The 57058-nt window shown below is 63.7% G+C and carries 52 protein-coding genes and 1 tRNA gene (1 of these 53 cut by a window edge); 30 read left to right on the top strand and 23 right to left on the bottom strand.

The features are described 5' to 3' along the window. Positions 1-778, bottom strand: partial view of a DEAD/DEAH box helicase gene (locus tag ACTNAU_RS07915; RefSeq protein WP_441098080.1) — the 5' portion only. It extends 518 nt beyond the left edge of the window; only the first 778 of its 1296 coding nucleotides appear in the window; its start codon is at positions 776-778; its stop codon lies off the left edge, out of view. A 1-nt stretch (position 779) separates the two neighbouring features. Then, positions 780-1772, bottom strand: coding sequence for an RluA family pseudouridine synthase (locus tag ACTNAU_RS07910; protein WP_441098079.1), 993 nt, complete (start codon positions 1770-1772; stop codon positions 780-782). 296 nt (positions 1773-2068) lie between these two features. On the opposite strand from ACTNAU_RS07910, the gene ACTNAU_RS07905 reads away from it, so the two are divergent. The 10 genes from ACTNAU_RS07905 to ACTNAU_RS07860 all read left to right on the top strand — a co-directional run bounded on the left by ACTNAU_RS07905 (position 2069) and on the right by ACTNAU_RS07860 (position 16366). Further along, on the top strand, positions 2069-2752 hold the full coding sequence (locus ACTNAU_RS07905; RefSeq protein WP_021658287.1) for a JAB domain-containing protein: 684 nt from the start codon (positions 2069-2071) through the stop codon (positions 2750-2752). Between the two features lie 22 nt (positions 2753-2774). Next, positions 2775-3560 carry a nucleoside phosphorylase gene (locus tag ACTNAU_RS07900; RefSeq protein ID WP_441098078.1) on the top strand — a complete coding sequence of 262 codons (786 nt, stop codon included), beginning with the start codon at positions 2775-2777 and terminating at the stop codon, positions 3558-3560. Between the two features lie 186 nt (positions 3561-3746). Next, positions 3747-4289 (top strand): VanZ family protein, encoded by a 543-nt coding sequence (locus tag ACTNAU_RS07895; protein WP_441098077.1) that lies wholly within the window; start codon positions 3747-3749, stop codon positions 4287-4289. A 533-nt stretch (positions 4290-4822) separates the two neighbouring features. Then, positions 4823-7285, top strand: a complete 2463-nt coding sequence (locus ACTNAU_RS07890) for an ATP-binding protein (protein ID WP_441098076.1) — start codon at positions 4823-4825, stop codon at positions 7283-7285. Between the two features lie 18 nt (positions 7286-7303). Then, positions 7304-8614, top strand: coding sequence for an ABC transporter substrate-binding protein (locus tag ACTNAU_RS07885; protein ID WP_441098075.1), 1311 nt, complete (start codon positions 7304-7306; stop codon positions 8612-8614). A 392-nt stretch (positions 8615-9006) separates the two neighbouring features. Beyond that, positions 9007-10980 carry an excinuclease ABC subunit UvrB gene (gene uvrB / locus ACTNAU_RS07880; protein WP_441098074.1) on the top strand — a complete coding sequence of 658 codons (1974 nt, stop codon included), beginning with the start codon at positions 9007-9009 and terminating at the stop codon, positions 10978-10980. A 17-nt stretch (positions 10981-10997) separates the two neighbouring features. After that, positions 10998-13820, top strand: a complete 2823-nt coding sequence (gene uvrA, locus ACTNAU_RS07875) for an excinuclease ABC subunit UvrA (protein ID WP_441098073.1) — start codon at positions 10998-11000, stop codon at positions 13818-13820. A gap of 85 nt (positions 13821-13905) precedes the next feature. Next, complete coding sequence (locus ACTNAU_RS07870; RefSeq protein WP_021658277.1) at positions 13906-14067, top strand: rubredoxin; 162 nt, start codon at positions 13906-13908, stop codon at positions 14065-14067. Between the two features lie 140 nt (positions 14068-14207). After that, positions 14208-15353: an FprA family A-type flavoprotein gene (locus ACTNAU_RS07865; RefSeq protein WP_441098095.1), complete on the top strand. Its 1146-nt coding sequence runs from the start codon at positions 14208-14210 to the stop codon at positions 15351-15353. Positions 15354-15487: 134 nt separating this feature from the next. Then, positions 15488-16366, top strand: coding sequence for a hypothetical protein (locus ACTNAU_RS07860; protein ID WP_441098072.1), 879 nt, complete (start codon positions 15488-15490; stop codon positions 16364-16366). 83 nt (positions 16367-16449) lie between these two features. Here ACTNAU_RS07860 and ACTNAU_RS07855 read toward each other — a convergent pair whose 3' ends face one another. After that, complete coding sequence (locus tag ACTNAU_RS07855) at positions 16450-17394, bottom strand: RluA family pseudouridine synthase (RefSeq protein WP_441098071.1); 945 nt, start codon at positions 17392-17394, stop codon at positions 16450-16452. A 688-nt stretch (positions 17395-18082) separates the two neighbouring features. Between ACTNAU_RS07855 and ACTNAU_RS07850 the strand changes: the two genes are divergently transcribed. The 5 genes from ACTNAU_RS07850 to ACTNAU_RS07830 are packed head-to-tail and all read left to right on the top strand — an operon-like array spanning position 18083 to position 22768. After that, positions 18083-19141 (top strand): lipid II:glycine glycyltransferase FemX, encoded by a 1059-nt coding sequence (locus ACTNAU_RS07850; RefSeq protein WP_441098070.1) that lies wholly within the window; start codon positions 18083-18085, stop codon positions 19139-19141. A gap of 24 nt (positions 19142-19165) precedes the next feature. Then, complete coding sequence (locus ACTNAU_RS07845; RefSeq protein ID WP_441098069.1) at positions 19166-20647, top strand: M20/M25/M40 family metallo-hydrolase; 1482 nt, start codon at positions 19166-19168, stop codon at positions 20645-20647. 3 nt (positions 20648-20650) lie between these two features. Beyond that, complete coding sequence (cls, locus tag ACTNAU_RS07840) at positions 20651-22186, top strand: cardiolipin synthase (RefSeq protein ID WP_256135756.1); 1536 nt, start codon at positions 20651-20653, stop codon at positions 22184-22186. A 38-nt stretch (positions 22187-22224) separates the two neighbouring features. Further along, a complete protein-coding gene (locus tag ACTNAU_RS07835) occupies positions 22225-22485 on the top strand; it encodes a TfoX/Sxy family DNA transformation protein (protein ID WP_185915073.1) in 261 nt (86 codons plus the stop codon). A gap of 37 nt (positions 22486-22522) precedes the next feature. After that, entirely contained in the window at positions 22523-22768 is a 246-nt protein-coding gene (locus tag ACTNAU_RS07830) for an RDAC family protein (RefSeq protein WP_441098068.1), read from the top strand. Between the two features lie 519 nt (positions 22769-23287). On the opposite strand, the gene ACTNAU_RS07825 is transcribed toward ACTNAU_RS07830, so the two are convergent. The 14 genes from ACTNAU_RS07825 to ACTNAU_RS07760 all read right to left on the bottom strand — a co-directional run bounded on the left by ACTNAU_RS07825 (position 23288) and on the right by ACTNAU_RS07760 (position 38355). Further along, positions 23288-23992 (bottom strand): DUF1287 domain-containing protein, encoded by a 705-nt coding sequence (locus ACTNAU_RS07825; RefSeq protein ID WP_441098067.1) that lies wholly within the window; start codon positions 23990-23992, stop codon positions 23288-23290. A 159-nt stretch (positions 23993-24151) separates the two neighbouring features. Continuing rightward, positions 24152-24820 carry a V-type ATP synthase subunit D gene (locus tag ACTNAU_RS07820; RefSeq protein ID WP_044991875.1) on the bottom strand — a complete coding sequence of 223 codons (669 nt, stop codon included), beginning with the start codon at positions 24818-24820 and terminating at the stop codon, positions 24152-24154. A gap of 33 nt (positions 24821-24853) precedes the next feature. Further along, a complete protein-coding gene (locus ACTNAU_RS07815) occupies positions 24854-26227 on the bottom strand; it encodes a V-type ATP synthase subunit B (protein ID WP_021658264.1) in 1374 nt (457 codons plus the stop codon). A 1-nt stretch (position 26228) separates the two neighbouring features. Next, on the bottom strand, positions 26229-28001 hold the full coding sequence (locus tag ACTNAU_RS07810) for a V-type ATP synthase subunit A (protein ID WP_441098066.1): 1773 nt from the start codon (positions 27999-28001) through the stop codon (positions 26229-26231). Then, entirely contained in the window at positions 27998-28348 is a 351-nt protein-coding gene (locus ACTNAU_RS07805) for a V-type ATP synthase subunit F (protein ID WP_185915078.1), read from the bottom strand. The genes ACTNAU_RS07810 and ACTNAU_RS07805 overlap by 4 nt, the downstream gene beginning before the upstream one ends. After that, positions 28341-29306 carry a V0D/AC39 family V-type ATPase subunit gene (locus ACTNAU_RS07800; protein ID WP_441098065.1) on the bottom strand — a complete coding sequence of 322 codons (966 nt, stop codon included), beginning with the start codon at positions 29304-29306 and terminating at the stop codon, positions 28341-28343. The genes ACTNAU_RS07805 and ACTNAU_RS07800 overlap by 8 nt, the downstream gene beginning before the upstream one ends. A gap of 35 nt (positions 29307-29341) precedes the next feature. After that, positions 29342-29938, bottom strand: a complete 597-nt coding sequence (locus tag ACTNAU_RS07795) for a V-type ATP synthase subunit E (RefSeq protein ID WP_441098064.1) — start codon at positions 29936-29938, stop codon at positions 29342-29344. A gap of 31 nt (positions 29939-29969) precedes the next feature. Then, entirely contained in the window at positions 29970-30452 is a 483-nt protein-coding gene (locus ACTNAU_RS07790) for a V-type ATP synthase subunit K (RefSeq protein ID WP_021658258.1), read from the bottom strand. Between the two features lies 1 nt (position 30453). Then, positions 30454-32466, bottom strand: coding sequence for a V-type ATP synthase subunit I (locus tag ACTNAU_RS07785; RefSeq protein WP_441098063.1), 2013 nt, complete (start codon positions 32464-32466; stop codon positions 30454-30456). A 40-nt stretch (positions 32467-32506) separates the two neighbouring features. Beyond that, the gene (locus tag ACTNAU_RS07780; RefSeq protein ID WP_441098062.1) at positions 32507-32815 is read right to left on the bottom strand and encodes a hypothetical protein; all 309 of its coding nucleotides are present in this window, start codon (positions 32813-32815) and stop codon (positions 32507-32509) included. A 244-nt stretch (positions 32816-33059) separates the two neighbouring features. After that, a complete protein-coding gene (locus ACTNAU_RS07775) occupies positions 33060-34967 on the bottom strand; it encodes an ABC transporter ATP-binding protein (protein ID WP_441098061.1) in 1908 nt (635 codons plus the stop codon). Further along, the gene (locus tag ACTNAU_RS07770) at positions 34951-36780 is read right to left on the bottom strand and encodes an ABC transporter ATP-binding protein (protein ID WP_441098060.1); all 1830 of its coding nucleotides are present in this window, start codon (positions 36778-36780) and stop codon (positions 34951-34953) included. Before ACTNAU_RS07770 ends, ACTNAU_RS07775 begins: the two co-directional genes overlap by 17 nt. A gap of 139 nt (positions 36781-36919) precedes the next feature. Then, the gene (locus ACTNAU_RS07765) at positions 36920-37651 is read right to left on the bottom strand and encodes a sensor histidine kinase (RefSeq protein ID WP_441098059.1); all 732 of its coding nucleotides are present in this window, start codon (positions 37649-37651) and stop codon (positions 36920-36922) included. After that, on the bottom strand, positions 37648-38355 hold the full coding sequence (locus ACTNAU_RS07760; RefSeq protein WP_216401300.1) for a LytR/AlgR family response regulator transcription factor: 708 nt from the start codon (positions 38353-38355) through the stop codon (positions 37648-37650). Before ACTNAU_RS07760 ends, ACTNAU_RS07765 begins: the two co-directional genes overlap by 4 nt. Before the next feature lie 182 nt (positions 38356-38537). On the opposite strand from ACTNAU_RS07760, the gene udk reads away from it, so the two are divergent. The 5 genes from udk (at position 38538) to ACTNAU_RS07735 (ending at position 43369) form a co-directional block, all read left to right on the top strand. After that, complete coding sequence (gene udk, locus ACTNAU_RS07755) at positions 38538-39170, top strand: uridine kinase (protein WP_216401299.1); 633 nt, start codon at positions 38538-38540, stop codon at positions 39168-39170. A gap of 64 nt (positions 39171-39234) precedes the next feature. Next, the gene (locus ACTNAU_RS07750; RefSeq protein ID WP_441098058.1) at positions 39235-40398 is read left to right on the top strand and encodes a M20 metallopeptidase family protein; all 1164 of its coding nucleotides are present in this window, start codon (positions 39235-39237) and stop codon (positions 40396-40398) included. 19 nt (positions 40399-40417) lie between these two features. Beyond that, entirely contained in the window at positions 40418-41017 is a 600-nt protein-coding gene (locus tag ACTNAU_RS07745) for a hydrolase (RefSeq protein WP_441098057.1), read from the top strand. A 42-nt stretch (positions 41018-41059) separates the two neighbouring features. Next, positions 41060-41713 (top strand): HAD family hydrolase, encoded by a 654-nt coding sequence (locus tag ACTNAU_RS07740; RefSeq protein WP_185915086.1) that lies wholly within the window; start codon positions 41060-41062, stop codon positions 41711-41713. Positions 41714-41977: 264 nt separating this feature from the next. Then, the gene (locus ACTNAU_RS07735) at positions 41978-43369 is read left to right on the top strand and encodes an MATE family efflux transporter (protein WP_369680653.1); all 1392 of its coding nucleotides are present in this window, start codon (positions 41978-41980) and stop codon (positions 43367-43369) included. A gap of 288 nt (positions 43370-43657) precedes the next feature. Here the strand turns inward: ACTNAU_RS07735 and ACTNAU_RS07730 are convergent, their stop codons facing one another. Then, complete coding sequence (locus tag ACTNAU_RS07730) at positions 43658-44824, bottom strand: iron-containing alcohol dehydrogenase (protein ID WP_441098056.1); 1167 nt, start codon at positions 44822-44824, stop codon at positions 43658-43660. Between the two features lie 200 nt (positions 44825-45024). Further along, positions 45025-45630, bottom strand: coding sequence for a flavin reductase family protein (locus tag ACTNAU_RS07725; protein WP_216401295.1), 606 nt, complete (start codon positions 45628-45630; stop codon positions 45025-45027). Between the two features lie 164 nt (positions 45631-45794). On the opposite strand from ACTNAU_RS07725, the gene ACTNAU_RS07720 reads away from it, so the two are divergent. From ACTNAU_RS07720 to ACTNAU_RS07705, 4 genes are all read left to right on the top strand, one after another. Further along, entirely contained in the window at positions 45795-46109 is a 315-nt protein-coding gene (locus tag ACTNAU_RS07720) for a hypothetical protein (protein ID WP_021658241.1), read from the top strand. Continuing rightward, positions 46099-46557, top strand: a complete 459-nt coding sequence (locus tag ACTNAU_RS07715) for a HEPN domain-containing protein (RefSeq protein ID WP_441098055.1) — start codon at positions 46099-46101, stop codon at positions 46555-46557. The genes ACTNAU_RS07720 and ACTNAU_RS07715 overlap by 11 nt, the downstream gene beginning before the upstream one ends. Positions 46558-46670: 113 nt before the next feature. Continuing rightward, the gene (gene rmuC, locus ACTNAU_RS07710; RefSeq protein ID WP_441098054.1) at positions 46671-47999 is read left to right on the top strand and encodes a DNA recombination protein RmuC; all 1329 of its coding nucleotides are present in this window, start codon (positions 46671-46673) and stop codon (positions 47997-47999) included. Between the two features lie 53 nt (positions 48000-48052). Beyond that, positions 48053-48730: a lipase family protein gene (locus ACTNAU_RS07705; protein WP_216401292.1), complete on the top strand. Its 678-nt coding sequence runs from the start codon at positions 48053-48055 to the stop codon at positions 48728-48730. A 7-nt stretch (positions 48731-48737) separates the two neighbouring features. Here ACTNAU_RS07705 and ACTNAU_RS07700 read toward each other — a convergent pair whose 3' ends face one another. Then, positions 48738-49160: a hypothetical protein gene (locus tag ACTNAU_RS07700; protein WP_441098053.1), complete on the bottom strand. Its 423-nt coding sequence runs from the start codon at positions 49158-49160 to the stop codon at positions 48738-48740. 133 nt (positions 49161-49293) lie between these two features. On the opposite strand from ACTNAU_RS07700, the gene ACTNAU_RS07695 reads away from it, so the two are divergent. Further along, positions 49294-49385, top strand: a tRNA-Ser gene (locus ACTNAU_RS07695). Positions 49386-49639: 254 nt separating this feature from the next. Here the strand turns inward: ACTNAU_RS07695 and ACTNAU_RS07690 are convergent. Together ACTNAU_RS07690 and ACTNAU_RS07685 are read right to left on the bottom strand one after the other, a co-directional pair. Beyond that, positions 49640-50671, bottom strand: a complete 1032-nt coding sequence (locus ACTNAU_RS07690; protein WP_441098052.1) for a hypothetical protein — start codon at positions 50669-50671, stop codon at positions 49640-49642. A 179-nt stretch (positions 50672-50850) separates the two neighbouring features. Further along, entirely contained in the window at positions 50851-51357 is a 507-nt protein-coding gene (locus ACTNAU_RS07685) for an N-acetyltransferase family protein (RefSeq protein ID WP_441098051.1), read from the bottom strand. Between the two features lie 161 nt (positions 51358-51518). On the opposite strand from ACTNAU_RS07685, the gene ACTNAU_RS07680 reads away from it, so the two are divergent. Genes ACTNAU_RS07680 through ACTNAU_RS07670 form a run of 3 tightly spaced genes read left to right on the top strand, consistent with a single transcriptional unit; the run spans position 51519 to position 53720 of the window. After that, a complete protein-coding gene (locus ACTNAU_RS07680) occupies positions 51519-51833 on the top strand; it encodes a PadR family transcriptional regulator (RefSeq protein WP_044991868.1) in 315 nt (104 codons plus the stop codon). After that, positions 51830-52594 carry an HAAS signaling domain-containing protein gene (locus ACTNAU_RS07675; protein ID WP_441098050.1) on the top strand — a complete coding sequence of 255 codons (765 nt, stop codon included), beginning with the start codon at positions 51830-51832 and terminating at the stop codon, positions 52592-52594. Before ACTNAU_RS07680 ends, ACTNAU_RS07675 begins: the two co-directional genes overlap by 4 nt. Continuing rightward, a complete protein-coding gene (locus ACTNAU_RS07670) occupies positions 52581-53720 on the top strand; it encodes a DUF4097 family beta strand repeat-containing protein (RefSeq protein ID WP_441098049.1) in 1140 nt (379 codons plus the stop codon). Before ACTNAU_RS07675 ends, ACTNAU_RS07670 begins: the two co-directional genes overlap by 14 nt. A gap of 71 nt (positions 53721-53791) precedes the next feature. On the opposite strand, the gene ACTNAU_RS07665 is transcribed toward ACTNAU_RS07670, so the two are convergent. Further along, a complete protein-coding gene (locus tag ACTNAU_RS07665) occupies positions 53792-54928 on the bottom strand; it encodes an AI-2E family transporter (RefSeq protein ID WP_441098048.1) in 1137 nt (378 codons plus the stop codon). Between the two features lie 153 nt (positions 54929-55081). Here ACTNAU_RS07665 and miaB point away from each other — a divergent pair, with 153 nt between their 5' ends. Together miaB and ACTNAU_RS07655 are read left to right on the top strand one after the other, a co-directional pair. Beyond that, positions 55082-56500: a tRNA (N6-isopentenyl adenosine(37)-C2)-methylthiotransferase MiaB gene (gene miaB, locus ACTNAU_RS07660; RefSeq protein WP_441098047.1), complete on the top strand. Its 1419-nt coding sequence runs from the start codon at positions 55082-55084 to the stop codon at positions 56498-56500. A gap of 100 nt (positions 56501-56600) precedes the next feature. Next, entirely contained in the window at positions 56601-57011 is a 411-nt protein-coding gene (locus tag ACTNAU_RS07655; RefSeq protein WP_185915098.1) for a YlbF family regulator, read from the top strand. Positions 57012-57058 lie beyond the last annotated feature (47 nt).

The following is a 57058-nucleotide window of genomic DNA, read 5'->3' as shown; positions in this document are numbered from 1 at the left end:
CCACCCGGTCGGCCCCGTGTTTGGTGCGGGTGAAGACCAGGGCCGACTCAATTTCCGGCTGCTGGAGAAGGTCGGCCAGCAGCCGCTTTTTGTTGGGCTTGTCCACATAGTAGAGGGACTGGCTCACCTTTTCGGCAGTGGTGGCAGAGGGGGTCACCGAGACCTTGAGCGGGTTTTTGAGGATGGTGCGGGCCAGCTTTTCGATTTCCGGCGGCAGGGTGGCGGAGAAGAGCAGGGTCTGCCGCTCCTGGGGAAGCTGGGCCACTATCCGACGCACGTCGTGGATAAAGCCCATGTCCAGCATCCGATCCCCCTCGTCGAGGACAAATATCTCCACCTTTTTGAGGGAGATGTACCCCTGCCCGATCAGGTCGTTGAGCCGCCCGGGGGTGGCCACCAGGATGTCGACCCCTCGCTGCAGCTTCTCCACCTGCGGGTTTTGGGAGACCCCGCCGAAGATGACGGCGCAGCGCAGGGGGAGGTACTTGCCGTACTGGACGAAATTCTCGTAGATTTGCAGGGCCAGTTCCCGGGTGGGGGTGAGGACGAGGGCGCGGATGGGCGAGCGCTTGCCGACCTGGTCGGTGCCCAGCCGCTGGAGGATGGGGGCGGCAAAGGCGCAGGTCTTGCCGGTCCCCGTCTGGGCGCAGCCGAAGAGGTCCCGCCCGGCAAGCACCGGGGGAATGGCCTTTTCCTGAATGGGGGAGGGGGTTTGGTACCCCATCTCCGCCAGGGCTTTTTGAATGGGGGGAGAGAGTTTTAAATCGACAAATTGCAAATCAGTGTTCCTCTTTTCTGTATGCGGTGGGCGCGGTCTGCGCCCCTTCGTGGGGGAGGGAAAAGTCCCCTGGCAGGAACCAGGGGCGCAGGGAAAAGGTCTTTCCCTCCAGATAGGCGAGGGGGCTGTCCCCCTCGGGGTGGAGGCGGAGGAGGTAGGCGCAGAGGGCCTGTCGGGTGTAGCGGTCGGTGGGGCCGCCGTACTTGCCGTCCCCCAGCAGGGGGTGGCCGGCGGCGGCGAGCTGGGCCCGTATCTGGTGGGAGCGGCCGGTGAGCAGGGTGATTTCCACCAAGCTGTCCTCCCCCAGGGGGGCGACGACCCGGTAGCGGCTGTGCACCGGCTTGCTGCCGGGCTGGGGAGCCGGGTAGACCCGAGAGCGGTTTTTCCGCCCGTCCTTGACGATGTGGCCCCGCAGTTCCCCCCTGTCGGGGGAGAGGGTGCCGGCGGCCAGGCAGAGGTATCGCTTCTCCGCCCGCCCCTCCCGAATGAGCCGGGTCAGCTCCCGCAGGGCGGCGGCAGTTTTGCCAAAGAGCACCAGCCCCTGGGTGTTGCGGTCCAGCCGGTTGCAGGGGGCGGGGGCAAAGCTGTGCTCCCGCTGGGGGAGATAGCTGCCGTTTTGAATGAGGTGGGCCAGGGCCATCTCCCGCAGGGAGGGGGAGCCGCTGTTGTCCGGCTGGGTGGGCACCCCCACCGGCTTTTCCAGCACCAGCACCTGCGGGTCCTCGTACACCACCCGGCAGGGCTCCAGCGCGGGGGGGAGGGTGAGCCCCGCCCCCCGGCTCTCGCGGGGGGTGACCCCCTCGGGCAGGTAGAGGTCCAACTGGTCCCCCTCCTGCACAAAGGAGGAGAGCTCGACCCGTTTGCGGTTGAGCTTGATTTTTTTCTGCCGGTTCCACTTGTAAAAGAGAGAGGTCGGGCAGTCCGGCAGCAGCTTTTTCAACAGGCGGTCCAGCCGCTGGCCCCCGTCGTTGGGGCCGATGGAATACTGGTACAAAACAGGCGCTCCTCTGTCGTAGCTTTTTTTGTGGGAATGGGGTATAATGGCCGCAAAGCAGCTATTATACCGAGTGCGGCCGGGCAGGCCCGCAAACGCTGTTTGCTCCCTGCCCGATGGCCAACACCACTGCTCGCCTTGCGCTTGTGGTATAATGGATGCGCGGCGAACGCTGTCGAATAGGCCCCTTTGCTCCGCTTCGGGGGCGACGGGCCAAATTCGCATATCTGTCAGTATAAACCAAACGCCGAGAGATTACAAATGCGGCTTTTGTGCCGCTTCTTTCTGAGGTGCCTATGAGCGACGAACACAAGGGCCACCGGGACCGCACCCGGCAGCTGTTTTTGCAGATGGGCGGGGAGGGCCTGCCCGACCACATCCTGTTGGAGATCCTCCTCTACTACGCCATCCCCCGGCGGGATACCAACGAGCTGGCCCACCGCCTGCTGGACGCTTTTGGCGGCATCAAGGGGGTGCTGGAGGCCGACGTGGACGAGTTGCAGCAGGTCCCCGGCATCGGCTACAACGCGGCGGTGCTCCTCAAGCTGGTGCTCTCCCTCTTTCGCAGCTATTTAAAGGACATGCAGTCGTTTGAAAACGTCCTCGACTGCACCCAGAAAATCGGGGATTACCTGATCCCCATGTTCATCGGCAAGACCGACGAATCCCTCTATCTGCTCTGCTTCAACGACCGCTACAAGCTGCTTCGCTGCGAGCTGATCGCCCAGGGCATCCACAACGCGGTCTCCATCAACCAAAAGAAGATCGTGGAGCGGGCCGCCCTCTCCAAGTGCAGCCGGGTGGTCATCGCTCACAACCACCCCGGCGGGGTGGCCCTGCCCTCGGACGAGGACGTCCGCTCCACCCTGCAGATCCACAACACCCTCAAGGCCCTGCACATCCAGCTGGTGGACCACATCATCGTCTCGGGGGACGACTACATCTCCCTGGCCGACAGCAACATCTTTGTCGCCCTTTAGGGCGGAGAAAAAGGAGGAAAAAATGACTGACTGGTACCTGGAAAACGACGACACCGAACCGGTGATCCAGGCGCGGGTCCACGCCCGCAGCGAGCACCGGGGGGAGCCCCTCGACCTGCCGGAGACGGCGGTCCTCTTCTTTCAGTCCCAGGGGGTGCCCTATCTGCAGGCGCACCATCCCGTCGTCACCCTGACGGAAATGCTGCCCCGCTTCCTCTTTCCCACCCCCGTCTACGCGGTGAAGGGGGAGGAGGGGGTCTGTTTTCTGGACGGCGGTCGGGGCGCGCCCCAGGGGGCCGACACGGTGGAGACCCTCTTTGCCCTGGGGGTGAAGAAATTCATTCTGGTGGGCTACTGTGGCTGCTTTGCGGGGGAGGTGGGGCTCTGCGACGCCGTCGCTCCCCCTCGCATTTTGGTGGAGGAGGGGACCAGCCACCACTACCACCCCCGCATTCGCTGGGCCGCCCCCTCGCCGGAACTGCACCGACAGGCGGTGGCGTTCCTCTCCCCCCGCCTGCGGGTGTGGGAGCAGCCGACGGTCACCACCGACGCCGTCTACCGTCAGACGGTGCGCAAGGAGGCGCTCTGGCGGCAGCAGGGCTGCGTGGGGGTGGACATGGAGGCATCCGCCGTCCTGAGCGTCAGCCAGTACCTGGGGGCCGAGGCGGTGGCCCTGTTGCTGGTCTCGGACAAACACCCCACCGCCGAGGACCCCACCCCGTGGAGCTGGGGCGTCCGCCGCCGGGTCGAGGCGCGGGACCGCTTCTTTCAGGCGGCCATCGACTTCGCCTTTTCGCAGGGGCGGTAGTGGCTTGTCCCCGCGCGATTTGACCTCGCTGAGAGCCGAGGGCCGCTGGCCCCCGGCTCTTTTTGGCGGGGCGGCAGGCCTTTCTCTCGCCACTTCTTCATATCTCTTCATCGATTTATAGGAAAATCGACAAGGGGTTTTTGAGAACTCTCCTGTACAATGAGGGACAGAGAGGAGGAGAGAACGATGCATCGATTGGAAGCATATGCCAGGCTGGCGCTGATTTTTATTGTGGCGTTGGCGATTTTGTACCTGCCCGTTTTGTTCTTTTTGAAGAGGCGGGGAAAGCCCGTTTCCCGGCAAATCAGCTACTTGGGGCTTGTCTGCTCCCTTTTTCTCATCGCCTTTGCGACGATTTTCTTCACCCCGATTTCCTTTCACCCGGGGACGCACACCTTGAATGTCGTCCCCTTTGCATGGGTGGGGGTGGGGGACGACCTCTCCCTGCTCATCGTCGAAAAGGTCCCCAATGTCCTGCTCTTTATTCCGCTGGGATTTTTTCTCCCCGCCATCTTCCAAAAGATGAGACGGCTCTCTGCCGTCGTGCCGGTTTCATTTTTGACCACCTTCAGCATCGAGTTTTTTCAGTTTTTTATAGGGCGTTCGTCCGACATTGATGACATCATAGCAAACCTGTTGGGCGCCGTGCTCGGATATGGCCTGTTCAAGCTGCTGGGCGCCCTTTTCCACAGCAAAAGCCACTGGAAATCGTTCATCGGGAGCCGCTAAAATGGAATGCCGCCCTTAAATAGACCACTTTTTTGCGCGGTCAGGGTCCCTTGCAGGCACTTGCCGCAAGGACCGGGGGAGAGCTGTGCGGCAGCCGCCGACCAAACGCCTGTCAACCGCTTCTCTGGCGGCGCTGGTTTGGCTGTCGCCCCTGTAGGATCCATGTGGGAAAGAAATAATTGGGTTGATTTGGCATCGACAAAATGCTACAATAAAGACACATATATCGGTATACGGCAAAGGGACGACTGCTTGCCGCCGACCGGGTGCTCTCAATCCCCTTCGATCGGCGTGCAGCCGCCTCTTTTTAACGGCGACAAGGGCGGGGCGGCCCTTCGACCGGTGTCGGTTTGGTCGACGGCAGGGTCTGGAGAGAGCGGACACCTGCCCTTTTTATTGGTGCAGGGCAAAGGGGGGCAGGCCCCCTAAAAAACAGGCAGCAGAGTGAGGACAGGTGGGCTTTGATGAAAAAGACGCCGGGGAATACAGGCCGGAAAAGCGGGCTGTACCAAGACAGGAAGAGCCTTTTTCGCATGGCGGGGAGCTTGGCGCTGGTGCTGGTGCTGATTGCCGGCGTGCTGGTGTTTGTCAACAGCATCAACGACAACCTGCGGGAGGACACCGAGAGCGGCATCAAGAGCATGACCAAGATCGGCGCGGACTATATCGAGGAGTATGTCGACCAGGACATGCGCTGTCTCGGTCAGCTGTCGGAGATGATTGCCCTGCTGCCGGAGGAGCGGCGGCTGGGGCAACTTCAAAAGTACGTGGAGCAGGGCGTTTTCAGCCGGGTTGCGCTGGTGTATGCCGGTGGTCACGGCATCTTTGACGACGGCGCGGCGATCACCCCTGAAACCGACATGCAGTGGAGCGACTTCCCCGCGGGCAGCGACATCAGCGACGCCTTTTTCGGCTGGAACGGCAGAAAACAGGTGGCCATGCGCACGCCGGTCACCCTGGGCGACGGCTCGCAGGCCATGCTCTACGGGTACGTGGAGCTGGAACACTACTACGTCCCGGCGGCAATGGAGTTTCTCGGCGGCCGCGGCTTTGCCTACATGATCGACGGGGCGAGCGGGGACTACCTGGTCTACACCAAAAATACGGTGGCCCAGCGGACCTACGCCTCCCTCTACAACACCCTAGAGGGGAGCGGGAACCCCGAGGGCTCTCTGCAAAAGGTGAAGGAGTTGGTGGAGGCCGGCCGCTCCGGGAGCATCGTCCTCACAATCGAGGACACCGCCAACTACCTCTATTTCACGCCGGTGGCGGGCACCCCCGGCTGGTACATGACGGCGATCGTGCCGCTGGGCGTGATCCAGCAGGCCCGCAGCTCGATCCTCTTTCTCATGTCGGTCGTCTGCGCCTTTATCTTTGTCTGTGTGATCGTGCTGATGCTGCTGGTCAACAGCCGGAAGCGGGACGCCGCCCTCTCGCGGGAGAGGGGGTACCGCGACGCCCTCTTCGGCCTCATCGCCGAAAATGTGGAGCAGGTCTTTATGATCTACAACGGGCGCCGCCACCGGATGGAGATGGTCTTTCAAAACTCCCTCCAGGTGCTGGGGATTCGGGACGATGTCTGCCGGGAAGACCCCATGCTGTTCTTCGGGCGCTGCGGAAGCGATGCCCTGCGGCGGGCGGCCAGCCAGATGCTGAGCGGACTGCTGCACAAAAATGTGGGGGAGGAGTGCCGGTACAACCATCCGGACGGCCAGACCCTTTGGCTCAAGGTGAAGATCCTGCGCGTTGGCGGCAACGAGGCCGAAAACCGCTACATCGTGGCGGTGGAGGACCAGACCGCCGAGCGGGAGATCAGAAAGAACCTGGACGACGCCCTGGCGGCGGCGGAGACGGCCAGCCGGGCCAAGAGCGACTTTCTCTCCTCCATGAGTCACGACATCCGAACCCCCATGAACGCCATCATGGGGATGACCGAGCTGGCGCTGTTGCAGGGGGACTGCCCTCCGCGGGTGAGAGAACTGCTGCAGAAAATCAGCAGTTCCAGCCGCTATCTGCTGAGCCTGGTCAACGACATTCTGGACATGAGCAGGATCGAGAGCGGGAAACTGCACCTCAAGTTGCAGCCGCTGCGGGTCGAGGAGGAGATCCAGAAGGTCGCCAACATCATCCGCAGCCAGGCGGAGGAGCGCGATCAGACCTTCTCCGTCAAGGCCGACAAGCTGCGCTACAGCACCATCTACGGCGATGCGCTGCGGGTCAACCAGGTGCTGATCAACATTCTGGGCAACAGCGTCAAATTTACCCCCGACGGGGGAGCGATCTCCTGGGAGATCGCCGAGTTGGAGGACGAGCCGGGCTGGGTGAAAATCAAGCAGACGATCCGGGACAGCGGCATCGGCATGGCGGCGGAGTTCCTGCCCCACCTCTTCGACTCCTTTGAACAGGAGAACCGCGGGCAGGCCGGGCGGTCGGGCAGCGGTCTCGGCATGGCGATCGCCAAGAGGCTGGTCGACCTCATGGGCGGCTCCATCTCGGTGGACAGCGCGCCGGGCAGGGGGACCACCTTTGTTGTGGAGCTGCGCTTTCAAATCGCACAGGGCGAGGAGGGGCCCCAGACAGAGGGCGCGCCGCTCTCCCACAGCCGCGCTCTGCCCGCCGGCACCCGGGTGCTGCTGGTGGACGACAACAGCCTGAATCGGGAGATCGCCGTGGAGATGCTCTCTCTCTTCGGCCTGGCGGTGGAGACGGCTGTAAACGGGGCAGAGGCGGTGCAGAAGTTCACCGCCAGCGAGCCGGGGCACTACCGCGCCGTGCTCATGGACATTCAGATGCCGGTGATGGACGGCTATGACGCGACCCGCGAAATCAGGGCTCTCTCGCGGCCGGACGCAAAGGCCATCCCAATTGTCGCCATGACCGCCGACGCCTTTGCGGAAGACGTTCAGAAGGCCGCCGACGCGGGGATGGACGGGCATGTATCAAAGCCGGTTGACTTTGAACAGCTGTATGAGATCCTGCGAGAGCTCTTGCAGTAAAAAGGGGGAGGGGCACAGGTGAAACACCTAAAGAGAGGGATGGCGATCGCGCTCTGCGCGGCGGTGGCGGCCGGGGGACTTTGCGGCTGCGAGCCCAAGAGCGGGATGCGCCTGGACGAGGAGACAGAGCCCGTCGTGCTGTCGTTTTTCATGCCCATGGGCGCCCAGAAGAAGGAGGGCGCCAACATATTCTTGAAACTGATCGACCAGTACAACGCCTCCCACAGCGACGTGCAGGTCGAGGTGGAGGGGATCTCCATAAAGGACGGGTACAACGAGGTGTTGGAGCGCCGTCTGGCGTCCGGCCAGGGGGACGACCTCTTCACCGTCAACGCGGACAGCGTCAAGTCCTTTGCCGCCAACGGGTATCTGTGCGATCTGTCCGGGCTGCCGGCCTGCAGCCGCCTCTACCCCGCGGCGCGAGAGCAGGCGGAAATAGGCGGGTTGGTCTACACCATCCCCCTCACCATGGCGGCCTACGGGATGTATGTGAACACCGACCTGCTGGCAAAATACGGCCTTGAGCCCCCTGCGGACTACAGCTCCTGGATGCACTGCTGCCAGGTGCTCAAAGAGGGCGGGGTGACCCCCTTTGCCGTCAACCGCTGGTACGCCATGACCGTGCCGGTGATGGCGAGGGGCCTCTACAAGCTCTACCAGTCCGAGCATTACGGCGAGCTGGTGGAGGGCCTCAACGACGGGAGCGTCCCCATCGGCGACTACATGTTAGAGGGCTTTCAGATGTTCGAGGAGTTCCTGAATCAGGGCTATTACGGGGACGACCTGACCCGGGAAGGGGTGGACAGCGTTCCGGCCCGCACCACTGACCTGCAGGATTTTCAAAACCAGAAGGTCGCCTTTGCCTTTTTCAGCAGCGGGGTGGAGAAGTACTTTGTCGACGAGGGGGAGGGGATGCCCTATTTGGTGCAGGGGGTGCCCGCTCTCCCGGAGGGGACGGTCTGTCTGCCCTCCATTGCCGACCGCCTCTGTGTCAATGCCAACAGCGAACACCTGGAGGAGGCGCTGGAGGTGGCGGAGTATATAACAGACGCCACCGCCGCGGAGCTGTTGACAAACGGGGACGGCTCCCTGCCGTCGCGGGAGGGGCAGGAGGGGGTGCCGCTGGGCGCTGAGCACATGCAAAGACTGCTGCCCCTGGTCAACCGGGAGGGGCAGATCCCCATTGAGGACATGAACCTGCACTTCACCTATTGGGACACCACCCGTACCCTCTGCCTAGAGATGATCGACGGTCTTTCTGCCCAGGAGGCGGCGGAGAAGTACAACGCCATCCAGCTCGAACAGATTGGAAAGTACGGGGACGAGTAGGGGGGCCGGGGAGGGCTTGGACGATCCTGTCCAGCCTCTCTCCGGCTTTTTGCGTGGGAAAATAGGGGAAGGCTGCTTCCGAAGTCCCGCGCCCTCTTGCCCCCTGCTGTGCAGTGGTCGGCGCCCCTGCATTTCCCGCGGCGATTTGGCAAAAATAGATATAAATTTCAACTTCTTACAAACAAATGTTTTCCCTTGTGAACCTTTTAAAGAGGGGGCCGCTGTGCTATAATATAGACTCGAGTTCTTGTGTGTGCGCCTTTGCCCGCCCGGGGAAAAAAGGGGGGACAAGGGCGGTCACGCACGTCTTATATTGTCTGTTTTTTGAGATTTTTAGTGTTTGTCTGGTTTATCTCGTCCCCGCCCGGCGGGGGCGGCAGGGAGGTGCAGAAATGGGAAATACGAACGGGTCTTTCAAGCTGGTCTCCCCCTATCAGCCCACCGGCGATCAGCCCCAGGCCATCGCCCAGCTGGTGGAGGGGATCGAGCGGGGGGACAAGGAGCAGACCCTGCTGGGGGTCACCGGTTCGGGCAAGACCTTCACCATGGCCAACGTCATCGCCCAGGTCAACCGGCCCACCCTGGTGCTGGCCCACAACAAGACCCTGGCCGCCCAGCTCTGTTCGGAGTTTCGGGAGTTCTTCCCCGAAAACGCGGTGGAGTACTTCGTCTCCTACTACGACTACTACCAACCCGAGGCGTACGTGGCCTCCACCGACACCTACATCGAAAAGGACTCCTCCATCAACGAGGAGATCGAGAAGATGCGCCACTCGGCCACCGCCGCCCTCTCGGAGCGGCGGGACGTCATCCTGGTGGCCAGCGTCTCCTGTATCTACTCCCTGGGCGACCCCATCGACTACCGGACCATGGTCATCTCCCTGCGCCCGGGGATGGAGAGGAGCCGGGACGACGTGGTCAAGCAGTTGGTGGACCTGCAGTACGAGCGCAACGACGTCAACTTCACCCGCAACAAGTTCCGGGTGCGGGGGGACGTGGTGGAGGTCTACCCCGCCTACTCCACCGAGACGGCGGTGCGCATCGAGTTCTTTGGCGACGAGGTGGACCGCATCTCCGAAATCAACCCCTTGACGGGGGAGAGCAAGAATGTGCTGGGGCACATCGCCATCTACCCGGCCAGCCACTACATCGTCCCCAAGGAGAAGATGCAGCGGGCCATCACCGACATTCAGGACGAGCTGCGCGAGCGCATCCAGTACTTCAAGTCCCACGACAAGCTGCTGGAGGCCCAGCGCATCGAGCAGCGCACCATGTACGACATCGAGATGCTGCAGGAGATCGGCTTTTGCAAGGGGATCGAGAACTACTCCCGCACCCTCTCCGGCCGGGCGCCGGGCAGCACCCCCAACACCCTCATCGACTACTTTCCCGACGACTTCCTCCTCTTTGTGGACGAGTCCCACGTGACCCTGCCCCAGGTGCGGGGGATGTTCGCCGGCGACTACGCCCGCAAGAAAAACCTGGTGGACTACGGCTTCCGCCTCCCCTCGGCCTTTGACAACCGCCCCCTGAACTTCGACGAGTTCTACGGCAAGATCAACCAGGCGGTCTTTGTCTCGGCCACCCCCGGCGACTTTGAGCGGGAGAAGAGCACCCAGATCGTGGAGCAGGTGATCCGCCCCACCGGCCTCACCGACCCCGAGGTGATCGTCAAGCCCATCGAGGGGCAGATCGACGACCTCTACACCGAGATCCAAAAGCGCACCGCCCGCAAGGAGCGGGTGATGGTGACTACCCTCACCAAGAAGATGGCCGAGGACCTGACGGCCTACCTGGAGAACATGGGGGTGCGGGTGCGGTACATGCACCACGGCACCGAGACCATCGAGCGCATGGAGATCATCCGCGATCTGCGGCTGGGCGAGTTTGACGTGCTGGTGGGCATCAACCTGCTGCGGGAGGGGCTGGACATCCCCGAGGTCTCCCTGGTGGCCATCCTCGACGCCGACAAGGAGGGCTTCCTGCGCAGCGAGACCTCCCTGGTGCAGACCATCGGCCGCGCCGCCCGCAACGCCGGCGGCCAGGTCATCATGTACGCCGACGTGGTCACCCGCTCGATGGAGGCGGCCATCCGCGAGACCGAGCGCCGCCGCGCCATTCAGCAGGCCTACAACGAGGCCCACGGCATCGTCCCCAAGACCATCATCAAGGCGGTGCGGGACGTCATCGAAATCTCCAAGAAGGACACCGACGACGTCAAGAAGTACAAGCGCCTCAGCCGGGAGAAGAAGGTCGAGATGATCAACAAGCTGACCAAGGAGATGCGCCAGGCGGCCCAACTGCTGGAATTCGAGCAGGCGGCCTTCCTCCGCGACAAGATCGAGCAGCTCAAATCCTTAAAGTAAAGCGAGGAAATACGACAGTGGCAATGGACAAAATCGTCATCAAAGGGGCCCGGGAGCACAACCTGAAAAACATCGACATCGAGATCCCCCGGGACAAGCTGGTGGTCTTTACCGGCCTCTCCGGCTCGGGCAAGTCCTCCCTGGCCTTCGACACCATCTACGCCGACGGCCAGCGCCGGTACGTGGAGAGCCTCTCCTCCTACGCCCGCCAGTTTCTCGGGCAGATGGAGAAGCCGGATGTGGATCTGATCGAGGGGCTCTCTCCGGCCATCTCCATCGACCAGAAGACCACCTCCCGCAACCCCCGCTCCACCGTGGGCACCGTCACCGAGATCTACGACTACCTTCGCCTCCTCTACGCCCGCATCGGCATCCCCCACTGCCCCATCTGCGGCAAGGAGATCAAGCAGCAGACCGTCGACCAGATCGTGGACAAGGTGCTGGCCCTCCCCGAGGGCAGCCGCATCCAAGTGCTGGCCCCGGTGGTGCGCGGGCGCAAGGGGGAGCACGTCAAGGAGTTTGAGTCGGCCAAGCGCTCCGGCTTTGTGCGGGTGCGGGTGGACGGCAGCATCTTCGACCTCTCCGAGGAGATCAAGCTGGAGAAGAACAAGAAGCACACCATCGAGATCGTGGTGGACCGGCTGGTCATCAAGGAGGAGATCAAGTCCCGCCTGACCGACTCGCTGGAGACCGCCACCTCCATTTCGGGCGGGCTGGCGGTCATCGACGTCATCGGGGGAGAGGAGATGCTCTTCTCCCAAAACTACGCCTGCCCCGACCACGACATCAGCATCGAGGAGCTCTCCCCCCGGATGTTCTCCTTCAACAACCCCTACGGCGCCTGCGAGAAGTGCACCGGCCTGGGCACCTTTTTGCGGGTGGACCCCGATCTGGTGGTGCCGGACAAGTCCAAGTCTATCCGCGGGGGGGCCATCCGCGCCTCCGGCTGGTACTACAAAGACGCCTCCACCATCTCCCACATGTACTACGACGGGCTGGCCAAGGCCTACGGCTTCACCCTGAACACCCCCTTTGAGGAGATTTCGGAGGAGGGGCAGAACGCCATCCTCTACGGCACCGGCGACCGGGCCATCGACATGACCCGCCAGAACGAGTACGGCACCGGCAAGTACAAGACCACCTTTGAGGGGATCGTCAACAACCTGGAACGCCGCTTCCGCGAGACCAACTCGGCCTGGATGCGGGAGGAGATCCAGGAGGTCATGAGCTCGGTGCCCTGCCCCGACTGCGGCGGCAAAAAGCTGAAAAAGGCCTCCCTGGCGGTGACGGTGGCGGGGAAGAACATCATCGACTTCACCGACCTGTCGGTGGTGGACGCCCTGCGCTTCATCGACTCGATGGAGCTCACCCCCCGCGACGAGATGATCGCCCACCAGATCCTCAAGGAGATCAAATCCCGGCTCAACTTCCTGCGCAGCGTGGGGCTGGGGTACCTGACCCTCTCCCGCGCCGCCGCCACCCTCTCGGGGGGGGAGAGCCAGCGCATCCGCCTGGCCACCCAGATCGGCTCCTCCCTGGTGGGGGTCCTCTACATCCTGGACGAGCCCAGCATCGGGTTGCACCAGCGGGACAACGACAAGCTCATCGCCACCCTGCGCCACCTGCGGGACATCGGCAACACCCTCATCGTGGTGGAGCACGACGAGGACACCATCCGCGCTGCCGACTACATTGTGGACATCGGCCCTGGGGCGGGTGTCAACGGGGGCGAGGTGGTGGCCCAGGGCTCTCTGCAGGACATCGAGGGCTGTGCGCGCTCCATCACCGGCCAGTACCTCTGCGGGGTCAAGAAAATCGAGGTCCCCGCGACCCGGCGCAAGGGGAGCGGCAAGTTCCTCGAGGTCAAGGGCGCGGCCCAGAACAACCTCAAGGACGTGAACGTGAAGATCCCCCTGGGCACCTTCACCTGCGTCACCGGGGTCTCGGGCTCGGGCAAGTCCTCCCTCATCAACGAGGTGCTCTACAAGACCCTGGCGCAAAAGCTCAACGGCGCCAAGTCCAAGCCGGGCAAATGCCAAAAGGTCCTGGGGCTCAAACACCTGGACAAGGTCATCGGCATCGACCAGTCGCCCATCGGCCGCACCCCCCGCTCCAACCCGGCCACCTACACCGGGGTGTTCACCGACATCCGCAACTTCTTTGCCCAGACCGCCGACGCCAAGGCCAAGGGCTACAGCTCCAGCCGCTTCTCCTTCAACGTCAAGGGCGGGCGCTGCGAGGCCTGTCAGGGCGACGGCATCATCAAGATCGAGATGCACTTCCTGCCGGACATCTACGTCCCCTGCGAGGTCTGCGGCGGCAAGCGGTATAACCGGGAGACTTTGGAGGTAAAATACAAGGGCAAGAGTATCTACGACGTGCTGGAGATGTCGGTGGAGGAGGCCTGCGCCTTCTTCGAGAACATCCCCCGCATCCGCGAAAAGCTGCAGACCCTGCTGGACGTGGGGCTGGGCTACGTCAAGTTGGGCCAGCCGGCCACCACCCTTTCGGGCGGCGAGGCGCAGCGGGTCAAGCTGGCGCTGGAACTCTCCCGCCGGGCCACCGGCAAGACCGTCTACATCCTGGACGAGCCCACCACCGGCCTGCACACCGCCGACGTGCACAAGCTCATCGACGTGCTGCAGCGGCTGGTGGACGCGGGAAACACCGTCATCGTCATCGAGCACAACCTGGACATGATCAAGGTGGCCGACTACCTCATCGACATCGGCCCCGAGGGGGGCGACGAGGGGGGCGAGATCGTCGCCACCGGCACCCCTGAGCAGGTGGCCAAGGTGGAGCGCTCCTACACAGGGCAGTATTTGAAAAAAATGCTCTGAAATGAAAAGAGCCCCTTTACAATCGTGGAGTAATTCAGTATAATTAGGTCAGAAACCAAACCAAAGTAAAAAGGAGTGTTCCGCAATGGCAAAATATGTTTGCACCGTGTGTGGGTACGTGTACGACGAGGCCGCTGGCGCCCCTGACGAGGGGATCGCCGCCGGCACCAAGTGGGCCGACGTGCCCGACGACTTTGTCTGCCCCCTCTGTGGCGTGGGCAAGGACATGTTTGAAGAGCAGGCGTAAAGAAGCGATTGGGGCAGCCGCCTGTGGCGCGGCCGCCCCTCTTTTTTGCCAGGACTGTCAAAAGAAAAGGGGAGATCACTTTGTCCGGAACCAAGAAAATCAAGGACGGCATCTACTACACCGGGATCCTCAACCCCAACATGCGGGTCTTCGACGTGGTGATGCGCACCGAATACGGCACCAGCTACAACGCCTACACGGTGGTGGGCAGCGAGAAGACCGCCCTCATCGACGCCTCCCACCTCACCTTTGCCGAGGACTACCTGGAGACGCTGGAGCAGGTCTGCGACATCGCCAAGGTGGACTACCTGGTGATGAACCACTGCGAGCCCGACCACTCGGGCGCGGTGGCAAAACTCGTTGAAAAATACCCCGACATCACCGTTTTGGTGAGCCAGGCGGGCAGCATCTACCTCAAGGGGATCACCAACAACCCCAACATGAAGGTGGAGGTGGTCAAAAACGGCGACACCCGCGACCTGGGCGGCAAGACCCTGACCTTCCTCTCGGCCCCCTTCCTCCACTGGCCCGACTCCATCTTCACCTACCTGCCGGAGGACAAGGTGGTCTTTACCTGCGACTTCCTGGGCGCCCACTACTGCGAGCCCCTGGTGTGGGACAACAAGGTCACCTATCCCAAGGCCTATGAAGAGGCGGTCAAGGTCTACTACGACGCCATCTTCTCCCCCTTTGCCGGCTATGTGCGCAAGGGGCTCGACATCCTCTCCGCCCTCGACTTTGACACCGCCTGCACCAGCCACGGCCCCATTTTGACCAAGGGCTGCTGCCTGGAATGGGTGATGGAGCAGTACCGCCAGTGGAGCGCCGAGCCCGCCGGCGAAAAGCCGCTGATCCCCATCTTCTACTGCTCGGCTTACGGCAACACCACCCAGCTGGCCGAGGAGATCCGCGCCGGCATCCTCTCGGTCAAGCCGGAGTCGGAGATCCCCCTCTACAACGTCATCGAGCACGATCTGGGCGAGCAGGCGGCGGCCCTCAACCGAAGCACCGCCTTCCTGCTGGGTTCGCCCACCATCAACCGCAACGCGGTGCCCCCCATCTGGAACCTGTTGGCCCACATCGACGCCATCGGCAACCAGAAAAAGCCGGTGGCCGTCTTCGGCTCCTTCGGCTGGAGCGGCGAGGCGGTGCCCCTGCTCAACGGCTACCTGAGCAACCTCAAGTTCAATGTGGCCATGGACGGGCTAAAGGTCACCTTTGTCCCCAGCGAGGAGGATCTGAAAAAGGCCTTTGCCTACGGCAAGGAGTTTGCCGAGAAACTCTAAACAGCGCGCGAAAAAGGACCGGACCCGCGGGGTCGGCCCTTTTTTGCGCCCCGCCCCTAGCGCCGGCCGAGGCGTTTCTGGTATACTGGTGGCAGAGAGAACACCCACCCGCGCCCGGAAAGGGGGAGTCCGCCGTGAAGCCCTTTGACACCGCCCGGCCGCTGCGGGGCGGGGCCCGTCTGGCCCTCTGCCTCTGTTTGCTGCTGGCCCTGTTTCCCGCCGTCGCCCAGGCCGATATGGGCCCCAAGCCCCAGGTCACCGTGGTGGTGGAACACCCGCCCCAGGGGGAGTACTACCTGGACCTGCTGGTCCCCGAGGGGGACTACGACAACCTGGGCGACCGGCGCGCCCAGTATGACCCGCAAAAGCTCGCCCTGCTGGCCGACTACCGGGAGGGCGGGTGGCACGCCGGTCTGACCGTCGGTACCCGCGCCCCCATGTGGGGCGACTTGCAGGGAGAGGTGTGGGGGGAGGGCCGCCGCCACACCTTCGGCTACTTCGGGGTGCCCGACCGCTTCAAACTCCTTGTCGCCACGCCGGAGGGGGAGCTGCGGGTCTCCGACTGGGTCGACCGGGTCACCTTTCAGACCACCCTGACCTACGACTACCAGACCGGGCAGATGGCCCGCCCCAGCATCTGGCTAGCCTACCTGCGCCAGTTCGCCGTGACGCTGCTGCCCACCCTCCTCATCGAGGGGGTGCTGCTGCTGGCCTTCCGCTTCCCCCTCAAGAAAAATGGGCTGGTCTTTTTGCTGGTCAACCTGGGCACCCAGCTCTTTTTGACCGCCACCCTGGGGCGGCAGCTCCTGCTGCACGGGCTGCTCGCCGGTTACGCGGCCCTCGTCCCCCTGGAACTGGCGGTGGCCGGGGCCGAGACCCTTCTCTACCTCTACCTGCTGCGGGGGCAGGGGAGGGGCTGCCGGGTGGCCTACGCCCTCACCGCCAACGCCGCCAGTGCCCTGGCGGGCTGGCTGCTGCTGAAGTGGGAGTTTTGGCTGCACTTTTCCAGCTAGAGAGAAAGAGCGCTCCCTTCTCCCCGCACCGGCGGGGGAGGGGGCGCTCTTTTGTTTGGGGAAAAAGGGGCCGGGCGACGGGGTCACACCAGCTTTTCAAAGGGGACCTGGGCCACCTGAAAGCGCCGGCCGCTCAGGTACTGCAGCACCCCCTCGCCGGGGGGGAAGGCAAAGGTCACCTCCCGGGAGTAGAGGGCCTGGTAGGGCTGGTGGTAGCGGCGGTTGACCGGCTCCCGGCCGTACTTGCCGTCCCCCAGCAAGGGGTGGCCGGCGGCGGCGAACTGGGCGCGGATCTGGTGGGTGCGCCCGGTCACCAGCCGGGCCTCCACTAGGCTCAGCTCCCGGTTCGCCCGCAAGACCCGGTAGTGGGTCACCGCCTGCTTGGCCCCGGGGCGGGGGCTGTCGCCGACGTAGACCCGGCTCTTCTTGCTGTCCTTGAAGAGGTAGCCCGTGAGGGTCCCCTCCCGGCGGGGGAGGCGGCCCAGCACCACGCACCAGTAGGTCTTTTGCACCTGCCGCAGGCGGATGCGCTCCAGCATCTCCTCCAGGGCGGGCTGGTTTTTGGCGGCGATGACGATGCCCCCGGTCCAGCGGTCGATGCGGTTGCAGAGGGCAGGGGGAAAGGTCTCGCCGGGGCGGTACTCCCCCCGGTCGTAGAGGTAGCGCTGGATCTGGGCCTCCAGGGTGTTGACCCCCTCCTCCCGATCGGGGAGGACCAGCAGCCCCGGGTACTTGTCCGCCAGGAGGATATTTTCGTCCTCGTACACCACCTGAAACCGGGGCTTGACCCGCAGGTAGGCGTTTTCGGGGGAGGGACGCTGAAAGAACTCGTCGTTGAGATAGCACTCCAGCCGGTCCCCCGCCTGCAACCGGTGTCCGGGCTGGGAGATCCGCTTCCCGTTGACTCGGACGCGGCCCTTGCGCAGAAACTTGTAGAGAAGGGGCTGGGGCAGGCCGTGGGTCAGCTCCCCCAGCAGGGCGTCCAACCGCCGCCCGTCCGCCGCCCTGTCCACTGTGAATTCCCTCAAAAAACAACCTCCCCTCTGCCGCTTGGCGGGCAGAGTTCGGCCCGCTGCGGCTGCGCTCCCATCATATCACAAAAACCCCTCTGGGAAAAGCCGCTTCCCGGGGATTTGCCGTGCGCGCGGGGGCAAAATATGGTATAATAACCACCAAGTGGCGAGTGTGCCGGGGACGGCCGGGCAGATGCACAAACGCGGTTTGCTCTCTGCCTTCTGGCCAAATCCTACTGCGCGCCCGGCGCTTGTGGGAGAATGGCGGCGAATGCAGTCGTCGCCCGGCTGGTGAGCGGCTGTTCCCCGGCGTTGGGGCGCGCCGGACCCTGTCGGGCGGTTTGCGTCCGGTCGGCAGGGCGAGCCCGCCTTTTACCAGGACGGGCGGCAGCGCTTTTCAGGGCCGGTGCAGTCCCGCCCCGGGGAGACGGCTTGCCGACCGCCCAGTGTGGGAGGTCGGCGGCCATTCCCCGCGAACTCCGCCGGGGCAAAGATCCGCCGCCGGGCGGTGAGGCCGCCGGGCGAGTGGTTTGAGAGGGGCGGTTTTGACCCATCCTCAAACGGCCCCCTTTTGGGGCGGCTCGGATTGCCTTTTTACCGCTGGACACCCCGGCGGAGGGAAAATGATTTTTGAGATGCGGCTTCCCCGCCTGCGGGGAGAGCTGTGGGAATATGTGAAGAGAGGGCGTTGGTTTTGGAAATTTTGGAACCCAGCAGATACGGAGAGTACGAGGCGTTTGTCAGCGCCCACAAAAACGGCGGCTTTACCCAGTCCATCCACTGGCCGCAGGTCAAGGCCGGCTGGGGCCACCGGGTGGTGGTCTCCCGCAATGCGGCGGGGGAGATCGTGGGGGGGATGCTCATCCTCACCAAAAAGGTACCGGGGCTGAACCGCCACTTTCTCTATGCCCCCCGGGGCCCGGTTTTTGACTACGGCGACGAGGCCGTCTTTGCCGACTTGGTCGAGGGAGTCAAGGCGGTGGCCAAGTTGGAGCACGGCTTTGCCTTTAAGATGGACCCCATGGTGATGACCGGGGACACCGCCTTTGTGGAGATGGCCCGCAAATACGGCTTCACCTACACCGAGGACCAGACCGACGACGACACCATCCAGCGCCGCAGCAACTACATGCTGCCCCTGGCCGGGCGCACCAAGGAGGAGCTGTTGGCCAGTTTCCACCAGAAGTGGCGCTACAACATCCGCCTGGCCGGGCGCAAAGGGGTGGTCTGCAAGGTGGGCACCAAGGCAGACCTGCCCGACTTTATGAAGGTCTACCAGGTCACCGGCCAGCGCGACGGCTTCAACACCCGCCCCATGAGCTACTTCGAGCGGATGCTCGACGCCCTGGGCGAACAGGTGCGCCTCTACCTCTGCTACTACGAGGGGCAGCCCATCTCCGGCGCCATCACCACCAACTACGCGGGCAAGACCTGCTATGTCTACGGCGCGTCGGACAACGCCTTCCGCAACGTCATGCCCAACCACCTGATGCAGTGGGAGATGATCCAGTGGGCGGTGGACACCGGCTGTGTGGTCTACGACTTTCAGGGCATCCCCCTGGACCTGTCGGGGAACGACCACATGCACGGGGTCTACCTCTTCAAAAAGGGCTTTAACGGCCAGGTGGTCACCTTTGCCGGGGAGTTCGATTTGGTCTTTACCCCCTGGGTGGAGAAATTCGTCGATTTTTCAGAAAAGGTGCAGGCCAGGATGCGCAAGCGCCGGGCCCGCAAAAAGGCCAAAGCGGCCAAGGCCAACTAAAGGCCGAGAGGGGAGAGAGGACAGATGGGTTGGATCATTTTGTGGGCGGTGCTGGGGCTTTTGCTGCTGTTGATTGCCGCCATTCTGGCCAACACCCTGCGGGTGGGGACCAAGTCGGTGTCGCCCCAGGGGGCGCCCCTGCCGCCGGAGGAGCGGGTCGAGCACTACGCCGAGACCCTCTCCCGGATGCTGGCGCAGGAGACGGTCACCGTGGCCCCCGGCGGGGACCTGTCAAAGATTTACGCTTTTCACCGGCTGCTGGAGGAGCTCTACCCCAACATCCACCGCCAGTTGGAGCGGGTGGAGCTGGACGGCGCCCTCCTCTTTCGCTGGAGGGGGAGCGGCCGCTCCGACCGGTTGCCCCTGCTGCTCATGTCCCACATGGACGTGGTCCCCGCCGAGGGGGCGTGGAGCCACCCGCCCTTTGCCGGCGAGGTTGAGGATGGGATCATCTGGGGCAGGGGTGCGGTGGACACCAAGGGCTCCCTCTGCGGCTTTATGAACGCGGTGGAGGAGCTGCTGGCCGAGGGGTACGTCCCCCCGCAGGACATCTATCTGGCCTCCTCCTGCAACGAGGAGATCAACGGCCCCGGCGCCCCCGCCACGGTGGACTACCTGGCCGCCCGGGGGGTCAAGCTGGGCCTGGTGCTGGATGAGGGGGGCGCGGTGGCCGACAGCCCCCTGCCCGGCCTCGACTGCAAGTTCGCCATGATCGGTTTGATGGAGAAGGGGAACGCCCAGGTCAAGTTTGTGGCCAAGTCAACGGGCGGCCACGCCTCCACGCCCCCCAGGGGCACCCCCCTGGCCCGGCTGGCGGGGATGGTGAACTACATAGAGAAGAAAAATCCCTTCTCGGTGCAGTTCACCCCGCCGGTGGAGGGGATGTTCCGGGAGATGGCCCCCTATATGAGCATGCCCCTGCGGCTGGTGCTGGCAAATCTCTGGCTCTTTAAGCCCCTGCTCAAGTCGGTCCTCCCCAAATTCAGCGCCCAGGCCGGGGCCATGCTCCAGACCACCTGCGCCTTTACCATGGCCGCGGGGAGCGAGGCGGCCAACGTCATCCCCCAGGAGGCGTCCATCACCGCCAACCTGCGCTTCATGTCCCACGAGCGCAAGGAGGCCACCATGCAGAAGCTGCGCGCCATCGGCGAGCGCTTTGACGTGGAGGTACAGCTGGTATCGGGGTGGGATTGCTCGGGCGTCTCCTCCGCCGACAGCTACGGCTACCAGGCGGTAAAGGCCTGCGTGCAAAAGACCTTCCCCGAGGCGGGGGTGGCCCCCTACATCATGTTGCAGGGGAGCGATTCCCGCCACTACGAGAGGATCTGCGACTGCGTGCTCCGCTTTGCCCCCCTCTCCATCGACAAACAGCAGCTGGGCAGCATCCACGGGGTGGACGAGAACCTCGGCGTGGAGGCGCTGGCCAAGGCCGTTCTCTTTTACAAGGAGCTGGTGCAGAGCTATTTCTCCGCCGCACCGGCAAAATCAGAGCACAGACAAGGATAAAGTATGAAAAAAATAGCCAAGGTCCTGCTCAGCAGGATCGTCATCGTGGGGGTCTTGATCCTCCTGCAAGCGGCCTTTCTGGTGGTCGCCATCTGGCGCCTCAGCGAGGAATTCGTCTACTTACAGCCCATTCTCATCGTCCTCAGCGGCCTCTGCGCCGTCTGGGTCATCTCCAAGGACGACAACCCGGCCTACAAGATCCCCTGGATCCTCATCGTCATGGCCCTGCCCATCTTCGGCGGCCTCTTCTACGTCTTTTTCGGCAACAACAAGGTGCCCCGGGCCCTGCGCGGCCGGGTCAGTGAGATCTACGACAAGACCAAGGACGAGTTGATCGCCAACCGGGTGGTCACCGAGGAGATCGAGTCCTTGAGCAGGCACACCGCCAAACAGTCCCTCTACATCAGCAACAACTCCTTCTACCCGGTCTACAAGAACACCGAGACCTGCTACCTCTCCCCGGGGGAGCGGATGTTTGAGAAGCTGGTGGAGGAGCTGGAAAAGGCCCAGCACTTCATCTTTATGGAGTACTTTATCGTTCAGGCCGGGGTGATGTGGGACACGGTGCTGGAGATATTGGAGCGCAAGGCCGCCCAGGGGGTGGATGTGCGGATGCTCTACGACGACGTGGGCAGCCTGGTCACCCTCCCCAGCGGCTACTACAAGGAGCTGCGCCAGAAGGGGATCAAGTGTTACGCCTTCAACAAGTTCCGCCCCCGGCTGCAGATGCAGATGAACAACCGCGACCACCGCAAGATCACCGTCATCGACGGGTATGTGGGCTTCACCGGCGGCATCAACCTGGCCGACGAGTACATCAACGGCTACGAGAAGCACGGCCACTGGAAAGACGCCTCCATCATGCTCAAGGGGGAGGCGGTCTGGAACCTGACGGTGATGTTTCTGCAGTTCTGGCAGTACGAGACCAAGAAGGGGGAGGAGTTCAGCCAGTTTCGCCCCGAGCGGTACATGCCCGCCCCCTGTGAAAACGACGGCTATGTGCAGCCCTACGCCGACAGCCCCATGGACGACGAGATCGTGGGGGAGCAGGTCTACCTGAACATCATCAACAACGCCACCGAATACGTCTATATCAACACTCCCTACCTGATCGTCGACAACGAGGTGGTGACCGCCCTCAACCTGGCGGCCAAGAGCGGCATCGACGTGCGGATCGTCACCCCCCACGTGCCCGACAAGTGGTATGTGCACATGGTGACCCGCTCCTACTACAAACAGCTGCTGGAGGCGGGGGTCAAAATCTACGAGTACACCCCCGGCTTCATCCACTCCAAGACCTTTGTCGCCGACGACAAGGTGGCGGTGGTGGGCACCACCAACCTGGACTTTCGCAGCCTCTACCTGCACTTTGAGTGCGGCGTCTGGATGTACCGCTCCAAGGCGGTGCTCCAGCTGAAAAAGGACTTCTTGCAGACCCTGGAGTGCTGCGAGCAGATGACCATGAAAAAGTACAACGCCATCCCCCTCTACAAGCGGATGTTCGCGGCGGTGCTGCGGGTGTTCTCCCCCCTGATGTAGGGGGCTGTGGGGCCGGACGGCCAAGAGGAGGGCGCGAGATGGAACTTCACCAGATGACCGGCCTGGGCCGGGTGGCGGAGGAAAAGCTGCGCCGCGCGGGGATCGAAACTCCGGAGCAGCTGCGGGAGGTGGGGGCCAAGGAGGCCCTGCTGCGGGTGCGGCTGCACGCCGACCCGGGGGCCTGCCTGCACCTGCTCTACGCCCTGGAAGGGGCCATCCGCGGCCTGCCGAAAAAGGAGCTGCCCCCCGATGTGAAGGCCGATCTAAAGGCCTTTTACAGCGGTTTGGAGAGAGGGTAAACAGCCGCGGCCGGGCCGCAGAGAGGGGAGAGAGAAAATGAACATCATCTCACTGACCGACATTCTCGACTGCAACCACCTGTTGGAGGAGCGGGGCCTGGCATTTCGCGTCCACCTGCGGGATGCCTGCGGCAAACAGTCCTGCTGGATCGAACCGCTGGGCGAGTGCGCCTGCGCTGGCCGCTTCGACGAGATGCGGCAGGTGGTGGAGGCGTTTTTCGCCGCCCGCCGCTTTCGCATCACCTACGGCGACGAGGAGAAGCTCAATTTCTGGGTCGATTGAGCCGCGCCCAGCCAAAAGGGAGGTGGGGACCCGTCGACAAGGCTGGTGGTTTTGCATATTGCGGGCAAAGCCCCAAGCTGCTGGCCGCGCCTTGAGGCGCGTTGGTGCGACCCGCCGCTTGTATGCGTTTGTTGCCTGCTGCCCGCAAACGGGTCCATCTATTCTTTGATTGCCGTCTGGTCTTCAACCTGCCCTTCTTTGGGCTGGCTTGGGTGCCCTCTGCTGTCTTTTTGGCACGCTTGCTTGCGGTATCAACGCAGTATCTCTGAACCCCCGGCATGGCCGGGGGTTTTCTTCTGCCAAAAAGAGAGGGGCCGCCGGTGTAGGGCGGCCCCTCTCTCCGGAGGAGGCAGTGGGCAAAAACGGCGCGGCGCACCACACCTGCCGCCAGAGCGTCAGCGAGGCCGTGTCCTATCCCCCCGGCCTTTGGGGGCAATCTCACCGCCGACAGGGCGCTGGGAGTGGATGCGGCAGAACGACCAGACCGCTCCCAGCCGGCGCGGGCGGCTTGTTGGGCGTTTATACAATGAACCGGTAGTGCCCGGTGACGGTGCGGTGGGTGAGGGCGTCCTCTTCCTTTTGGGGCTGGCCGTCCTGGTGGACGATGTAGGGCACCCCGTCCCGGTTGCGCTTGTCCGAGACGATGGCGATATGGCTGGGGCTGAAGGTGACGATGTCCCCCGGCTGCCAGTCGGCCACCTGATAGGGGTCCAGGGTGAGGACGGCGCAGTGGCGGGAAAAGAAGACTTCCAGGTTTTTCACCCGCCGAAAGTCGATGTTGGGGTCCTCTGCGCCGGGGTAGGCAGCTGGCTCCAGGGCGATGTCCGCATCCACCATCCCCTTTAGGTCGTATCCGGCGTGGGCCAGCGCCCGCCAGATCACGTCGGTGCAGGCGCCCCTGCCCGCCTTCGGGTAGCCGCCCGCCGCGTAGGAGTTGTCGTAGACCGGGTTTTCCTCCACCGCCTTCCGGGCCCCCTCGAGGATGTCGGTGAAATCGTCCACCCCGTTGCCATTGCGGTCGGTTTCACTGCGCAGGGTCTCCACGCCGAAATCCGCCGCCGTGTAGCTGCGCTTGGGGAGGAGGGAGTGGTAGTCCAGCACCCCGCAGACTACCGCGAGGACCACCAGCGCGCAGAGGGAGAGCAGCACGATCTGCTGCTTTCCCCACCGCCGACGGGGGGACTGCGCGCCCCCGTCGGCCCCCGTCCGCACCTGTTTTGCCATCTCCCAGCCCCCTTTCTCGCGCGCCGTCCGCCGCCCCTGCAGGGCGGGCGGATTGCCCGCATTTTTTCCATTATAGCTCATCTCCCCGGCAAAGAAAAGAGGGCCGCTCCCCCCAAAATAGGGGAGCGGCCCTCTCGGCAGGTCTCTCTGTCCGCCCAATCAGTCGGCGGCCTGGCGCTCCTTGTAGTGGTGCGCCTGTTCGAGCATCATGTCCTTGACCTTCATCAGCCGGATCTGGGTGCTGCGCTCGTTCTCGTCCAGCTTCATGGTGATGTAGCGGATGTTCTCCTGGGTCTCGGGGATCATCACGTGCTCCAGGGCGTTGACCCGGCGGCGGGTCTTTTCGATCTCGGCAGCCATCAGCTGGCAGGCCTTTTCGCACTCGGCCAGCTGCAACAGGTCGGGCAGCACGTCCGCCAGGCTCTTGACCGCCCCGTCCAGCTCGCTGGAGGTAAAGGCAAAGCCGTAGGAGTAGATGTCCCCCGGGTCGGAGGTCCGGGTCCGGTAGGAGAACTGGGGGACCTCCACGCTCATCACGTTGCGGGCCCCCGCGTCCAGGGTGACCTCCTGTTTGGGGGTCATCAGGGCGGCGGCCAGGTACTCGTCCTCCATGGCGGCGCGGGCCATCACGAAGTTCTGGTTGGCGGCGCCGATGCCCCGCTCCACCTTTTCCCGCAGGGCCTTGTTCACCCGCACCAGCTCCAAAAACTGCCGCATCAGCTCGTCTCGCTTGTCCTTGAGCAGCTTGTGCCCCCGCACGGCGGTGGCCAGCTTTTTTTTCTGCTTGGTCAGCTCCATCCGGGTGGGATTTACATGGGTAGATGCCAATGGTATTCCCCCTTTCTATGGGTTTTGGCGGGCTCAGTCGGCCGAGTAGTACTCGTCCAGGTATTCGTCCTTGATCCGCTTGAGCTCGCTCCGGGGGAGGATGCGCAGCAGCTTCCAGCCGATGTCCAGGGTCTCCTCGATGCTGCGGTCGGCGTGGTAGCCCTGGGAGACATACTCCCGCTCAAACTCGTCGGCGAACTTGGCGTAGAGCTTGTCGATGTCGGTGAGGGCCGCCTCGCCCAGCACCACCATCAGCTCCTTGGCCTCCTTGCCGCGGGCGTAGGCGGAGAAGAGCTGGTTCATGGTGTTGGCGTGGTCCGCCCGGGTCTTGCCCTCGCCGATGCCCTTGTCCTTGAGTCGGGAGAGGGAGGGGAGGACGTCGATGGGCGGGGTGACGTTTTTGCGGTAGAGTTCCCGGCTGAGGATGATCTGCCCCTCGGTGATGTAGCCGGTCAGGTCGGGGATGGGGTGGGTCTTGTCGTCCTCGGGCATGGTGAGGATGGGGATCATGGTGATGCTCCCGTTTTTCCCCTTCTGCCGCCCGGCGCGCTCGTAGAGGCTGGCCAGGTCGGTGTACATGTAGCCCGGGTAGCCGCGGCGGCCGGGGACCTCTTTGCGGGCCGCCGAGATCTCGCGCAGGGCGTCGGCGTAGTTGGTGATGTCGGTGAGGATGACCAGCACGTGCATCCCCTTGTCAAAGGCCAGGTACTCGGCGGCCGTGAGGGCCATGCGGGGGGTGGCGATCCGCTCGACGGCGGGGTCGTTGGCCAGGTTGACAAAGAGGACGGTCCGGTCGATGGCGCCGGTCTCCTTGAAGCTCTCGATAAAGAAGTTGGCCTCTTCAAAGGTGATGCCCATGGCGGCAAAGACCACGGCGAAGGGCTCGTCGGTGCCCCGGACCTTTGCCTGGCGGGCGATCTGGGCAGCCAGCTCGGCGTGGGGGAGGCCGGAGGCGGAGAAGATGGGCAGCTTCTGCCCGCGCACCAGGGTGTTGAGCCCGTCGATGGCGGAGATGCCGGTCTGAATGAACTCCTGCGGGTAGTTGCGGGCGGCGGGGTTCATGGGCAGGCCGTTGACGTCCAGCCGCTTTTCGGGCAGGATGTCGGGCCCCCCGTCCATGGGGCGGCCCAGGCCGTCAAAGACCCGGCTGAGCATGTCTTCCGACACCCCCAGCTCCATGGTGCGGCCCAAAAAGCGGACCTTCGAGCTGTCCAGGTTGATGCCGGCGGAGTTTTCAAAGAGCTGGACCAGGGCGTTGCCGCCGTCGATTTCCAGCACCTTGCAGCGCCGGGTCTCGCCGTTTTGCAGCTCGATCTCGCCCAGTTCGTTGTAGGTGACGTTCTCCACCCCGCGAACCAGCATCAGAGGACCGGCCACTTCCTGTATGGTGCGGTATTCCTTTGGCATGTTACTCCTCCTCCTTCCGGTTCAGCAAGTTGGCGATCTCGCTCTGCAGCTGGTGCAGGACGTTGTTGTACTCCCGCTCCATCTCCTCGTCGGGGGTGTACTTGAAGCGGCCGATCTGCTCGCGCACCGGCAGCTTGACCAGCGACTCCACCGAGGCGCCCTGGTTCAGGGCCTTGGTGGCCTCGTCGAAGTAGGCCAGCACCAGCCGCATCATGGCGCCCTGTTTCTGGGGCGGGGTGTAGGTGTCCACCTCGTGGAAGGCGTCCTGGTGGAGGAAGTCCTCGCGGATCGAGCGGGCCGCCTCCAATTTCAGCCGGTCGGGGGCGGAGAGGGCGTCCATCCCCACGAGCTTGACGATCTCGTCCAGCTCGGCCTCCTCCTGCAGCAGCCGCATCAGCCGGTTGCGCAGGTTGGTCCAGTCCTCCTCCACATTGGCGGAGAACCACCTGCCGATGGTGTCGGCGTAGAGGGAGTAGGAGGTCAGCCAGTTGATGGCGGGGAAGTGGCGGGAGTAGGCCAGGTTGGAGTCCAGGCTCCAGAACACCTTGACGATGCGCAGGGTGGCCTGGCTCACCGGCTCGGAGATGTCGCCGCCCGGAGGGGAGACGGCCCCGATGACCGAGAGGGCGCCCTCGCGGCCGTCCTGACCCAGGGAGACGACCCGTCCGGCGCGCTCGTAGAACTGGGCCAGGCGGCTGCCCAGGTAGGCGGGGTAGCCCTCCTCGCCGGGCATCTCCTCCAGCCGGCCGGACATCTCGCGCAGGGCCTCGGCCCAGCGGGAGGTGGAGTCGGCCATCAGCGCCACCGAGTAGCCCATGTCGCGGAAGTACTCGGCAATGGTGATGCCGGTGTAGATGGACGCCTCGCGGGCGGCCACCGGCATGTCGGAGGTGTTGGCGATGAGGACGGTGCGCTCCATCAGGGAGTAGCCGGTCTTGGGGTCTTTCAGCTCGGGGAACTCGTTGAGCACGTCGGTCATCTCGTTGCCGCGCTCGCCGCAGCCGATGTAGACCACGATGTCCGCCTCCGACCACTTGGCCAGCTGGTGCTGCACCACCGTCTTGCCGCTGCCGAAGGGGCCGGGCACGGCGGCCACGCCGCCCTTGGCGATGGGGAAGAGGGTGTCGATGACCCGCTGCCCGGTGACCAGGGGCACGTCGGGGGAGAGTTTCTCCCGGTAGGGCCGCCCCACCCGGACCGGCCACTTCTGCATCAGGGTCAATTCGCGCTCGCCGCCCTCGTCCAGGGCGACAGTGGCCACCGCCTCTTCAATGGTGTACTCGCCCCCCTCGATTTTGGCGAGGGTGCCGGACACCCCCTGGGGGACCATGATCTTGTGCAGGACCACCGGGGTCTCCTGCACGGTGCCGATGATGTCGCCGGGGACGACCCTGTCCCCGACCTTGGCGCTGGGGACAAAATCCCACCTGTCGGCCCGCTTGAGGGAGGGGATGGACACCCCGCGCTGCAAGTTGTTGCCGGTGGCCTTCATGATGTCGTCCAGCGGGCGCTGGATGCCGTCGAAGATGCTGCCGATGAGGCCGGGCCCCAGCTCGACGCTCATGGGGGACCCGGTGGACTCCACCGGCTCGCCCGGCCCCAGGCCGGAGGTCTCCTCGTAGACCTGTATGGAAGCCAGGTCGCCGTGCATCTCGATGATCTCGCCGATGAGGTGTTGTTCGCTCACCCGCACCACGTCAAACATGTTGGCGTCGCGCATCCCCTCGGCAATGACCAGCGGGCCGGCCACCTTTTTGATGGTACCTGTGCTCATTTCTCTTCACCTGCTTTGCTCTCATTGGGTTCGCCGCCAAACAGAATATCGCTGCCGACGGCCTGCTCGACCGATTTTTTGACCAGTGCCTCGCCGATCCCGGTGTTCCCGATCACGCCGGGAATGGGGATGATGGCGGGCAGCGGTGCCTCCCGATAGCGGTCCACCACCTCGGAAAGCGCCTCGAACAGGGCCTCGGTCATGTAGATGATGGCGTAGTTGCCACCGGCCAGCTCCTTGAGCTTTTTGCCGGCGGCGACGGGGTCGTCTATGGAATAGGTGTCCAGGCCCAGGGCGGCGAAGCCGTACACGCTGTCCCGGTCGCCCATGACTGCGATCTTATACATACATCTCACGCGCCCTTTCCCGGAGGAACTCCTCCGACAGGCCGTTTCGCTTGCCCGCCAGAATGATCCGCACCGTCTTGATCTCGTTTTCCCGCGCCAGGATGTAGGCGCAGAGGGGGCCGATGGTAAAGGGGTTGTGCAGCTGGGGGCGGATCTCCCGGATGATCAGATCGTCGCACCACCGCTCAAAGGCGGAGGGGCTCTCCCGCAACTGCTCGATGGCATCGGCGTAGGGGGTGTACTGCAGGTACTCGCAGATGGCGTCGAGCCCCTTGACGGCGGCGTCAGCCAGGGCCGAGACGTCCAGGCTGTCGCAGGGGGCCAGGGCGTCCTGCACGAAGCTCTTTTTCTTCTTCATCCCCGCGCAGCGCACGGCGGTCTTGATGTCGGCGGCCGCCACGGTGCGCTCGGCGTACCCGGCGATCAGCTCACTCCCTGATGCCTTGCCCGCCTTCAGGATGGCGCTGAGGGCCGCCCGGTCCAGCAGGATGTCGCAGAGCTGGCCGTCGTGGGTGTGCAGCAGCACCCGAAAGGCCTTTTCCGCCGCCTGGCGCATCTCCTCGGGCAGGGGGGCGTAGTCGTGCTCCTCCACCGCCTTGACGATGACCTCCCGGGGGATGGTGCCATTTTCCACGAACACCCCCTCGGCGCTGGCGCCGGTGCAGACCATCTTGATGGCCGTCTTCAGGTTGTGGTAGTCCGCCGGGTACAAAAACACGTCGAACACAGAGAGGTCCTCCACCAGTTCGCCCATCAGCTCCCAGGTCTTCTGCCGCTGGGCGCGCAGCACCTCTTCGTCGCTCTCCTCCGGCTTGCCCCAGCCCTTTTCCCCCAGCAGGCGGCGGCAGTCCTCGTGGGTCTTGCAGCCGATGAGCTGGTCGATAAACGGGCCGTTCAGGAGTTCAAGCTCCTTGGAGCGCAGCCGGGTCACGGCAAAGGTGTACAGGTTTTCAGACATGGTGACCCCTCCTTTTCGGTGCCCGACGGCACCGGTTACTCAAACAGCACCCCGCAGACGGCGTCCTGCAGCCGGTCCCTGGCGGCGGAGAAGAGCGCCGAGAAGGAGCAGTTCTCCTCGATGCCGCCGTAGACCAGCACAAAGCCGCCGTCGATGGGGCGGGTGCCGTCGGCCAGGGCGAGGGCGGCGCCGCTGCCCGCCAGCCGGGCCTTGAGGTCTTTGAGGAAGGCAGGGGGGACCCGCTCCCTGTCCCGGGTGTTGAGGTAGAGCACCCCGCTCTCGCCGGGCTGGGCGTTTTTCTCGATCAGATCGGCCAGGAGGGAGAAGTACTCCTCCTCCGGGGCGTTGACCAGGGAGAGGCGGGCCTCTTCCAAAATTTCGGTGACCAGCTGCTGTTTGGCCTGCAAGAGGCGGGCCTTTTGGCGCAGCGCCGCGGCCGAGACCGCCCGCTCGTGCAGCTGGGCGACCTCTTTGCGGGAGTCCTCGGCGATCTTGGCGGCCCGCTTTTCGCCCTCGGCGCGGCCCTGCAACTCGATCTGGGCAGCCTCCTGCCGGGCGTCCTGCAACAGCTCTTCCACCCGGGCGCTGGACTCGCTCTGTATCTGCTGGATGATTTTTTCAAGTCCTGTCATAGACAAGCAACTCCTAACTCTTTGGAATCGGTCAGATGTTCAGGCCGCCGATGCCGAAGATCGAGAGGATGGAGATCAGCAGGGCCAGAATGGCGTAGGTCTCGACCATGGCGGGGAGGATGATGGCCTTGCCGAAGGTCTCGGGGCGCTTGCAGAACATGCCGATGCTGGCCACCGAGGCGCGGGCCTGGCGGATGGCGGAATACAGCCCCACAAAGCCCATGGGCAGGCAGGCGCAGAAGTAGAGCAGGCCCTTGGCCAGGCTCATCTCGGCGCTGCCGCCCATGATGCCGATCTGGGTCAGGGTGATGAAGGCGATCAGCAGGCCGTAGATGCCCTGGGTGCCGGGGAGAAGCTGCAAGATCAGCACCTTGCCGAAGCGGCCCGGCTCCTCGGTGATGGCGCCCGCGGCGGCCTCACCGGCCATGCCGACGCCGATGGCCGAACCGATGCCGGCCAGCAGTGCGGCCAGCGCCGCGCCCAACAGTGCAAAAGCAATACCAAGAGAACTCATTTCATTTTTCCTCCTTGAATTTGAAGTATTTGGTGTGGGCCCCAAACGGGGAGAACCCGCGTCCGCCGCCCTCGTAAAACTTGCCGAAGAACTCGACAAACTGCAGGCGGTTGGTGTGCACGTAGGCGCCCAGCAGGTTGATGCCGATGTTCAGGGTGTGGCCAATCAAAAAGACCACGGTGAAGAGGATCGCGCCCCCCACGCCGCCGCCCAGCATGGTGCCCATCTTGTTGAACACCGTGGCGATGACGCCGGTGGCCAGCCCCAGGGCCAGCAGCCGGGAGTAGGAGAGGATGTCGCTGAGGTAGCTGGTGACCCCGTAGACCCCGTAGAGGCCCTTGAGCAGCCGCTTGAAGGGGTTGCGGGAGTCCCGCCCGGAAAAGGCGATGATCCCCAGGGCGCCCAGCCCCGCCACAACGGCGGCTACCGTCCCCACGGTGGGGGAGAGGGTGAAGGAGAGGCCCATCATATCGGTGATCATCTCCATGGTCAGCAGGTAGACGACCGCGCCGCCCACCAACATGTACCAAAAGACCACGTCGTAGACGGCGTCTTTGACCTTGCCCTCCCGGCAGAGCTGGTAAAACTTCATCCCCAGCCCAACGAAGAGGTGGATGATGCCCAGCAGGAAGGAGAAGACCAGCAGCCGCATGGGCTCGCTCACCGGCTCGAACCAGAGGGCCTTGAAGGTCAGGTCGCTGTGGAAGAAGGTGCTGGCGATGACCCCCACCGCGTCGCCGAAGAAGCCGCCGAAGAGCACCCCCCAGACGGTGGTGGAGATGCCGCAGTAGAGGAACATCTGCATCGACTTCTTCAGCCCCGACTCGATGTTTTTGCACTTGAGGAGGACAAAGGAGCAGGCGGCCACCATGATCAGCCCGTACCCCGCGTCCGACAGCATCATCCCGAAGAGGACGTAGTAGAAGATGGCCATCACCGAAGTGGGGTCCACCTCGCCCCGGCCGGGCAGGCTGTAGGAGGCGACGACCCCCTCCACCGGGGCGGCCAGGGGCCCGTTTTTCAGGGCGACGGGCACGTCCTCGTCCGGCGCGGGGTCAAAGAAGTCGAGGGCCACGTCGAAGTGGGCGGTGAGCTCCGACTCCAGGGCGGGGACGTCCCGTGCGGCGATGTAGCCGGTGAGCACAAAGGTGCGCTTGGACTGCATCAGCTTGCCGATGACCCCGTATTTCTCCTCCCGCATGGCGTAGAAGTCCGACAGCAATTTCAAATCCTGCCGGTGCTCGGCCAGGGAGTGGATCTCCGCCACGTCGGCGTCGATTTTGGCCTGCAACTTGTCGATCCGCTCTTCCAGCAGCCGCTTTTTGTCCGCCGGGACCCGGTGGGTGACGTGGGCGGGCCGGGCAAAGCCCATCTCCCGCAGCGCGTCCTCGGCCTGCTGGGCCTCGCTCTTGGTGGCGGTCACAAAGAGGCAGGTCTGTTCCCGCGAGGCGCTGACGATCTCGATGTCCACCGCCGAGACGCTCTCGGCGCGGGACTTGAGCTCGGTGTAGATGCCCTCCAGCGTCCACTCCCCGGGCAGGGCCCCCACAAAGGAGTCGGTGGCGTGGGTGCCGGGGTGGCGCATGGGAACATCCAGCCCCAGCCAGGGGGTCAGCTCCTCCACCTGGGCCTGCATGCGGGGGATCTCCGCCCGCTGTTCGGCCACCCGTTTGTCCAGCGCCTGCAGCCGGTAGGCGACTTTTAGGGTCTCGTCCTGCCGGTCCTGAAAGGCGGTGTACTCCTCCAAGGTCATTTCCTGGCGGCCCTCCAGCATCGACAGAAGCGGCTTTTGCTCGGGGGCGAACCGGGCCAGCACGTCCAGCGCCTGGTTGGCGAGGGCGGCATTCTTTTGAAAAATGCTCCTGGCTTGACTCATGTCGGCGTGGGTGAAGACCTCGTCTTCGCCGGTGTCCTGCACCTCCACCGCGCCCCGGCGCTGCAGCAGCTCCAAGATCGCCTTGCGGTTTTTCTTGAGGGCGCACAGCTGCAGCCGCTTCATAGGCAGTACGGCCATAGGCAAATGCCTCCTTTCTCGTGTTTCTTTTGAAAACGCCCTACAAAAGGGCCTGCTTCACCGCTTGTATCGCAGCAGGCCGCTTTTCCAGGGCGTCCTCGCGCAGTTTTTGCGCCTGCGCGTCGGCTTCTCTCTCCGCTTTGCTCAAAAGGTCGTCTTGATCGCGCTTGGCCTGGGCCAGCGCCTTGGCCGCCTCCAACTGGGCGCCCTGCGCCAACTCCACCGCGGCGCGGTCTGCGTTTTGGCGGGCGGTCTCCACCAGTTCCTTGGCGGCGCGGACCGCTTCCTTCTCCGCCCGCTCCGCCGCCAGCTCTGCCTGGCGGATCGCCTCCACTGTCTCTTGTGCCATTCTCTCACCACCTGACTGTAAACTCTGCAAAAGGTATAAACATTATTATAGCGCGTTTTGGCCACCTAATCAAATACATTATCACCATATTTCCCCTTTTTTACCCTACCGGCCTCTCTTTTTTTGGGAAAAGGGGAGAGAAAAGAAATGACTGATGGTCAGTTGCGCAGTTGCCAGTATAAACGAAAAATGACCAAAAGTCAATATCTGACTTTGGCCATTCTCGCGCCCCTTTAAAAAAGAGCTAAAAATCGGGTTTTGCGGGAGGGGAGGCTCCCTCGGGTCCGTCCCGGTAGTACTGGGCCTGGGCCTCCCAGAGGCGGGTGTACAGGCCGCCCTTTGCCAGCAGCTCCCGGTGGGGGCCCCGCTCCACCAACTGTCCCCGGTCAAAGACGGCGATGTCCTGGCAGAAGCGGCAGCTGGAGAGCCGGTGAGAGATGTAGACGGCCGTCTTCTCGCTGGTCAGGGCGTCGAAGCGGCGGTAGATGTCCGCCTCCGAGAGGGGGTCGAGGGCGGCGGTGGGCTCGTCCAGGACGATGAAGGGGGCGTCTTTGTAGAGGGCCCTGGCGATGGCGATCTTCTGGGCCTCGCCCCCGGAGATCTCCACCCCACTGTCGTCGAAATTTTTGTAGAGGGGGGTCTCTGTCCCCAGGGGGACCCGGTCGAGCCAGTCCTCCATCCCCGCCTCTTCCAGGCAGCGGCGCACCGCCTTTTCGTCCCAGCGAACAGAGGCCGCCACGTTCTGCGCACAGGGGAAGGAGAAGAGCTTGAAGTCCTGAAAGACTACCGAGAAGAGGGAGAGGTATTCCCGGTAGTCGTACTTCTGAATGTCGATCCCGTTCAGGAGGATCCGCCCCTCCGTGGGGTCGTAGAGCCGGCAGAGCAGTTTAATGAAGGTGGTTTTGCCCGAGCCGTTGCGCCCCACCACCGCCAGCTTCTTGCCCACCTTGAGCTGGAGGGAGAGGTCCTTGATCGCCCACTGGTCGCTGCCGGGGTAGCGAAAGGAGACGTGGTCAAAGGCGATCTCGTACTCCCCGTCGTCCCGCTTTTCAACGAGGATGGTCCCCTTGTACATGCTCTGGGGGAAGTCGATGAAGTCGAAGTAGGGCCGCAGGTACTGGGTGTTGAGCTGCATATAGACCAGGGTGCCAAAGCCCAGGGAGACCGCGAAGCAGAACTGGCTGATGCCGGCGGCGGTCTGCACCAGGGCGTCCACCGGCATCAGCCCCGTCAGGGCCCGCACGCCGGTCAGCAGGTAGACCGCGCCGGTGAGGAGCGCCGTGAGGGTGTCGATGGAGCCGAAGCACCACCCCTGCAGAGAGGAGAGGTTGGTCATGGCCCGGCCGAGGGTCTGGGCCATCTGGTCGATGGCCGACTGGATGAGGGGCTGTTCCCCGAACAGGCGGATGTCCTTTCCCACCTGGTAGTCCCCCACCAACTGCTGCAGGTAGTAGCTGCCGAAGCGGTTGCTCCACATGCAGGAGGAGAACTGGCTGTACTGCCCCCGATTGTAGCGCAGGTCGGTAAAGACGGTGAAGGCGCTCACCCCGACGAGCGCCAGCAGAAAGAGCGCCGGGAAGAGGGGGGAGGCGATGAGGGGGTGGGCGGCCGCCTCTGCCTGCGGGGCCTGAAAGATGGGCAGCAGAAAGAAGACCGAGTAGAGCAGCAAAAAGAGGCAGCGCAGGGCGACCCCCACCTGGTAGGCCAGTTGGAAGAGGCCGCCGCCGTTGAAGCTGTAGCTGTCGTCGAGGAGCTGCTTTTTCAGGTGCAGTTGCGGATTTTCCAACTGTTCGTAGTCGGCGGTGAGGACCGCCTGGTCAACTTCCCGGCGCTGGGCAAAGTTCAGGGCCTGAAAATGCAGATCGGCGGCCTCCCAGAGCGCGTCTTTGAGGACGTTGACGAGAAAGGTGAGCGACACCAGCAGACAGCCGAAGAGGAGCAGCCGCTCCCGATTTTGGTTTCCCAGCAGTTCTCCCAGCAGCCGGGCGGAAAAGTAGACCGGCACAAAGGGGGCCGCCGCAGTGACGGCGGCGGAGGCCGCCACCCAGTGCCAGAGCCAGCGGTCGAGCTTGACGATGTGCTTGACCCCCCGCCAGTTGACCGCCAGGTCTTGGCGCAGGGTGGTGCGGGTCTCGCTATCGGCAGTCTTCATCGGAAAACCCTCCCTCTCGGTTTTGGTAGTAGCGGCTCTGCACCCGGTACATCCGGGCGTAGGAGCCGCCCAGGGCCATCAGCTCCTCGTGGGTGCCGCTCTCGGCGATCCGCCCGCCCTCAAAGAAGAGGATGCGGTCGCAAAAGCGGGTGGAGGAGAGCCGGTGGGAGATGAAGAAAGAGGTCTTGCCGCGGGTCAGCTCCCCGTACTGCAGGTAGACCTCGCTCTCGGCGATGGGGTCGAGGGCGGCGGTGGGTTCGTCCAGCACCAGGATGGGGGCGTCTTTGTAGAGGGCCTTGGCCAGCAGCAGTTTTTGCAGTTGGCCGCCCGAGAGCTCCACCCCGCCGTCGTTGACCGACTTGACCAGCTTGGTCTCCACCCCCTGGGGGAGGGCGGCCACCTCCTCCCAAAGGCCGGCCTGTTCCAGGCAGCGGCGCACCCGCCCGGGGTCCAGCTCTTCCAGCTTGCAGGCCGCCACATTTTCGGCGATGGTCAGGGGGAGGACCCGCACGTCCTGAAAGACCGCGGTAAAGAGGGAAAAGCGCTCTTCCAGCGACCATCGGGCGGCGTCGGTCCCGCCGATGCGCACCTGTCCGGCGTCGGGGGGATAGAGGCCGCAGAGCAGCTTGGCAAAGGTGGTCTTTCCCGCGCCGTTGGCCCCGACGATGGCGATCTTCTCCTCGGCGCGCACGGTGAGGTCGACGGTCTCCAGGGCCCTCTCCCCGCTGCCGGGGTAGGAGAAGGAGACCCCCTCAAAGGCGATGGGACAGGGGAAGGCGGAGGGGAGGGGGGCCTGGCTCTCCTTGGGGGAGTGCTCCGGCATCTCCAGAAAGGCCCGCACGTCGCAGAGGTCCAAGGAGGCCAGCCGCAGCCGGGAGAAGCCGTCGACCAGTCCGCTCATCCAGGTGGAAAAGCCGCCGAAGACCCCGACAAAAAAGAGAAAGTCGCCGCCGCCGAGCGCGCCGCGCAGCACCAGGTCGATGAGGTAGCCGTAGGCGAAGGCGTCCTTGCCCAGCAGGAGCAGGGCGCTGCCGCAGGCGGCCCCAAAATCGCGCTTGTGGGTGCGCAGGTGCCAGGCCATCCGCAGGGCGGCCAGATCCCGGCAGAGGTCGCCCAGCCAGATTTCCATCCCGTACAGCCGTACGTCCTTGCCGGCGGTGAAGTCGGTGGAGCGGTTGTCCAGGTACTGCAGCTTTTTGTCCAGCTCCACCCAATCGTCCTTGTGGCGCTGCCGATAATTCTGGGCCCCCCGCGCCAGCAGGATACTCCCCCCCGATATCAGCAGCAGCGCCAACAGGAGCAGGGGGTGGAGAGCGGCGGTGAAACAGCCGTAGAGCAGCGCCCCCACGGCGCTGGAGAGGAAGAGGGCGATGGTTTGGGGGAGCCGTTGGATGGGGCCGTTGCCGCTGTTGGTGGCGCTGAAGGCCTTCTGCCAGGCGCTCTGCCCGGCGGGGCTCTCCATGTTGGGGTAGTCGGTCTGCAGGGCCTTTCTCGCCGCCAGGGTGTGAAAGTGCACCCGGTAGTTGTTGCTGCGCCAGGTGAGCTTGCAGGAGAAGATCCGCTCCCCCAGGGTGCACAGCGCCAGGGCCAGCGCCACCGGCAGACAGGCGAGCACCAGCGAGGAGACCGCCGTCCCCCGGGACACCTGGTCCACCACCACCTTGGGCAGGGCGATGGTGAGGAAGGGAACGGCCACCAAAAAGAGGCTGTCTGCCAGGGCGCAGGCGAGCATGTTGCGGTCGCATTCCCGCAGTCTGGCGAGGGCGTAGCGGAGGTTTTGCGGCAGGGAATAGGCGGGTTTGCGCGATTTCATGGGGTGCCCCTCCTTTACAGGTAAAAAGTGTGGAAGGGCCCAAAGAGGGCCTTTGCAAGAAAAGGATACCACGGGCGGCACAGGGGGAAACAAAAAAGCGCGCGAACGGCTCGTTTTCGCGCGCAGACGGTTTTTCAGTTCAGAGGGGGAGGAAGATCTCGGTGGCAAAGACCCCCGGTTCGTCCTGCCGGTTGACGATGCCGCCGTACTGGGCCACCAGGGCGTCCACCCGCCGCAGGCCGAAGCCGTGCCCCTCGCCCTTGGCGCTGCGGTAGCCGCCGCCTCGCCGGTCAGCCCGCCCGGCCACCGCGTTTTGCACCGAGATGTAGAGCTGCTCCTTCACCCGCCCGACATAGATGCGCAGGAACCGCTCCCCCTTGTCGGGGAGCTGGCGGCAGCTCTCCAGGGCGTTGTCCAGCAGGTTGCCGATGATGACGCAGAGGTCCACGTCCGCCACGGTGAGGGAGGGGGGGACCGACGCCTTGGCCCGGATGGCCACCTCCCCCTTCTCGGCCAGCGAGAGTTTGGAGTTGAGGATGGCGTCGAGCATCAGGTTGCCGGTTTTCAAGATGGTGTCCACCGACTGCAGGTCGCTTTCCAGTTGGCGCAGGTAGCTCTCGGCCTCCCCGCAGCGGCCCAGGGAGAGCAGCCCCTTGAGGGTCTGGAGATGGTTGTGGTAGTCGTGCCGCCAGCCCCGCATCTGGGTGTAGATGTTCTGCACCTCGGCGCAGTGGGTCTCCAGCAGGTCGTTTTGGTAGCCGGCCAGCCGCCGCTCCGAACGGCGGGCCGCCAGGCGGTAGAGCAGCCAGCCGCCGGCCGCCAGCAGCAGGGCGCAGAGGGCGGCAAGCGCGGCGACGAGAAAGGGGTTCACAGCAGCATCCCTCCGTTGCAGCGGGCAAAGGCCCGCCCCAGTTGGGGCCCCATCCGCCGGCTGACGGGCAGGCGGGTGCCGTCGTCCAAAACCAGCTCCTCCCGCCCCAGGCGGGCGATGGCGCGCAGCGACACCAGACAGGAGCGGTGGCAGCGAAAAAAGAGGTCGGGGGACAGGGCCTTCTCCACCTTTTCCAGCGAAAGGGGGAGGGCGAAATCCCCCCGCAGGGTGTGCAGCAGGGTCTGGCGGTCGCCGGCCTGGGCGCAGAGGATCTCCCGCTGCAGCAGGCGGCGCTCCTCCCCCTCGACCCGGATCACCAAAGTCGGCTCCGGCAGCCGCCGGGCCGCCCGGTCCAACAGGGCGAAAAACCGCTCTTCCGACACCGGCTTGACCAGGTAGTGCAGGGCCTCCAACTCGTAGCCCTCCCCCAGGTGCTCGTCGAGCCCGGTGACAAAGGCGATGGGCAGGGTCTCCCCCTCGCCCCGCAGCCGCCGGGCCAGATCGAGCCCGCTCTCCCCCGGCAGCTGGATGTCCAGCAGGAGGAGATCGGCGCCCGCATCCCCCTGCCGGGCAAACCAAAAGCTCTCGGCGGTGGGGTAGCAGTCCACCTGCAGCGCCTGGCCCTGGTCGGCGGCCCAGCGCCGCGCCAGGGCCGCCAGGTACTGGGCCTGGGCCTCCTCGTCCTCACAGATGGCAATGCGCACGGCGCCGCCCTCCCTTCGCAAATACAGGTTATCATCAAGTATACCACAGGGGGGCGGTGGGGGGAAAGGGGACCTCTCTCGACCGAGTTTTGACAGGGGGATGGAAAACGCCGCACAAATTCGCTATAATGGTACCAATAGCCCCACGGGGCGACACGAGAAAAAGCAGCAGGAGGAAGAGCATGCAACAGGACAAGACCACCATCATCGGCATTGCGGGGGGCACCGGTTCGGGCAAAAGCACCCTGGCCTACAAGCTGAAAGCGGCCTTTTGCGATGAAGATGTGATCATCATGTGCCACGACGACTACTACAAGGCCCACGACGACATGACCTATGAGGAGCGCGCCAAGCTCAATTTTGATCACCCCAACGCCTTTGAGACCGAGTTGCTCGTCACGCACTTAAAACAGCTCAGGGAGGGTAAATCGGTGATGCGGCCGGTCTACTCCTTTGTGGAGCACACCCGCACCGGCGAACAGGTGCAGGTCAACCCGGCCAAGGTCATCATCCTCGAGGGGATCATGATCTTTGAGGACAAGACCCTGCGGGACATGATGGACATGAAGGTCTTTGTCGACACCGACGCCGACGTGCGCATCCTCCGCCGGCTGGTGCGCGACGTCAAGGAGCGGGGCCGCGACCTGGACTCGGTGGTCAACCAGTACCTGACCACCGTCAAGCCGATGCACGACCAGTTTGTCGAGCCCAACAAGAAATACGCCGACATCATCGTCCCCGAAGGGGGGCACAACCAGGTGGCCCTGCACATGCTCATCGACAGGATGCGGGCCATCATCGCCCAGAAGGGGTAAACCAGACCGACCGTACACCCGTTTGCCGTAAAAAGGAGTGTGTTTTGCAATGCGCCATCCCCTGTTGGAACGCGCCTGGGAACTCCAGGACCAGATGGTGGCTGACCGCCGCTATCTGCACCAAAACCCCGAGCTGGGCTTTGAACTGCCCCTCACTGCCGCCTACGTGAAAAAGCGCCTCACCGAGATGGGGTATGAGGTGGAGGACATCTGCCCCAGCGGCTTTGTGGCCATGGCCGGCAAAAAGACCGACGGCAAGGTGCTGCTGGTGCGCGCCGACATGGACGCCCTGCCCATGGCCGAGGAGACCGACGAGCCCTTCAAGTCCCAAAACGGGGCCATGCACTCCTGTGGGCACGACATCCACACCGCCACCCTGCTAGGGGCCGCCCAGCTGCTCAAAGAGCACGAGGACGAGCTGGAGGGCCGGGTCAAACTCTGCTTCCAGCCCGCCGAGGAGCCCATCAAGGGCGCGGTGGAGATGATCGAGAAGGGGGTGCTGGAAAACCCCCACGTGGACGCGGTCTTCGGCACCCACACCTCCATCCCCATGAAGGCCGGGGCCGTCCGGCTGCTGGAGGGGCCGATCCTCGCCTCCAGCGACATCTTCAAGGTCACCATCCACGGCGAGGGCAGCCACGGCTCGATGCCCGAGACAGGGGTGGACCCGGTGAATGTGGCGGCCCACGTCGTCATCGCCCTGCAGTCCATTATCGCCCGCGAGGTCTCGGCCCTGCAGCCGGTGGTGTTGACCTTCGGCAGCATCCAGGCGGGGCAGGCGCCCAACATCGTCCCCTCCGACTGCGTGCTGCAGGGGACCCTGCGCGCCTTTGACCCCGAGGTGCGGAAATTTGCCAAGAAGCGGATGGAGGAGATCATCCACAGCACCGCCGCCACCTTCCGCGCCACTGCCGAGATCAGCTACGAGTCCGAGACGCCCCCCACTGTAAATGACCCCGCCTTTACAAGGGAGATGCAGGGGTACATGAAAGAGGTGGTGGGGGAGGACTGCATCACCGAGGGGCCCCGTATCATGGGCTCGGACGACTTCGCCTACTTCACCGAACAGCGCCCAGGGGCCATGTTCCACTGCGGCATGGGCACCCGGGAAGAGGGCCATCTCTTCGGGCTGCACAACCCCAAGGCCCTCTTTGACGAGCGCTCCCTGCCGGCGGTGGCGGCGGTCTACGCCAACTGCTGCATCCAGTGGCTCAAACACAACAAGTAGCGGGGAGGAGAGGTCGCCCATGGAACAGGAAGTGGACTACAAGGCCGAGTTTATCTCGCTCTTCACCCAGCACGTCTCCCGCCCCGGCAGCGAAAAGCTGCTGGCCTGGCTGGAGAACACCGACTTCTTCACCGCCCCGGCCAGCACCCGCTACCACTGCGCCTGTGAGGGCGGGCTGGCGCGCCACTCCATCAGCGTCTTTCGCACCATGGTGGAGCAGCACTTTCAGGAGGGGGAGGACAACCTGGAGAGCTTTGCCATCTGCGGGCTCCTCCACGACCTCTGCAAGGCCCAGTTTTACAAGGTGGGCAGCCGCAACGTCAAAAATGAGGAGACCGGCCAGTGGGAGAAGGTCCCCTTCTACCAGGTGGAGGATTCCTTCCCCTACGGCCACGGCGAGAAATCGGTCTTTCTCATCGAGCGGTTCATGCGCCTCAAGACCAGCGAGGCCATGGCTATCCGCTGGCACATGGGGGGCTTTGACGACTCGGTGCGGGGCGGCAGCTTTGCCATGAGCAACGCCTTTCGGATGTACCCGCTGGCGGTGAAGCTCCACCTGGCCGATCTGGAGTCCACCTACCTGCGGGAGAGGGGCACCTCCGACGTGCCCAATCGCTGATTTCCCGGGAAACCCGCCCGGCCCTTGACAGGAGGAGAGACGATGCTGCCCTTTCGCGCCGCCATCTTTGACATGGACGGCACCCTCACCCAGTCCACCCACATCTGGGACGGGGTGACCGACCGCTATATCGAGCAGCTGGGCCACCCCCTGCCCGAACACTACTACCAGCGCATCCAGGGGAAGACCTACGAACAGGCCATGGCCTGGCTCATCGCCCTCTACGGCCTCGACAAGACCCCGGGGCAGATGGTCTTTGAGCAGTACCAGATGATCAGGGACCGCTACTGCGCCGTCCCCCTCAAGCCGGGGGTCCTGCCCTTTCTCCAGTATTTAAAGGGGGAGGGGGTCCCCTGCGCGGTGGCCACCCTGGCCGACCCGCGGGTGGCGGGCGAGGTGCTGGGCGCCCACGGGCTGCTGCCCTACTTTGCGGCGGTGGTCAGTGCGGTGGAGCTGGACGACAAGCCCAAGAGCGACCCCGCCGTCTTTTTGGAGGCAGCGGCCCGGCTGCAGACCCCGGCGGGGGACTGCGCGGTCTTTGAGGACAGCCCGTTGGCCGTCGAGACGGCGAAGGGGGCCGGGTTTCAGACGGCGGCCATCGCCGACGACAAAAACGCGCCCCAGTGGGACCGCCTGCGCGCCCTGGCCGACTGGGCCCTGCACGACTACCGGGAACTGATCCCCGCCGCCGAGTAGGCGAGCAAAAGGAAGAGACATTTGCTGCGCCCTCTTTTTCCAAAAGGGGAGAGGGCGGTGGAAAAAAGGGCCGAGGGGCCGCCAAAGAGGCGGTGCTTCGGCCCCTTTTTTGGCACGATGTTGCAAAATGGAGCGGGGTTGTGCAGCTCTGAGCAGAAAAACGTCAAAAATCGGCAGCATTCCCGCTTCCCCCTTTACCCCTGCGGGAATGGGTGTATAATGAAAATGTGAATAAAAGCGAAATATTGTAAAGTGGGTGTGAACGTGCAGCTATTTCGATGTGAGAAGTTGATGCGGGGCGTGGAGCAGGAGGGGGAGGTCCCCGACGAACGGACCGTCTTAAAGACGACGCTGAACATTGCCTGGCCCTCCATTTTGGAGTCCTTCCTCATCAGTCTGGTGGGGATGGTGGACACGGTGATGGTCAGCTCGCTGGGCTCTTACGCCATTGCGGCGGTGGGGCTCACCACCCAGCCGAAATTCATCGCCCTGGCGGTCTTTATGTCGCTGAACGTGGCCATCTCGGCCATTGTGGCCCGCCGCCGGGGCGAGGGGGACCGGGACAGCGCCAACCGGGTGCTGGTGCAGGCCCTGATCATCTCGGTGGTGCTGACGGTCGTCATCTCGGTGGTGACGGTGATTTGGGCCGACCCCATCATCCGCCTGTGCGGCTCGGCCCCCGATACCCACGACGCGGCGGTGGGCTACCTGCGCATCATCCAGGGGGGGATGATCTTCAACGTCCTCTCCATGGTCATCAACGCCGCCCAGCGGGGCTGTGGCAACACCAAGATCGCCATGCGCACCAACCTGGTCTCCAACGGGGTGAACATCGTCCTCAACTACCTCCTCATCGGGGGGAACCTGGGCTTCCCCAAACTGGGGGTACAGGGGGCGGCCATCGCCACGGTGGCCGGCACTATCTGCGCCTGTGTCATGAGCTTTGTCTCGGTGATGCACCCCGGTCAGTTCCTCAGCATTCAGGACTTCTTCAGCCTCAAGTTCGATCGGCGCAACCTCTCGGCCATCGTCAACATCGGCTCCAGCACCCTGGCCGAACAGGTGTTTCTGCGCATCGGCTTTCTGGTCTACGCGGTGCTGGTGGCCAAATTGGGCACCACCGCCTTTGCCGCCCACCAAATCGGGATGAACATCATGAACATCTCCTTCTCCTTTGGCGACGGGCTCTCGGTGGCGGCCATCGCCCTGGTGGGGCGCAGCCTGGGCGAAAACCGGCGGGACATGGCCAAGATCTACGGCGGGGTCTGCCAGCGGATGGGGGTCCTCTTTTCGGCCGCCATCTCGGTGGTCTGTATCGCCCTGGGCACCCCCATCTTCATGCTCTTTTCGCGGGAGGAGGAGATCCTCCGCTACGGCGAGATGATCATGGTCATCATGGCTGTCATCACCTTTATGCAGGTGGCCCAGGTGGTCTTTTCCGGCTGCCTGCGGGGGGCGGGGGACACCAAGTTCACCGCTGTGGTCTCCCTCATCAGCGTCACCTTCATCCGCCCGGGGCTGGGCTACCTCTTCTGCTACCCCCTGAACATGGGCCTCTTCGGTGCCTGGCTGGGGCTGGCGGTGGATCAGCTGGCCCGGTTCCTGCTGACCTACATGCGCTTTCACAGCGGCAAGTGGATGCACTTTAAAATCTGACCGGCTCTCCCTATAAAGTGAGAAAAGCGGCCCTCTCGGCGAGGGCCGCTTTTTTGGCGGGAGAAGGGGAGGCCCGGCAGGCAGGGGAGGGCCGCCTTTGCACAGGTGGGAAGCCGCCCCTCTGCCTTGGTGGGGGGAGGGACAAATAGTCTTTACCCGCTTTTTCCCAGCGGGCGCAGCAGCGGCAATGAGGGTTGCCCGCGCGTTGCCACCCTGTTTCTCCCCAAAAGAGCCCCCCCGCCCATCCTTTGGGCGGGGGGCTCTCTCTTCTTTAGATGGGGCGGACCCCTACAGGGCCAGGCGGTAGACGGCGGCGATGTCCTCCTCGTTCAGGTGGGCAAAGTGGCCGGCATAGGGGCGGCCGTCCAGGGCGCGCCGGGCCATCTCGGGGATGCGGTCGGCGGGGATCTTCAAGTCGGCAAAGGAGGTGGGCATCCCCAGGGAGCGGAAGAAGGCCTCCAGCCGGCGAATGCCCTCCAGGGCGATTGTCTCGGGCTGGTCAAAGGCCAGGTCCACGTCCATCACCCGCACGGCGAACTGCACGAAGCGGGGGAGGTTTTGCTTGTAGACGTACTTCATCCAGGCGGGGGTGATGACGGTGAGCCCCGCGCCGTGGGTCACGTCGTAGAGGGCCGAGAGCTCGTGCTCGATGTCGTGGCAGGCCCAGTCCTCCTCCCGGCCCATCCCCAGCAGGTCGTTGTGGGCCACGTTGCCCACGAACATCACCTCGGCCCGGTAGTCGTAGTTGTCCGGCTCGGCCAGGACGCGGGGGGCGGTCACCAGCATGGTGCGCAGGGCCCCCTCCAGCAGCCGGTCGGTGAAGTCCACGTGCTCGGTCTGGGTGAAGTAGCGCTCCATCAGGTGGGACATGATGTCGCAGCAGCCCGCCGCCGTCTGGTAGGCGGGGAGGGTGTAGGTGGTCTCGGGGTCGAGGATGGCGAATTTGGGGAGGATGTGGGGGGAGGAGCACATCCGCTTCTGGCTGCCCTCATCCTTGGTGATGATGCAGGCCTTGCTGGATTCCGAGCCGGAGGCGGGGATGGTCAGCACCACCCCGATGGGCAGGGCCTTTTGTACCTGGGCCTTGCCGGTGAAGCAGTCCCACACGTCGCCGTCCATGCAGGCGCCGGCGGCAATGGCCTTGGAGGAGTCGATGGCGCTGCCCCCGCCGATGGCCAGCACAAAGTCCAGCTGGTTCTCCCGGCAGAGGCGGATGCCCTCTTTTACGGTGGAGAGGCGGGGGTTGGGGACCACCCCGTCGTACTCGACAAACTCGATGCCGGCGGCGCTCAGAGAGGCCTCGATGCGCTCGAGAAGCCCGTTTTTGCGCAGGTAGTCGCCGCCGAAGTGGACCAGGGCGCGGCTGCCGTACTCTCTGGCGACGGCGCCGACCTCGTCCTCCCGGCCCTTGCCGAAGAGGATGCGGGTGGGGTTGTGAAATGTAAAGTTCTGCATGATTTGCGTCACCTGTTCTTTCTCGCTCTCGGGAGAGAGGCGTTTTGTCGCTGTTCTTTCCCTCCCATTATACGGCGGGGGGCGCGGTTCGTAAATGAACGCTTTGCATCAATTTCCCAGGAAAATGTCCGTCCCCCTTTATGATTTGAGGGCAGTTGCAGGGTTTTGCAAGGCATTTTGGGCCGGTTTGACAGCTCCCCCTATTTTTCCGCCGAAGGGGGGACGAACCGCTGGGTCTTCTTGCGGCCGGGGCCCCGCACCGTGTAGCCAAAGCTGCCCAGCTTCTCCCCCTGGGCAAAGTACTCGCCGTGGGTGTAGTGGATGAGTTCGGCCCGGTCCAAACAGAGTTTCCCGCTCCCGTCCAGAAGGGACTCCTCCACGTCCACCGCCACGATTTCGGCCAGAAACATGTGGTGGCTGCCCAGCTCCAGCACCTGGGTGACCCGGCACTCCAGGTTCACCGGGCTCTCGGCCACCAGGGGGGCGGCGATCTTGCTGGCCGGGGCGCGGGTGAGCCCGGCGGCGGCAAATTTGTCCCCGTCCCTGCCGGAGCGGACGCCGCACCAGTCGCAGGCGCGCAGCAGGGGGCGGCTCACCAGGTTGATGGCGAACTCGCCCCTCTCGCGGATCAGGGGGTAGGAGTGGCGCTCCGGCCGCACCGAGATGTAGGTCATGGCCGGCTTGGTGCAGACGGTGCCGGTCCAGGCGACGGTGAGGAGGTTGGAGCGCTCCCCCTCGCCGCAGCTGACCAGCACCGCCGGCACCGGCGCCAGCAGCGCCCCCGGTTTCCAACACTGTTTTGCCATAAAAAATACCTCCTGTCTCTCTTCTCTTGCCCCACCAGGATAGCACAATTGGGGCAAAATTCCCAGCCCGGGGCGGGCATTCGGTTGCAAGGGGCGGGGGAAAGGGGTAAACTAAGGGCAGATGGGGCGGCGGCCCCGCTGTTTGAAAAGAGGAGGGAGTGCCGATGGAAGAACAGGGATTGGGCGAACAGATCTTGCAGGTCTGTGCAGAGGTGCGGCGGCTGGCGCGGCCGGAGAAGGTGATCCTCTTCAACCGCAAGCTGACGCTGTCGGGCAAGACTGCCAGCTTCAAGCTGGTGGTGGTGGCCGACACCGCGGACAAGCGGCGGCTGGAGAAGGAGCTCTACCTGGCCATCGACAGCCCGGTGCCCTTTGACGTGGTCCTCTACACCCCTGGGGAGTGGGCGCAGCTGGCCGGAGAGCGGGGCTCTTTTGCCGCCAAGGTGCGGCGGATGGGGAAGGTGCTCTATGAGGCGTAGACACAACACCGGGGACAGTCGCCGCTACTACGACTGGATGGACAGGGCCGAGGAGGACATGGAGACGGTGGAGCTGCTGCGGCGGGAGGACCGCTGCTATTTCAGCTGTGCCTTCCACTGCCAGCAGGCCATCGAAAAGGCCCTAAAGGCCTATATCCTGGTCAAGACCGGGAACCTGGTGGACGGGCACAACCTCTCCTGGCTCTGCAAACAGGCCGTCAAGCACGACGAAGAATTCACACAGTGGCTGGACGAGAGCGCGGCCCTCAACCACTGCTACATCGAGACCCGGTACCCCACCGATGTCCCCTACGAGATGGGGCGGGGCCAGGTGCGGCGGTTTGCCGACATGGCGCGGGAGATGTTCACCTTTATCTGCGAGCAGGTGGAGGAGGAGCTGGACGCCAGCGAGCCGCCCTCCGCCGAGCCGGAGGCAGACGGGGAGTAGCCGCCTGAAAGGCGCGGGGCAGAGAGGGGGCCCCGCGCCCTTTTTGCGCCCGTTTGGGGGTGCAACCGGCGGGGAGATGTGCTATACTAAACAACAGTTCTTTTTTGAAAAGGGTGGAGGGATCGGTTTTGGAGATGGCGATTTTGCTGGTGTTGGCCGCGGTGTTGGCCCTGCAGGCGGCGGTGCTGATTTTGCTGCTGCGGCGCAGGGGGGATGCCGGCGGGGAGGAGCTGAAGGAGGCCCTGCGGCAGGAGGCCCAGGCCGCCCGGGCGGACACCCTGCAGACGGTGCAGGCCTCGGTCACCGGGCTGGGAGAGGTGCTGGCCCAGTCCCAGCGGCAGTTCACCGCCGTCCTCAACGAGCGGCTGGGGGACCTGAACACCCAGCTGACCCTGCGGCAGGAGAGCTTGCAGCAGTCGGTGGACCGCTCGGTGCGGGGCACCGACGCCCGGATGGCCGAGTTCACCCGCCAGAGCGCCGAGCAGATGGAGCAGATGCGCGCCACTCTGCAAAACCGGGTCAGCGCCATGCAGGAGGACAACGCCCGCCAGCTGGACCGGATCCGCCTGACGGTGGACGAAAAGCTGCAAAAGACCCTGGACGAGCGGCTGGGCCAGTCCTTCAAGGTGGTCAGCGAGCGGTTGGAGCAGGTCTACAAAGGCCTGGGGGAGATGCAGACCCTGGCCGTGGGGGTGGGGGATCTGAAAAAGGTCCTCTCCAACGTCAAGACCCGGGGCATCCTGGGCGAGATCCAGCTGGGGGCCATCCTGGAGCAGATCCTCGCCCCTGAGCAGTACGGCCAGAACGTCTGCACCAAACCGGGGAGCAAGAACGTGGTGGAGTTTGCCGTCAAGCTGCCGGGGGACGGGGAGGAGCCGGTCTGGCTGCCCGTTGACGCCAAATTCCCGGCTGACGCCTACGCCCAGCTGATGGACGCCTACGACCGGGGGGACCCCGCCGAGATCGAGCAGTTGGGCACCGCTTTGGAGCGGCGGGTCAAGCAGTTTGCCAAGGACATCCGCGACAAGTACATCGCCCCGCCCCACACCACCGATTTCGGCATCCTCTTCCTGCCGGTGGAGGGGCTCTACGCCGAGGTGGTCCGTCGGGGGCTGGTGGAGACGCTGCAAAACGAGTACAAGATCAGCCTGGCCGGGCCCACCACCATGGCGGCCATGCTCAACAGCCTGCAGATGGGCTTTCGCACCCTGGCCATCCAAAAGCGCTCGGGCGAGGTGTGGCAGGTGCTGGGGGCGGTCAAGACCGAGTTCGGCAAGTTCGAAGGGGCCCTCTCGGCCGCCCAGCAGCGGCTGGAACAGGCGGGCAGCGAGCTGGACCGGCTGGTGGGGGTGCGCACCCGCCAGATCCAGCGCCGCCTAAAAGAGGTGAGCCAGCTGCCCGAGGAAGAGGCGGGCGAGGTGCTGGGCCTGCCCGAGGCGTAGGGGCGCAGAGAGACACCCCCAGAGCATAGACTGGCTCCGGGGGTGTTTTGAAGATGGAATACAAGGGCTTTGCCGCGATGCTGGAGCTGTCGGCCGCGGCCTACGGCGACAACCTGCCGGTAAAAAAGGGGCGGGAAGTGCGCTTTATCGACAGCGGGAAGACGGGCATCCAGCTCTATATGGAGTGCGTGGGTAAAACCGTCTACATCGCCTTTCGGGGAACCGATTCGGCCAGGGACTGGGCCACCGATTTTCGCTTTTGCAAAAAGAAGATCCCCTACGACAACGCCGCTTCCAAAATTCGGGTGCACGGGGGCTTTATCGACATGTACAAAAACCCCGAAGTGCGCGACGCCATCCGCTATTTTCTCCCCAAAGAGGCGGAGAAGGTGCGGGTCACCGGCCACTCCTACGGGGCGGCGCTGGCGGTTTTGTGCGCGGTGGATCTACAGTACAACTTTCCCGAAAAGGACTTTGAAGTGGTGCTCTTCGGCTGCCCGCGGGTGGGCAACCGGGCCTTTGCCCAGTCCTTCAACCGGCGGGTGTTCAAGACCTTTCGGGTGGAAAACGGCAACGACATCGTCACCAAGGTGCCCTTTGCCTGGATGGGGTTTCGCCATGTGGGCATCCGGGTCGCCGTCGGCCCCCCGCGGCTGCCGGGCGCCATCTCCTTTGAGGCCCACCGGCCGCAAAACTACTACCGGGGGCTGCTCCGCTCCCAGGGGCTGTGACGGCCTGCTAGCGCAAAAACCCCTTCATGGTCTCGATGTTTTGCTGCTCGGTCTCCAGCAGTTTTTGGGCCAGGGCGCGCACCTCGTCGCTGGCGCAGGTGTACTCCTTGAGCCGCTTGGTCATGTCCACCACCCCCATGGTGCTGCCCTGAATGAGCATCTCGGCGATGTGGGAGGGGGAGTTGTCGGCCAGGGTCTTGAGCTCCAGCATCATATAGGCCGAGAATTTGGCCATGGCGCCGGTCTTTTCCAGCTCCACCCCGGCCAGCTGTTTGGCCTCGGCGAAGATTTTGCGGTACTCCTCCTTTTGGGTGAGGAGGGCGACCTTGAAGTGGTCGTCCTCGGCGATCCCCACCAGCCGGTCGAGGGTGGAGAGCCCCATTTCGGTGTTTTTGTAGATGAAGTCGAGCATTTCAGTGTTCTGGTCCATGATTCGTTTTCCCCCTATTTTGGTTTTGCAGATAGTGTGGGCACAAAGAGACAAATTATTTGCGAAAATGAAAAAAAGGGGGTTGATTTTTTGGAAACCCATGGGTATAATAAATGAGCGCCCTGCGATATGCGGAAAGATGGCTGAGCTGGTCGAAGGCGCACGACTGGAAATCGTGTAGGCGGTGATACCGTCTCGAGGGTTCGAATCCCTCTCTTTCCGCCACGAGAAGCAACCGATTTGGTTGCTTCTTTTTTTGTTTTGCGAGAACAGAAAATCCCCCCCGGCAAAGAGAGGGGGGCCGGCGCTTTGCCACACCTGTACAGACGGGGGCGGCGGCAGGGGCACCTTCCCTTTTTCCCGGCTTTAGGCGGGTTCGACCCCCGCGGGGGAGGGGCTTTGGGGAGATGGAAAGCCGCTTGCCGCTGCGAACACATATTACAAAAAGGCGGCTGTTTTTCCAGCCGCCTTTTGTCCGTTTATGAGGGTTTCTTTGCCAAAAACTCCATCTCCATCTGCAAAGAGCTCTCGGGCTGTCCCATGTAAAAGCGACAGAGGACATCGGAGGTCTCGTCGTAGAAATAGATCCAGTCGTAGATGACCTCAAAGGAGTCGATCCCCTGCAATCGGGGGATCTCCTCCACCGTCTCCCAGCGCAGGCGGTAGACCCTTTTCTCCGAATTGGCGCCGTCCATAAAATAGATCCACTGGCTGTCGTAGGTGATGAAGATGGGAAAGGTCGCGCGGCTGACGGTGAGGTGCATCCGGCTTCCGCCAAAGGGGGCCCGGTAGATGCCGTTGTCCGCGTAGTAGACGCCCTCTGGGGTGACCAGGTGGGAGCCGCTGCGCTCGCTGGGCAGGGAGAGGGGGGATGCCAGCTCGCCCTTCTCGGTCGAGAGGAGGGCGACATTCAGGGAGAGGGGGTCTTTTTCGTCCACCCACTCCCGGTAGGCGACACCGGCGGAACCGCTGAGAACGCCGCTGTAAAAGTGGGGGTAGCTGGCCCCCTCGTCGGCGGGCACCTGCTCCTCCAGGGTCGGGGCGAGGGGATTTTGCAGCCGGTAGAGCAGCCGGTCGCCGCCGTCGGGGGTGGTGACATAGAGGGCGTCTTTGAGGAGGGAGACGTCCCCCGCCTCGATCCCCAGGGGGTGGACGGCGCGGGTCTGCAGATCCAGGGCAAAGAGGGCGCCGTCTTGCAGGTAGTAGAGGTATTTCTGGTAGCGGATGAGGGACTGCGCCCGGGAGGACAGGGGGAGGATCAACTCGCCGCTGGCTGTTCCCCTGCCGATTTGGTAGATGCCCCGCCTGCCTGCGGCGTAGATGTAGTTTTCGTCTCCGGCGGTGAGACGGCCCTGGTCCCTGCAGTCCATGTCGATCCCCAGATCGGCCGCGCTGACAGGGGAGGAGAGGGGGGCGTCGTCTTGGGAGAAGGCGGCGCAGCCGCCCAACAAAAGGGAGGCGGCCGCCAGGCAGGCGACCAGGCGCAGGGTGAGAACGCGCTGTCTTTGCAAGGTGGTTTCGCCCCCTTTTCTGCTCAAATTTCTAAAAAAACAGGTTCATCAGAATGTCTTTTAAAGACAGTATACAAAAAAAGTGCCCCCCTGACAATCCCACCGCGGGGACGGATCGCCGGGAGCGCACAAAACGCCCCCTCTTTGGAGGGGGTGTTCCCGGCTTTTGGAGAGGGCGGCTACTGGGGAAAGGCGAGGTCTTCCAAGGCCTGGGCGTCCAGGCGAAAGACCGTCCAGTCGTCCAGCGGGCGGGCGCCCATCTTTTTGTAAAAGGCGATGGAGGGGGCGTTCCAGTCCAGGCAGAACCACTCCATCCGGCCGCAGTCCTCCTCCCGCGCCAGGTTGGCCAGGTATTGCAGCAGGAGCTTGCCCAGCCCCAGCCCGCGGTGGGCCGGGCGGACGAACAGGTCCTCCAGATAGAGGCCGGGCTTGCCGACAAAGGTGGAGAAGTTGTAGAAGTAGAGGGCAAACCCCACCGGCTCCCCCTCCAGCTCGCCGATGACGCAGCGGGCGGCCCCCCGCCCAAAGAGGGAGTGGCGCAGGGTCTCGGCGGTGGCTTCCACCAAGTCGCCCATCTTCTCGTACTCGGCCAGCTCCTTGATAAAGGAGAGGATGAGCGGGCAGTCCTCTTCCCGCGTGGGGCGGATGACAAATTCGCCTCCCGGGGTGACAAAGCGGTTTTTCACAGCGGATCTCCTTTCTCTCGCAGTCTGTTTTCCTTCTTTTTCAAACGCCCTCTATTATGCCCCATCCCCCCTTTTTTTGCAACCTTCAGAAAAGAGGGGGAAAAGGGGTTGACAAAGTATACTATGTACAATATAGTATTATGTGTAAGGAGGGATGAGCCATCGACGTACAGATGAAAAAGGGGCTGCTGGAGGCATGTGTCCTCACCGCCCTGAAAAAAGAGGACTCATACGGGTACAAAATCATAGGCGATCTCTCAGAATATATAGAGATATCGGAGTCGACTCTCTATCCGATCCTCAAGCGCCTGGAGGGAAACGGTTGTCTCACCACCTATTCGCAGGCGCACAACGGCCGCCTGCGCAAATACTACAAGATCACCGAAGAGGGGGTCCGCCGCCTGGGCGAGTTCGCCGGAGACTGGCCGCAGCTAAAGAGGATATACTGCTATATTTTGGGGGAGGATGCACTGTGAGACGGGACGAATTTATGAACGCCCTGCGCCAGAAGATCGCGCCGCTGTCAGAGGGCGAGCGGGACATGGCCATGGACTACTACAATGAGATGATCGCCGACAAGCTGGAGGCGGGGATGGACGAGGAGGAGGTCATCGCCCAGTTTGGCCCGGTGGAGGAGATCGCCGACAAACTGATTGCCGAGAGCGAGGGCGGCGCCAAGAAGGAGCCCGCCGCGCCCCCGCCGCAGACGCATCCGACCGGCGACCCGCGGCCGCAGATGGGGGGACAAGCGCCTTTCACCGCCCCCCGTCCGCCCTACGGCGCCCCCCCGGTGGGAAACTACGGCGCACCGCCCTACGGCCAGCCCTACGCGCCCCCGCCGCCCCGCCAGAGAGAGGACAGCCAGGTGCTGAAAATCGTGCTGCTGGCGGTGACCAGCCCCATCTGGGCGAGTTTGGCGCTGGCGGTCGGCATGGTCGCCCTGGCCCTGCTCCTCGTCGGGTGGATGCTGGTGCTCTCCCTGTTTGTCATGTCCTTTGCCTTTTTGGCGTCGGGATTCATCTACTTAGTGCCCTCTTTTGCGCTGCTGGCGCAAAACACCGTGATCGGGGCCTTTCAAATCGGGATCTGCCTGCTGTTTGCGGGGTTTGCCATCCTCTCCTTCCTGGGGGGATGGGGGCTGGCAAAGGCCATGATGAAGGGCTGCAGCGCCCTCTTTGGCTGGCTGGGCAGCATTGGGAAAAAGAGAAAGGGGGCTGCTGTCAATGAAGCACATTAGGGGTTGGCTGATCGCCGCCGCGGCGCTCTGTGTCGCCGGGGCCCTGCTGGCGGGCGGCGCCTTTGCCATGGTCGGCTTCGACGTCTGGCAGTTGGACGCCACCAGCGGCGAAGTCGAGGAGAAGAGTTACAGTGCCCCGGCCGCGGGGGTGGAGGAGATCCGCCTGGAACTGGGCAACCGGCGGGTGGAAATCCTCCCTGCCGAGGGGACGGAGATCGCCCTCGAGTACACCGAGACCAAGTACTGCAAGTTTGAAATAACCAACGAGAACGGGGTGCTGCGGGTGCGCAGCGTCAACACCGAGCGGCACTACAACTGGTTGCGTCGGGTCTGGTCGGGGATGTTCAGCGGCCTGAACGAGGTCCGCACCCGCTGTGTCCTGCGGGTGCCGCAGGACTACCAGAAACTGCTCTCGGTGCGCACCACCAACGGCAAGATCAGCTGTAACGGGATGGAGCGGTTGGAGGGCCTGTCGCTGGACACCTCCAATGCCGCCATCGAGGTGGAGAGCTGCACCCTGCCCCAGTTGAAGGCCAGCACCACCAACGCCCGCATCGAGTTGGAGGACCTGTCGGTGGCGGGGACGACCACCCTCTCGACCACCAACGGCTCGCTGCACCTCACCCAGGTCAAGGCAAACCGGCTGGAGATGAAGACCACCAACTCCTCCATCGACCTGGACAGTGTCTCCGCTAGCGGCGAACTGGAGGCAGAGACCAAAAACGGCACCATCAAAGGGCGGGCCCTGGACGTGGGGAACACCCTCTGGCTCAAGACCACCAACGGCGCCCTCACCCTGGAGGATTCCCAGGCGGGGGTGGCCACGGTGGAGACCACCAACGCCGCTGTGCGGCTCGAGCGCATCTCCTGCGGTAAGACCTTTACCGCCACCTCCAAAAACGGCCGGGTCGAGTTTGAGCGGCTAGAGGCCACCACCGCCAACTTCAAGACCACCAACGCCTCCATCAAGGGCAGCTTTGTGGGCAGCCAGGGCGATTACAACTACCGCTGCACCACCACCAACGGCAAGTCCAACCTGGGCGAGAGCGGCGGGACGGGCGCGCAGAAGCAGTTTTACTGCGCCACCACCAACGGCAACATCGACATCTCCTTCACCCAGTCTTAAACAGATTTCCACTGACTTTGAGAAAAGCAGCGCCACCCAATTTGGGTGGCGCCGCTTTTTACCGGTGGGGGTCAGCGGATGTCCAGCTGTTTTTTCTTGAGGACCTCGTTTGTCTTTTTGGAGGTGAGGGTGTAGAGGACCGAGCAGGCGGGGACGCCGATGATGACCCCGGGGATGCCGGCGATGCCGCCGCCGACGATGAGGGCCGCCATCACCCAAAAGCCGGTGAGACCGATGGAGGAGCCCACGATGCGGGGGTAGATGAGACTGCCCTCCAACTGCTGCAGGCAGACGATGAAGATGACGAACCACAGGGCCTTGATGGGGCTCTCGATGAGGATGAGGAAGGCGCTGGGGATGGCCCCCAGATAGGCGCCCAGGATGGGGATGAGGGCGGTGACCCCCACGATGACGCTGATGAGGGGGGCGTAGGGGAAGCGGAAGATGCTCATCCCCAAAAAGCAGAGGCCGCCGAGGACAAAGGCCTCGGTGAGCTGGCCGGTGAAGTAGCCGTTGAAGGTGTTGTTGGTGAGGGCGGCCACGTCGTGCACCTTGCGGAAGATGTTCTCGGGGAGGAGGGCGGCGGCGAGCTTTTTCACCCCGCGCACCATCTTCTCCTTGTTAAAGAGCATGTAGAGGGCGAAGACGAAGCCCATGAACACATTGATGAGGCTGGAGGCAAACCCCACCACCCCGCCGATGAGTTTGGGCACAAAGTCGGTGAGGAAGTTGAGTAGCCACTGCAGGGCGTCGTTAAAATAGGTGGTGAGTTTGGTGGCCACCTCGGCGGGCAGCTCGACGTTTTGCGAGATGTCGGTCACCCACTTTTGCACCTCGTTCATGTAGCCTGGCATTTGCCGGCCCAGCAGCATCACGCTGTCGGTGAGCTGGGGGCCCACGTAGCGGATGATGACGGTGAAGAGGAGGATCACCACCAGCAGCGTCAGCAGGATGGAGACGGTGCGGCGCAGGGAGGGCAGCTCCTTGCGGATGAGGAAGCGGTCGACCAGCCCCTGCTCGATGGCCCGCATGGGGATGTTGAGGATAAAGGCGATGAAAAAGCCGATGACAATGGGGGAGAGGAGCCCCATCATCCCGTCCGCCAGGTTGAAGAGGCGGCCGATGTTTTGCAGCAAAAAGAAGAGCAGAATGCCGTAGGTGATGGGCCAGACCCACCGCTTGAAGTTGAAGTCTTGTGTCGGTTTCAAAAAATCACATCCTTATAAATACCGATTATAGTATACCCGGAAAAAAGATGGAAGGTTTTCTGCGAATTTTCACAATCTTCACAACCGGAACTTGAAGCAAAGGGACAAAAATGGTATGATGAAACGCGAATGGACAAATTAGGAGGAACACCTTTGAAGAGCCAAACAAACCCGCCTTCCCCCCGCTTTTCCAGCGCGGGGATCGAGGCCGCCAGGCAGCAGTGCCTCGCCCTCTACGGGGCCCGGCGGCCCCTAGCCCACATCCACTCCTACGGCTGCCAGCAAAACGTCAGCGACGGGGAGAAGATCAAGGGGATGCTCGCCGAGATCGGCTACGGCTTCACCGAGCGCCGGGAGGAGGCCGACCTGGTCATCTACAACACCTGCGCCGTGCGGGAGCACGCCGAGCAAAAGCTCTACGGCAACGTGGGGGCCCTCAAGGGCTACAAGGCCAAAAACCCCGGCATGGTCATCGGCCTGTGCGGCTGCATGATGCAGCAAAAGCCGGTGCAGGAGCGCATCCGCCGCAGCTACCCCTTTGTGGACCTGGTCTTTGGCACCCACGCCCTGCAAAATTTCCCCCAAAACCTCTGCGAGGTGCTGCGGGGGCGGCAGGGCAGCCCTGCCCGGGTCTTTGATGCCGAGGAGGGGGAGAACGTGATCGTCGAGGGGATGCCGGTGCGCCGGGACGGCTCTGTCAAGGCCTGGGTCCCCATCATGTACGGCTGCGACAACTTCTGCTCTTACTGCGTGGTGCCCTTGGTGCGCGGCCGCGAGGTCAGCCGCCGCCCCGAGGACGTGGTGGCCGAGGTGCGCGGCCTGGTGGAGGCCGGGTACAAAGAGATCACCCTGCTGGGGCAAAATGTCAACAGCTACGGCAAGGGGCTGGACAAGCCCTGCGACTTTGCCGACCTGCTCGAGCGCATCTGCCGCATCCCCGGCGACTTCTGGGTGCGGTTCATGACCTCCCACCCCAAGGACATCACCCACAAGCTCCTGGACCTCATCGCCAGGGAGGAGAAGCTCTGCAGCCACATCCACCTGCCGGTGCAGTCGGGCAGCGACCGGGTGCTGCGGGAGATGAACCGCCACTACGACCGGGCCGGCTATCTGGAAAAGATCGCCTATGCCAAGGCGGTCATCCCTGGCGTCACCTTTACCAGCGACATCATTGTCGGCTTCCCCGGCGAGAGCGAAGAGGAGTTTTTGCAGACGGTGGACCTGGTGCGGGAGGTGGGCTACGCCAGCCTCTTCATCTTCATCTTCTCCCCCCGGCCGGGCACCCGCGCCGCGGGGATGGAAGACCCCGTCCCCGCGGCCGAGAAGAGCCGCTGGTTTGCCCAACTGCAGGAGGTGCAGCGCGCCATCGGCAGCGCCCGCTTTGCGGGGCTGGTGGGCCAGACCCTGCGGGTGCTGGTGGATGGCCCCGGCAAACAGCCCGGGCAGATGACCGGGCGGGACGAGCACGGGACCGTGGTCGCCTTTGCCGGGGAGGAGGGCCTTGGCGGGCAGTTTGTCCAGGTCAAGATCACCGAGGCGCAAAACTGGGCGGTGGCGGGCGAGCTGGTTTAAATTCTTGCCCTTTGCCCTTGCCCCCCAAAAAGAGAAATCAATAAATTTGTCCCCCCAAAGCCCGCCAAAGGGCGCGGGGGAGAATGGGGAGGATTTGAAAATGGATATTATCGCACAGGCCAGAGAACTGGCCAAGGAAATTCAGAAGGACGAGCGCTACCTGGCCCTGCAGCTGGCCCAGCAGCAAAACGACGAGGACAAGGAGCTGGGGGCTGCCATCGGCAAGTTCAACCTGGTGCGGATGAACCTCAACGCCGAGATGAGCAAGAGCGAGAAGGACAAAGCCCGCATCGACCAGCTCAACGCCGAGATGCGCACCCTCTACGCAGAAATCATGAAAAACCCCCATATGCTGGCCTTTAGCGCCGCCAAGGACGAGGTGGACAAGCTGGCCAACCAGATCAACACCATCTTGATGATGGCCATCAACGGCGAGGACCCCGACGAGATCGACGTGAGCGCCGCCGGCTGTGGCGGCAACTGCTCCTCCTGCTCCGGCTGCGGGCAGTAAGTGGGGCGCGGGGGGGGGGGGGCGCGGCGGGGGGGGGGGGGGGGCGG

The organism is Bittarella sp. HCP28S3_D9 (genome assembly GCF_052065655.1).
Taxonomy (GTDB): Bacteria; Bacillota; Clostridia; order Oscillospirales; family Ruminococcaceae; genus Bittarella; species Bittarella massiliensis.
Note: the sequence above shows the minus strand (reverse complement) of the source record. Positions and strands in the feature narration are given on the sequence as shown.

Bases quoted from the DNA above. Each gene is read 5' to 3' on its own strand.
- ACTNAU_RS07845 (WP_441098069.1), top strand. From the start codon at position 19,166: ATGGGTTGGATCATTTTGTGGGCGGTGCTGGGGCTTTTGCTGCTGTTG.
- ACTNAU_RS07715 (WP_441098055.1), top strand. From the start codon at position 46,099: ATGAGGCGTAGACACAACACCGGGGACAGTCGCCGCTACTACGACTGG.
- ACTNAU_RS07825 (WP_441098067.1), bottom strand. From the start codon at position 23,992: ATGGCAAAACAGGTGCGGACGGGGGCCGACGGGGGCGCGCAGTCCCCC.
- ACTNAU_RS07740 (WP_185915086.1), top strand. From the start codon at position 41,060: ATGCTGCCCTTTCGCGCCGCCATCTTTGACATGGACGGCACCCTCACC.
- ACTNAU_RS07805 (WP_185915078.1), bottom strand. From the start codon at position 28,348: ATGTATAAGATCGCAGTCATGGGCGACCGGGACAGCGTGTACGGCTTC.
- ACTNAU_RS07745 (WP_441098057.1), top strand. From the start codon at position 40,418: ATGGAACAGGAAGTGGACTACAAGGCCGAGTTTATCTCGCTCTTCACC.
- ACTNAU_RS07700 (WP_441098053.1), bottom strand. From the start codon at position 49,160: ATGGACCAGAACACTGAAATGCTCGACTTCATCTACAAAAACACCGAA.
- ACTNAU_RS07870 (WP_021658277.1), top strand. From the start codon at position 13,906: ATGGCAAAATATGTTTGCACCGTGTGTGGGTACGTGTACGACGAGGCC.
- ACTNAU_RS07800 (WP_441098065.1), bottom strand. From the start codon at position 29,306: ATGTCTGAAAACCTGTACACCTTTGCCGTGACCCGGCTGCGCTCCAAG.
- ACTNAU_RS07835 (WP_185915073.1), top strand. From the start codon at position 22,225: ATGGAACTTCACCAGATGACCGGCCTGGGCCGGGTGGCGGAGGAAAAG.
- ACTNAU_RS07725 (WP_216401295.1), bottom strand. From the start codon at position 45,630: ATGGCAAAACAGTGTTGGAAACCGGGGGCGCTGCTGGCGCCGGTGCCG.
- ACTNAU_RS07900 (WP_441098078.1), top strand. From the start codon at position 2,775: ATGACTGACTGGTACCTGGAAAACGACGACACCGAACCGGTGATCCAG.
- ACTNAU_RS07815 (WP_021658264.1), bottom strand. From the start codon at position 26,227: ATGCCAAAGGAATACCGCACCATACAGGAAGTGGCCGGTCCTCTGATG.
- uvrB (WP_441098074.1), top strand. From the start codon at position 9,007: ATGGGAAATACGAACGGGTCTTTCAAGCTGGTCTCCCCCTATCAGCCC.
- ACTNAU_RS07785 (WP_441098063.1), bottom strand. From the start codon at position 32,466: ATGGCCGTACTGCCTATGAAGCGGCTGCAGCTGTGCGCCCTCAAGAAA.
- ACTNAU_RS07775 (WP_441098061.1), bottom strand. From the start codon at position 34,967: ATGAAGACTGCCGATAGCGAGACCCGCACCACCCTGCGCCAAGACCTG.
- ACTNAU_RS07790 (WP_021658258.1), bottom strand. From the start codon at position 30,452: ATGAGTTCTCTTGGTATTGCTTTTGCACTGTTGGGCGCGGCGCTGGCC.
- ACTNAU_RS07655 (WP_185915098.1), top strand. From the start codon at position 56,601: ATGGATATTATCGCACAGGCCAGAGAACTGGCCAAGGAAATTCAGAAG.
- ACTNAU_RS07865 (WP_441098095.1), top strand. From the start codon at position 14,208: ATGCGGGTCTTCGACGTGGTGATGCGCACCGAATACGGCACCAGCTAC.
- ACTNAU_RS07730 (WP_441098056.1), bottom strand. From the start codon at position 44,824: ATGCAGAACTTTACATTTCACAACCCCACCCGCATCCTCTTCGGCAAG.
- ACTNAU_RS07780 (WP_441098062.1), bottom strand. From the start codon at position 32,815: ATGGCACAAGAGACAGTGGAGGCGATCCGCCAGGCAGAGCTGGCGGCG.
- ACTNAU_RS07795 (WP_441098064.1), bottom strand. From the start codon at position 29,938: ATGACAGGACTTGAAAAAATCATCCAGCAGATACAGAGCGAGTCCAGC.
- ACTNAU_RS07670 (WP_441098049.1), top strand. From the start codon at position 52,581: ATGAAGCACATTAGGGGTTGGCTGATCGCCGCCGCGGCGCTCTGTGTC.
- cls (WP_256135756.1), top strand. From the start codon at position 20,651: ATGAAAAAAATAGCCAAGGTCCTGCTCAGCAGGATCGTCATCGTGGGG.
- ACTNAU_RS07890 (WP_441098076.1), top strand. From the start codon at position 4,823: ATGGCGGGGAGCTTGGCGCTGGTGCTGGTGCTGATTGCCGGCGTGCTG.
- ACTNAU_RS07895 (WP_441098077.1), top strand. From the start codon at position 3,747: ATGCATCGATTGGAAGCATATGCCAGGCTGGCGCTGATTTTTATTGTG.
- ACTNAU_RS07905 (WP_021658287.1), top strand. From the start codon at position 2,069: ATGAGCGACGAACACAAGGGCCACCGGGACCGCACCCGGCAGCTGTTT.
- udk (WP_216401299.1), top strand. From the start codon at position 38,538: ATGCAACAGGACAAGACCACCATCATCGGCATTGCGGGGGGCACCGGT.
- ACTNAU_RS07770 (WP_441098060.1), bottom strand. From the start codon at position 36,780: ATGAAATCGCGCAAACCCGCCTATTCCCTGCCGCAAAACCTCCGCTAC.
- ACTNAU_RS07830 (WP_441098068.1), top strand. From the start codon at position 22,523: ATGAACATCATCTCACTGACCGACATTCTCGACTGCAACCACCTGTTG.
- ACTNAU_RS07705 (WP_216401292.1), top strand. From the start codon at position 48,053: ATGGAATACAAGGGCTTTGCCGCGATGCTGGAGCTGTCGGCCGCGGCC.
- ACTNAU_RS07810 (WP_441098066.1), bottom strand. From the start codon at position 28,001: ATGAGCACAGGTACCATCAAAAAGGTGGCCGGCCCGCTGGTCATTGCC.
- ACTNAU_RS07720 (WP_021658241.1), top strand. From the start codon at position 45,795: ATGGAAGAACAGGGATTGGGCGAACAGATCTTGCAGGTCTGTGCAGAG.